The following is a 55,916-nucleotide window of genomic DNA, read 5'->3' as shown; positions in this document are numbered from 1 at the left end:
CGAACTCCGATACTTCGGACGGAATGGACGGGGTTCCGATCACCCGGGATCTGAGTAATGTCGCAGTCGGAGGGCGACAGAAGGGAACAGGATGACCGAGCCCACGACATCCCCAACCGATGACCTGCACGGCACGGCCGACGAACGAGTGGCACAGCTCGCACGATGGGACGCCGGCGGCCCGTTGCCTGCGGAGTGGCTGCGCCGCCAGCTGGATGCGGCGCTCGCGGCGTGGGCCGACGATGAGACCACACTCGACATCGAGAAGGAAGCGCACACCGACTTCTGACGTGCGCGCCCTCGCGGAGAGTAGTTCCGCCGGGCCGCGGGTCAGCCGCGCAGCGCTGAGCGGTACGGGCGGAAGAAGTCGCGCAGCTCCTGGACGTACAGTTTGGGCTGCTCGAACGGCGCGAAGTGTCCACCGCGGTCGGGCTCCGTGGCGCGCGCCAGATTCGTCATCCGCTCCAGCCATGCGCGAGGGGGGCGGACGATGTCCGCCGGGAAGATCGAGAATCCGGAGGGCACCTCGACGCGGCGCGACAGCTGCTCCGCAGAGATCGACGCGTTGGTGTGGTACATCCGCATCGCCGAGCCGATGTTGCCGTTCACCCAGTACTGGGTCAGCAGGGTCAGGATCTCGTCCTTCGTGAAGCAGCGTTCGATCTCGCCGCCGCAGTCGCTCCAGCTGCGCAGTTTCTCGACGATCCACGCCGCGAGGCCGACAGGTGAGTCGATGAGCCCGAACGCGGCCGTCTGCGGTTTGGTCCGGTGCATCGCCGCATACGCGCCCTCCGCGCCGGCCCATTTCGCGGCGTCGTCCAGCCAGTCCCGCTCCTCGGCCGTCAGCACCGAACGATCGCCCGCGAAGAACGGAAGCCCGGCATCCATGCGGTGAACCGCGATGACACGATCCGGGTGATCCAGGGCCAGGAACCGGCTCACACCGCTGCCGATGTCACCTCCTGCCGTCACGAACTGCTCGTAGCCGAGGAGGGTCATCAGCTCGGCCCACCGGCCGGCGACATCGATGGAGGTGAGGGGCTGCGTCGGTCGCTCGGAGTACCCGTAGCCCGGCATGTCCGGCACGATCACGTCGAAGGCATCGGCCGGGTCTCCGCCGTGCGCGGCGGGGTCGGTGAGCAGGGGGATGACCTTGAGGTAGCGCCAGAACGAGTCCGGCCAGCCGTGGGCCAGCAGCAGCGGCAGCACCGGGTTGCTGCGGTCCGCCGCGCGCGCATGCACGAGGTGGACGCCGGACCCGCCGAGCTGCACGCGGAAATGCGGCAGTCGCCCGATCGCGGTCTCTTGCGCGTCCCAGTCGAATTCCTCGACCCAGTACGCCACCAGCTCGCGCAGATAGGCGAGGTCGGTGCCCAGCGACCACGCGTCGCCCTCGGCCGCGTCGGGCCAGCGCGTCGCCCGGAGCCTTGTGCGCAGGTCTTCGATCACTGCGGGATCAGCGCGCAGATCGAATCGTTCCAGGCCATATTCCTGTTCCACCATCAGAGCAGGCTAACCCGACGGCCCGACCCCGGATCGCTCATCCATGGGATGCCGGGGCGTGCGCGCCCGCTCCTGGCGGTACGTGAACGAGCCGGAGTATCGGAAGACCTCGCCGAGCAGGGGAGCGCGGATTCGGGCATCGATCTGCTGTCGCCCCGCTTCCGTAGGATGCGCGCGTTCGTCGAGCGTCATGATCGCGATCCTCGGCAGTCGCACCCGGAGCCCGGCGATACGGAGGCGCAGCGTTCCGGACTCCATTCGCAGCCCGCCATCACGAACGGATACACCAAGGGTGACCTCGAGCCCGCCGCGACGTCCCAGGCGATCGACCAGCTGCCCGCCGACCACGGTCATCGAGTCCGCCATGACACGAGTCCGGCGGGCGAAGAAGAAGGTGCGAACGGCGGTCAGCGTGCGATCGGAGCCGTATGAGTTGACGACGGTGAAGGGAACGGCGCTCTCATGCTCGGGAAAGATGATGTGTCGCCACGCCATCCAGGCGAACGCCGGCGTGAGGATCCGTCGACGGGATCCGGCGAACTCGAACACGCCGTGTCCGACACCGACCATCCCGTGCGGCAGGGGTCCGAAGTACGTCCGCAGCGAAGGGTCCAGCAGCGCGAACCGGTCGCCGAGCACCCGCTGGTAGACCGACAGGGCGCTCGCCGAATGCGCCGTCATGCGCGCACGTCCGCCACGACCGCGAGCAGTTCGCGCAACGGTGCACGCAGCACGGGCACGCGCGTCAGCGGCAAGGCTGCCCGGAGGAGCTTCAGCCCGCGCTGCAGCAGCTTCTCGGTCCGTGCCTGCCCGGGGGTGGGGTCGTACACCCAGAAGAGTGCGAGAAGAAGGTGCGCGAGAACGAGCGCGCGGGGGAGCGTGGCCCTGAACTCCTTGCGCAACGAGGTCGAGGCACCGTCGACGGCGCGCGTGAAGAGGCCCTCGACGATCGCCAACGCGGGGCCCGAGTCTTCGGAGAGGGGGTTGATGGGCGAGCGCGGTGACATCGCCGCCGAAACGAACTCCGGTGCGCGAGCGTGGTACGGCCGGAGTTGCGCGATTCCGGTCCGGTACACCGCACCCAGGCGTTCGACGAGATCGTCCGTCACCTCCAGAAGCGGTTCCGCCGCCGCGCGGTGCGCGAGCTGCACGTCGAGATAGAGCTCCTGGACCAGGTGGTTCTTGGTGGGGAAGTGGTAGTGGGTGGTGCCGACCGAGACCCCGGCCTCCTCCGCGATGAGGCGGATCGTCGTGGCGTCGTAACCGCGTTCGCGGAAGGACCGCAACGCCACCTCGCGGATCCTCGCTCGGGTGCGATCGCGCTTGCCGCCGACGATCTTCGCAGAACTGAACATATTCAGAACGTACTACGGTTGAGCTGTGCGCAGGGGCGGGTCCCCTGTCGAATGGAGGATTCATGCCGGAGTCACCGATCGCCGTCATCGCCGGAGCCAGCGGCTTCATCGGGCGGGCGCTCGTCGCCGCGTTCGAGACAGACGGCTACGAGGTGCGCACCATCGGACGCCGATCGGCCGTCTCGTGGGCCGATCCGGCGCGGATCGCCGAGGTCATCGACGGCTCCGACGTGCTCGTCAACCTGGCAGGCAAGTCGGTCAACTGCCGCTACAACGATGCGAATCGCACCGAGATCCTGCGGTCTCGGGTGGAAACGACGCGCGCGCTGCACGCCGCGGTGACCGCGGCGCAGCACCCGCCGGCCGTGTGGCTCAACGCGTCGACGGCGACGATCTACCGGCACGCGATGCGCCGCCCGAACACCGAGAGCGACGGAGCGCTGGGTGACGGATTCTCGGTGGATGTCGCCACGAACTGGGAGCGGGCGTTCTTCGAGGGTGACCTCCCGCGCACCCGTCGGGCTGCGCTGCGCATGGCCATCGTGCTGGGGGACGGGCCGGCCGCGAGGACGCTCGTCACCCTCGCCCGGCTGGGGCTCGGAGGGCCGCAGATCGACAGCTGGTGGCCGGCGACCCGGCGCTATCGCGGCATCGGACCGACTCCGACGGGCGCCGGTCGTGTGGACTGGCACCGCACGCGGGGACGCCAGAAGTTCAGCTGGGTGCACATCGACGACGTCGTGGGTGCCGTCCGCTTCATCCTCGACCATGAGGAGCTCGCCGGGCCGGTCAACGTCGCCAGTCCGCACCCGAGCGACAATCGCACCCTCATGCGCGAATTGCGCCGGTCCGTCGGCATGCCGGTAGGGCTGCCCGCGTATCGCTGGATGCTGGAACCGGCGATGTGGGCACTCAGAACCGAACCCGAGCTCGTCGTCAAGAGCCGGTGGGTGCTGCCCGAGCGGCTCAGCGCAGCGGGATACGTGTTCGCGCAACCCGACCTTCGGGGCGCGGTGCGCTCATTGGTCCCGGTTGCCGGCTGAGCCCTACCGCCCCGGGCCCCGGCATCCGATCATGGGTGTCATGAGTGAACAGCAGACGATCGTCCGGATGTGGCGAGGAGCGGTCCGCACACAGGATCGGGACGCGTACGTCGCGTACATCGAAGGCGTCGGCCGAGCACCTTCCGCTCGCCGCCGAGCGGTACGACCTGGTGACGGCCCAGCTGGTGGTGCACTTCATGACCGATCCGCTCGCCGGCGTCGGCGAGATGCGCCGGGTCGCCCGGCCGGGTGGGGTGATCGCCGTGAGCGTGTGGGATTTCGCGGGAGCCCGAGCACCTCAGTCGGCGTTCTTCGGCGCGCTGCGTGCGGTCGTGCCGGATGCCGATGACGAAGTCGATCGGGCCGGCGCCCGTCGCGGCGAGCTCTCCGGCCTGCTGGAGCAGGCGGGATGCCGGGACATCGAGCAGACAGAACTCACCGTCACGGTCACCTCGCCCACGTTCGAGGACTGGTGGGAGCCGTACACGCTGGGAGTGGGGCCGGCGGGCGTGCAGCTCACGGCGCTGACCACGGATCGCCGGCAGGCGGTGCGAGATCGCTGTCGCGCGCGACTGGGCAGCGGCCCGATTCGCACGACCGCGACCGCGTGGGCGGCGAAGGGACTCCGTTGAGCGGCCCCTCGCGCCGGAGGGGCCCGCACTGAGCGGCCTGCTCAGCCGCCGACGTGAGCGCCCAGATGCGCGTGCACGGCGGAGATCACCACGGACCCCTCACCCACGGCCGACGCGACCCGCTTGACCGAACCCCGTCGCACATCGCCGACGGCATAGAAGCCGGGTACCGACGATTCGAACTGCGTGGGCGCGCCCTCGGCGCCGAGCCAGGCGCGCCGGCCACCCTCGCTGAGCACCTCCGTGCCGGTGATCACCGATCCCCACTTGTCGCGCAGCACCTCGGGGGCCAGCCACTCGGTGTGCGGACGCGCGCCGATCGTGATGAACACCGCATCGGCGGGCACCTCGAGGCGCTCCCCGGACTCGGCGCGCTCGAGCACAACGTGATCGAGCCGGTCCGCCTCGTGCGCGCCGGCATCGACGACACGGGTGCCGGTGATGAGGCCGACGCCCGCGGCATCCAGCTGGTCGATGAGATAGCGCGACATGCTCTCGGCGAGCGAGGGCCCGCGCACCACGAGCGAGACCGACCGCGCATAGCGGGCGAGGTGCAGCGCCGCCTGCCCGGCGGAGTTGCCCCCGCCGACCACGAGCACCGCACACCCCGCCTGCGCGCGGGCCTCGACGGATGAGGCGCCGTAGAACACCGAGGCTCCGACGAACGGCCGCAACCCCGGCGCCGCGAGGCGACGGTAGCTGACTCCCGACGACAGGACCACCGAACGGGCGTGGACGAGCTCACCCCCGTCGACCTGGAGCTCGAAGCCCCGCTCCGCCACCTTCATTCCCACCACGCGGCGGGTGTGCGCGAAGCGGGCGCCGAAGGTCCAGGCCTGCTGATACGCGCGCTGCGCGAGCTCCGTGCCGGACACCCCGCGCGAGAACCCGAGGTAGTTGCGGATGAGGGAGCTGGACCCGGCCTGCCCTCCGATCGACGCGGCTTCCAGCACTACGGTCTCCAGCCCCTCGGATGCCGCGTACACCGCCGCGGCCAGCCCGCCCGGCCCGGCGCCGACGATGGCGACGTCGGTGATGCCCTCGGGCAGGGAGGTGTCCAGGCCGTACGAGCGCACCAGCGCCGCGTCGGTGGGATCGGTCAGCACGACGCCGTCCGCCGTGCGCACGAGCGGGACGCCCTCGTAGTCGATCTCCGCATCCGCGAGCAGGGCCATCGCCTCGGGCGAGCCGGGATCGAGGTGCTCGGCGTGAATGCCGCCGCGCTCCATGAGCGTGTGCAGCTCGTGGGTCCGCGGCTGCGCCTGGTCGCCCACGATCGTGAACCCCCGCCGCCGCTGCCCGCTGGAGAACTCCCACTCGTGCAGAAAGTCGGTGACCGCACGGTGGAACGACTCATCCGCCCTGTCCATCGGCCGCACGACGTAGTAGTCGATCTGCACACGCGACATGAGTTCGAGCACCGCCGCGGTCGTGTCGTGGTTCGCCCACGAGCCCCACTCGATGACCAGCCCGCGCCGGACGTTGGGGAAGGTCCGCCGTGCGGCGGCGAAGACGTTCTCGTGGCCTTCGGCGGGCGAGGCGTCATCGGAGAGCACCAGCGCCAGATCGCCGCCGGATGAGTGAAGCTCCTCGATCGCCGCAACGGCGCGGTCCACGGTGTCGGCGTCCAGAATGCGGTAGTCGAGTGCGTAGCGACGGTTCAGCGGATCCACGACAGCGCGGCGGAGCCGGTCATCCGCCGACACGACCAGGATCGCGGGCGAGCTCTGCGTCGCCTTGTCAGCGTTCATCCCTGCGCTCCTTCTCCGCGCCCTCCACGCGATTTCTCCGCGTTCCGCGCCCGTGTTCCTGCGCGAAGCCTACGCCGGGTGTTCCGCGACGCGCGGGGCGATTTTCGCCCGCTACGATTCGGGAAGAGGCCTCGACGCCGCCGTCGGGCCGGAGTGGAAATCAGTGACGATTCACGTGCGGGTACGCGCTGAGAGCGCACCGGGAGAGAAGCGCGTCGCCGCGACGCCGGACAGTGTCAAGAAGCTGCTCGCCGCGGGCGCCTCGGTCCAGATCGAGTCGGGCGCCGGTCTCGGGTCTTTGATGACGGATGCCGCGTACGAGGCGGCCGGTGCCCGCGTCGTGCGCAGGGGCGCGGAGGTCGAACCGGGCTCCGTGCTGTTCCACGTCCGCCCGCTCACCGTGGACGAGACGGCCGCGCTTCCTGCCGGGACCGTGACGGTCGGGATGCTGGACCCGTTCCAGAACGCGGCCGCGGTGGCGGCCGCCCGCGACGCGCGGGTGACCTCGTTCGCACTGGACCTGATGCCCCGGATCTCGCGGGCGCAGTCGATGGATGTGCTCTCGTCGCAGGCGCTGCTGGCCGGCTATCGGCTCGTGACGCTCGCCGCCGACGCGTTCGGCCGGATGTTCGGCATGACGATGACCGCGGCGGGAACGCTCGCACCGGCCCGCGTGCTGGTGCTGGGCGCCGGCGTCGCGGGACTTCAGGCGATCGCCACGGCGAAGCGGCTCGGCGGGGTCGTGTCGGCCAACGACGTGCGCGCGGCATCCGCCGATGAGGTCCGCTCGGTCGGCGGCACATTCATCGACCTCGATCTCGGCACGGCCGAGGCCGGCGGGGGCTACGCGAAGGAGCTCGCCGAGGATCGGGCGCGGCGCCAGCAGGAACTGCTCGCACCGCACATCGCGGCATCCGACATCGTTCTGACCACCGCCGCGGTCCCGGGCCGGGCGGCCCCGCGGCTGGTGACCGCCGCGATGGTCGCGGCGATGAAGCCCGGTTCCGTGCTCGTGGACCTCGCGGCCGAGTCCGGCGGCAACGTCGAAGGATCGGTGGCCGGGGAGCGGCGCACCATCGCGGTGCCCGGGGGAGCGGTCACGCTCATCGGCGCGCGCGACATCCAGTCCGACCTCGCGCCGGACGCCTCCAAGCTCTACGCGATGAACTGCGCGAACTTCGCCGCGTTACTCATGAAAGAAGGAGACCTGGTGCTCGACTTCGATGACGAACTCGTCTCGGGAAGCGCCGTCACCCATGACGGTGCCGTGGTCAACGAACGGGTGGCCGCCGTCGTCGAGGGGGTGCGCGCCTGATGGACGGCTTCGCCCTCATCACGATCACGATCCTCGCGATCTTCCTCGGCTTCGAGGTCGTCTCGAAGGTCTCGAGCACCCTGCACACGCCGCTGATGTCGGAGGCGAATGCGATCCATGGCATCATCCTGCTCGGCGCCATTCTGGTGGCCGGGCAGGCCGAGGATGCTCTCGCCCTGACGCTGTCGATCCTCGCCGTGCTGCTGGCCACGATCAACGTCGTCGGCGGATTCGTCGTCACCGATCGCATGCTGCTGATGTTCCGGGCCAAGCCCCGAGCGGCGGCGCCGAGCGCGAAGGCGGAGGTCGACGCATGAAGCTCCTGCCCCCCGAGGTCGTGACCGTCTGCTACATCATCGCCGCGGTGCTGTTCATCCTCGCGCTGAAGGGCCTGAGCAATCCGCGCACGGCGCGCCGGGCGAACCTGCTCGGCGCGGCCGGAGCCGCACTGGCGATTCTCGCGTTCGGCCTCAGCGTCGAGCTCCGCAACCTCGGCTGGATCCTCGGTGCCATCGCGGTCGGCTCCGTGATCGCCGTGATCGCGGCACGTCGGGTGCAGATGACGCAGATGCCTCAGCTGGTCGCGGCGTTCAACGGCGTCGGCGGCGGGGCTGCCGCCCTGGTCGCGCTCGTCGAGATCGCGCACAGCGAGAGCCCCTGGACCCTCGGTGTGGTGGCGGTCACGGTGCTCATCGGCGGCGTCTCGCTGACCGGCTCGTTCGTGACCTTCGGCAAGCTGCAGGGGATCGTCACCACCCGCGCGGTCACCTTTCCCGGATTGCGCGTGCTCATGGTGGTACTGGTGCTCGCCGCGATCGCCGCGGCGGTCGCGCTCGTCGCCACCGGCGATGTGGTCTTCGCCTATCTGCTCCTGGCCGCGGGTCTGATCCTCGGTGTGCTTCTGGTTCTTCCCATCGGCGGCGCGGACGTTCCCATCGTCATCTCGCTGCTGAACGCCTTCACGGGACTCGCCGTCGCGGCATCCGGTCTGGTCCTGTCGAACGTCCTGCTCCTGATCGCCGGCACGCTCGTCGGCGCGAGCGGCACGATCCTGACCATGGCGATGGCGAAGGCCATGGGGCGCACGGTCACCGGCATCGTGTTCGGCGCGTTCCGTGCGCACGTGGCCGGCAGTGCTGCGGCGTCCGCGTCGGACCGCGCGGTCCGGACGATGGGGGCCGACGACGTCGCGATTCTGCTCGACTACGCGCAACGCGTGGTCATCGTGCCCGGGTACGGCCTCGCCGTCGCCGGCGCCCACCACGCGGCGGCCGAGCTTGCCGAGCTTCTGCGCGACCGGGGAGTGGACGTCGTGTTCGGCATCCACCCGGTCGCGGGCCGGATGCCGGGACACATGAACGTGCTCCTGGCTGAGGCGAACGTGCCCTACGACGCGCTGGTGGAGATGGACGAGGTCAACCCGCGATTCAAGACCACGGATCTCGTGCTGGTGATCGGCGCCAACGACGTGGTGAACCCCGCCGCGAAGACCTCACCCGGTTCGCCCATCTACGGGATGCCGATCCTCAACGTCGCCGAGGCACAGCAGGTGATCTTCTTGAAGCGGTCGTTGAACCCCGGATTCGCGGGCATCGAGAACGAGCTGTTCTTCGATCCCAAGGTCTCGATCGTCCTCGGCGACGCGAAGCAGACGCTCACCAAGGTGCTGGCGGCGGTGAAGACGACGGCCTGAGTCGGGTCCGGACGGGGCGGCCGCCGACGACTCCGACGGCGCGCGCGGCCACTTCGGTGCCGGCGCGCGCCGCGGCCACCGCATCCCCGTCCTGCGCCCAGCGGGTCAGGAATCCTGCGCAGAACGCGTCGCCGGCTCCGGTGGGATCCACGGCGCGGGGCGCGGGCACCGCCGGGACGTGCGTGCCGTCGACGAGGACCCCTTCAGCGCCGCGCGTGAGGACGAGCGTCGGCGCGTCCGTGCGCCCCGCAGCCGCAGCAGCCTGCATCGCGTCCGCGAGCGCCGCCCCTTCGGCGCGACTGGCGATCACCACGTCGGCGCCGGCGATGACCTCCCCGAACCGCGCCGCACCGAGCGCGTCGATGTACGCGACCGACCCGGGGCTCACCGACACGGTCGCGCCCGCCCGCTTGGCGCGCCGCACGAAGCGCGCGAACGCCGATCCGTCCGATGCCGCCAGCGAGTGCCCGGTGAGGTGCACGTGCCCGCGGATGAGGGTGTCGGGGATCGCGTCGAAGTCCAGATCCGCGTTCGCGCCACGGTCCGTCAGCATCGACCGCTCCTGACCCTGCACGAGCACCACGATCGCACCGGTGGCAGCGTGCACGCCCTGCAGGTGCACCTCGACGCCGGGCAGGAGCGCGCTGTGACGTTCGACGTCGGCGGCGTTCACGGCGCCGACGAAGACGACCGGGGCACCGAGTTCGGCCAACCATGCCGCGGTGTTGGCCGCGGATCCTCCGGCGACCCGGCGGATCGCGCTGGGCGTGTCGGTGTCGCTGCGGATCGGACCGGCTGGGATCACGACGGTGTCGTCGATGACATCGCCGACGACCAGGATGCCGTCACGGGCGAAGCGCGCGCTCACGCGCCCGCGGCCCACGCCGTGGCGATCTCGCCGGCCACCCGTACGTTGTTGCGGGCGAGGTCGAGGTTGACCTCCAGGCTCCGGCCCGCCGACAGTTCCACGATCCGCAGAAGCAGGAACGGCGTGACCGCCTTGCCGGTCACCCGCGCCGCATCCGCATCCGCGAAAGCCTGCGACAGCACGCGATCGTGCTCCTCGGCATCCCACGCCTGATCGGCCGGCACCGGGTTGGCGACCACGATTCCCTGGCGATTGCCCAGTGCATCCTGCGCCCGCATGAGCGCGGCGACATCGGTCGCGGCATCCACCGACCAGTCCAGCGTGAACGCGCTCTCGCGGACCCAGAAGCGCGGGAACGTTGTCGTGCCGAAGCCCACGACCGGGATGCTCAGCGTCTCGAGACGTTCGAGTGTCGCCCCGATATCCAGCACCGACTTCACCCCCGCGCTGACGACTGTGATCGGCGTACTGGCGAGCGTCGTGAGATCGGCCGACTCGTCGAAGGTGTCGGACGCCCCGCGGTGGACACCGCCGAGACCGCCGGTTGCGAAGACCCGGATGCCGACGAGGGATGCGAGGTGCGAGGTGGCCGCGACCGTCGTAGCAGCGCTGGATCCGCGCGCCTGGACGATCGGCAGGTCTCGCACGCTGGCCTTGGCCAGATCCTCGTCGGCGATGCGCCGGAGGCCCTCGTCGTCCAGGCCGATGCGGGGGACGCCGTCCAGGATCGCGATCGTCGCCGGCGTCACGCCGGCGCCGCGCAGCATGCTCTCGAACTCTCGGGCGGCGTCGAGGTTGCGCGGACGTGGCAGACCGTGGGCGATGATCGTGGACTCCAGCGCCACGATCGGCGAACCTGCGGCCAGCGCGGCGGCGACTTCTTCGGAGACAGCAAGAGCGGGCATGCGATCATCCTGGCATCGCACGTCGGTGCGGTGCGGTAGGGTCCGACCGCCTCAGTGCGCTGCTTCGTAGGCTTCGATGATGGCTGCCGGAACCCGGCCGCGCTCGGACACCTGGAAGCCGTTGTCCTTCGCCCATGCGCGGATCGCGCTGTAGTCCTGCTGCCCGGGCCGGCGGCGCCCACGGGGCTCGGACGAGCCTCTGCGCGACGAGGAGATGGAGCGTGCGGCGGCGACGTACGGAGCCACCGCGTTGCGCAGCGCGGCGGCGTTTTCGACCGTGAGGTCTATCTCGTACGCGACCCCGTCGATCGAGAAGAGGACGGTTTCGCCCTCACCGACTTCAAGGAGGGTTCCGTCCAGGTCATCAACGAGCTGGTGGACAATTCTTCGGGCCATGAATGCACAATACGCGCAGTTGAGCGAATGCACTATCGGCAGTCCCGCGCGACTATCCGGGAAGGCATTGCCTTGCTAATGCGAATCGCGGGGGCGGATTCCTCTGATCAGATGCGAATTCGCCGATGGTCGACCAGAAGCCGCCGCGCCGGGGAACTTGTCGAATTCAGGCTGCCTGAATAGTGCCGTGCGGAACCCGTCGATACGCGACCATTGCGCCGGTGAAATCCACTGGCTGCCACTACGGCAGGATGCCGGCACGCCGTGCTTTGGCAACGGCGGCGTGGCGGGTGGAGGCCTCCAGCTTGCCCATCGCCGACTGCAGATACGACTTCACGGTGCCCTCTTTGAGAGCCAGGCCGGACGCGATCTCGGCATTCGTGGCGCCCAACGCGACGCGGGAAAGGACGTCGATCTCGCGGGGCGACAACGCGATCCCGTATTCGGGGATTCGCCCGCCGTCTTCGTTCGATATCGCGGCGATGTGTCTTTCCAGATTCTCGAGGCGCCCGCGCACCTGCATATCCGTCACGACCGAAGCAATGCTGCGCAGTTCGGCGTAGCTTTCGCGCAACTCTTCTCGGGTGGCCGCATCGAGGCCCGGGACGTGGGCGGTTCGCGGAACGAGCGCCAAGCGCCTTTCGACCTCATCGCGGATCCGCAATTCACTGCCGAGCGCGTCCGCCACCGCGAAAGCCGGACGCGCGATCATGTCGCCGACGGGAACTTCAGACCAGGTGCCGCAGTACAGGACTCCCCGCGCCGTGCCGGCGACCAGAACGGGGATGGCGAACAGCGTCGCAATGCCCTCACCGAGGACGGCACGGTCGTAGTCGTGGGTGATGTTGCGCGAGGTCCGGTAGTCCAGAGCCAGCCGCGGGCGCTTCTCGACCAGAGCCCGACCGCCGAGGCCCCGCGTGGCATGCACCACGAGCCCCTGCAGGCTGCGGGTGCGCGTTCCCACCGTCGCGGTGACCACGATGGCGCCATCCCGCTCGAGCCCGCCGAACGCGACCGGAAACGCGGTCTGCCTCGCGAGATCGGCGACCGCGCGCGCGACCAGTTCGGTATCGCTTTCGGTGCCGGTTCGCGCGGCCACGCATACCTACTTCCGGGGGTGACGCTGTGCTTGCCGCATTCGTAGCGTCGACGATACCACCGCGGCGAAGCGAGGTCGGCAGCCGCTGGGACAGCTTTCAAAGGAGAAACGCCCATGGTCGGATACACCTCGGAGTGGCGTCGGAGTCTGGACGACCCGCCCGCGTTCTGGATCGATGCGGCATCCGCCGTCGATTGGACCGTCCCGCCGCAGCGCGCCCTCGACGAGAGGGACGGCGGCTGGACCTGGTATCCCGACGCCTCCCTCAACATGAGTGTGAACTGCCTCGACCGCCATGTGGATGCCGGCCGGGGACAGGCCATCGCGCTGCGCTATCACTCCGCGATGACGGGAACGCGCAAGGACTACACGTACCGTCAGCTCCGCGATCGCGCCGCCCGGTTCGCGGGTGCGCTGCGAGACCTGGGCGTCGGGCGAGGCGACCGCGTCCTGCTCTACTTGCCGATGACCCCCGAAGCGGTCATCGCCATGCTCGCGTGTGCACGGCTGGGCGCGATCCACTCGGTCGTCTTCGGCGGCTTCGCTGCGACCGAGCTCGCCGTGCGCATCTCGGACGCTCGGCCCTCGGTGATCGTGACGGCGTCCGGAGGACTGGAGCCGGGGCGCATCGTCGAGTACCTCCCCATCATCCGCAAGGCTCTGGACGCCGTGCCGGGGATCGTGCGGAGCGTGGTCGTGCGCGACCGTGCCTCTGTTCCCGGATCAGCGTCCGACCTCGAGGGGTCCACGGAGGGCGTGGGCTGGTTCGATTGGGATGCGCTCGTGGCGGCCGCGACGCCCGCGGCGGCGGTGGGTGTCGCCTCGTCCGACCCTCTCTACGTCCTGTACACGTCGGGCACGACGGGCAGCCCGAAAGGAATCGTGCGGGACACCGGCGGCTACGCGGTGGCGCTCGCGTGGGCGATGCGCAACATCTACGACATCGGCCCCGACGACACCATGTTCACGGCGTCCGACGTCGGCTGGGTCGTCGGGCACTCCTTCATCGTCTACGGACCGCTGCTGGCCGGCGCGACGACCGTCCTGTTCGAGGGCAAGCCCGTCGGCACGCCCGATGCGGGCGAGTTCTGGCGGGTCGTGCAGGACTACGGCGTCAAGGCGATGTTCACCGCGCCGACCGCTCTGCGGGCCATCCGACGTGTCGACCCCGATCTGGACGAGGTGCCCGAGGGCGCACTGCGGACGCTGAAGACGCTGTTCCTGGCCGGTGAACGGCTCGACCCCGAGACGTGGCACTGGGCGAACAACGGCCTCGGGGTGCCGGTCGTGGACCACTGGTGGCAGACCGAGACGGGCTGGCCGATCTGCGCCAACCCGGTCGGGCGCGAGGTGCTCCCGGCCAAGGCGGGGTCCACCGCTGTGCCGATGCCCGGATACGACGTCCGCATCCTGGACTCCAAGGGCCGCGACGTCACCGGCACGAACGCCGGCGCCTCGAGTCCGGAGGGGAACATCGCCCTGCGCCTGCCGCTGCCGCCCGGCACCCTGACGGGTGTGTGGGGGAGCCCGGACCGGTTCCGTGAGGCCTACCTCACTGCGTTCCCGGGCTTTTATGCGACGGGCGACGCGGGCTACATCGACGAGGACGGGTACGTCTTCGTGATGGGCCGCACCGACGACGTCATCAACGTCGCCGGGCACCGGCTCTCCACGGGTTCTCTGGAAGAGGTGCTGACCCTTCACCGCGCCGTCGCCGAGTGCGCGGTGATCGGTGTCCACGACGAGCTGAAGGGCCAGCGCGCCGCGGGGTTCGTCACCCTCAAGGCGCACGAGGACATCGACCATGACCGGCTCGAAGCCGAACTGGTCGCTCTGGTGCGCGAGCACATCGGGCCGGTGGCGGCGTTCCGCGACGTCACGATCCTCGAACGGATCCCGAAGACGCGCTCCGGCAAGATCCTGCGCAAGACCATGCGCCAGATCGTCGACGGTGAACCGTACAAGATCCCCGCGACCATCGAGGACCCCACCGTCCTCGACGCCCTGGCCGTTGCGGTCCGTCGCGTCGCCGAGGTGGATTCCCGCCCGCTGACCGGCTTGGGCGCGGACAGGGCCACTCGCCACTAGTCGGCGTCGGAAAGTGCGCGGCCCCGGGGCGGGGGATCCCCGGGACCGCGCGGCCGCGAGCGGCCTACTCGCTCGCGGCCCGCTCCAGATCCAGCAGGAACGCCTTGACCTCGGGATGACCGCCGTACTCACCGATCGAACCGTCGGCGCGCACCACCCGATGCACCGGCACGATGATCGAGAAGGGCGTCGTCGCGCACGCGGTGCCGACCGCGCGGGCCGCACGCGGGCTGCCCGCATGCGCGGCGACCTCGCCGTACCCGGCTGTTTCGCCGTACGGAATCTCGCGCACTGCCTCGAGCGCGGCGCGGGTGAACCCGCGGACGAGTCGCCAGTCGAGCGTGAGGTCGAACTCGCGGCGCCCCCGCGAGAAATATTCGTCGAGCTGACGGCCCGCGTCGTGCGCGGCGGGGTCATCGTCGACGCGGTCGAGGGGGGAGCGCAGCGCGCGCGTGAGACGCTCCAGTTCCTGTTCCACCGGGCCGCGCAAGGGGTGGAGGGTCACGATCCCTTCGTCGGTCGTCACGGTCAGGACATCGCCGATGGGAGTGGGGTGCATGGTGAAGCGGGGGTGCGGCGCGGCGGTCATGGGACCATCCTGGCGCGGGCTCGAGGAACCGCCTGCATGCGGCCCCGCGTTGGGGACGAGAAGCGCCGATCCGGGCCTGGGGAGGAATCGCAGATCAGGTGGCGTGTCGCCAATCCGGCGAAACTCGGGGAGGCTGCTCAAGGCAGCGGCCGAGGGCGCTTAGTGTGGCCGTGTGTGGCGAGCAGAAGGCAGCGCCGTTATCGGCGCAGAGGATGACGCTCCCTTGGTGACCCCGGGCGATCTCGGTCTGTCCGAACCGGGAGTGACGGTCATGCACGTCGCCGAGCCTGAGCGAGATCGCCTGCGCGCGATGGCCGCAGACCTCGGAGGTCCCTCGACACTGCTGCACTTCGACGATGCGAACAGCGGCGGCATCGAGATCACCAAGGCACATCCGGGCAGCCTTCCGCAGTTCATCACCGGTCGGTCCACCCTGCTGTCCAACCTGTTCCGCGATGAGGTGGCCTTGCGCAACGCGCGCCTGGCCGCGGAGCGGATCACCGCCAAGAATGTCGAGCTGCGCACCGCCCGCGGCATCGAGCCGGTACACCTGGCCGTGGGCCTCGCTTCCTGGCGGATCGGCGGACTCGACTGCAGGGCGCCCGTGCTGCTTCGGCCGATCGCCATCCGTCGACACCACTCGGACTTCGAACTGAAGCTGCACGGCTCGTTCACGGTCAACCCCGAGTTCGTCCGCGCCGCGCGCACGCACTTCGGCATCGAGCTCGACGGCGTGGCCCTGGCCACCCTGGCGCACGAGGACGGTGTCTTCAAGCCGCAGCCCGTGATCGACCACCTGCGCGCGCTCACCGCCTCGATCGAATCCTTCACCGTCCACCCGCGTCTGGTCGTCTCGACGTTCGCGGATGTCGGCGCCGCAATGGCACGGGATGCCGTCAACCTGGACCATCCGGTCCTCAACGCGCTCGCCGGCCACCACGAGGACCGCAAGACCGTCTCGGTGCGCAGGCCCGCGCCGGTCGTGCCGAGTCCGGACGAGCGCGCACCGGCGTCGGACACGCTGCTGCTCGACGCGGATGGCGAGCAGGAAGGCGTGCTCGCGCGGATCGCGGCCGGGCAGTCGCTCGCCGTCCACACCCTGCCGGGCACCGGCGGCACGCAGACGATCATCAACGCCGTCGGGTCGCTCGTACGAGACGGCAAGCGTGTTCTCGTCGTGAGCGCACGCCGCTCCACCCTGGACGGCGTCCGACACCGCCTGACCGGCATCGGCCTGCAGGGACTCGCGGTGTCCCCGCGCAACGTGCAGCGAGACCTCATCCGCGCGATCGGACGCAACGAGAAGGCCGCCCAGCCCAAGGTCGGCGAGATCGACGACGCGCTGGTGAGGCTGCGGGGCGTCCTGCGCGACTACCGCAGCGCCGTCACCACGCCGCACTCGGCGCTCGGCGTCTCGGTCCTGGACGTGCTCCGTCGTCTCGCCGAGCTCGCCGGTTCCACGCCCACCCCGACCGCCGAGGCTCGTTTCGACATCGACGTCCTGACCAGGCTGGCGCCCGCGCGCAAGAAGGCCGCAGCGGCGCTCGCCGCAGCCGCGCGCCTCGGCGAGTTCCGCTTCGGCCCCGGGGACTCCCCGTGGTACGGGGTCTCGTTCGCCACGACCGGCGCGGCACGCTCCGCCCATGCTCTTGCCGGCAGGCTCCACCGTCAGGACGTCCCGAACCTTCTCGAACGCGGCTACGAACTGATCGCGCAGACCCGCATGCGGCCCTTCCAGACCATCACGGAGCTGGGCGCGTACCTGCGGGTTCTGCAAGGCATCCGCGATTCGCTGGATCGGTTCAGTCCGACCGTCTTCGAACGCCCCCTCGGCGAACTCATCCAAGCCCACGGCCCGCGCCGCGACGCCCCCTCGCTGACCGGCGCCCAGCGCCGACGGCTGCGCCGGCTGTCGCGGGAGTACGTGCGACCCGGTGTGCACATCGCCGACATGCACGAGGCACTGGTCCGCGTGCAGCAGCAGCGCACCGAGTGGCAGCGGTTCGTGGACGCCGGCGTCATCCCCGCGGTCCCGCTGGGGCTCTCGGACGTCCAGGTCGCGTGGCAGCGCGTCGAGGCGGACCTGGCCGAACTCGACGGAATCGTCGGCCGGGGCGGCGCCGATCGTCTCGCCTCACTCCCGGTCGCACGCCTCGTTCGCACGCTGGCAGGCCTCGCCGCCGACTCGGACGTGTTCGACAACCTCGTCGAACGCGCCACGCTGCGCTCGCAGCTCGCGGCGCTCGGACTCGAGAGCCTGCTCGCCGAGCTGTCGGTGCGGCACGTCCCCGAAGACGCGGTCGGCACCGAGCTGGAATATGCCTGGTGGCAGTCCGCGCTCGAGCACCTGCTGCGCAGCGACCGCGCGCTCCTGGGCGCCAACACCGCGGTCGTGGACCGGCTCGAGCGCGACTTCCGGCTGGTGGATGAGGCGCACGCCGCGGCATCCGGCCCCCTACTGGCCGCTCAGCTCGCAACGCAGTGGCGCATCGGGATCGTGGACGAAGCCGCCGAGGCGGCAGCGCTGAAGAGGGCGCTCAAGGACGTGCGGACGACCCCCGCCGACCTGGCAGCGGCCGCTCCGGTGCTGCTGCGGACGCTGGCGCCGGTGTGGCTGGCCTCACCGTACGAGGTGCCGCAGATCCCGGACACGCTCGGATTCGACGTCGTCATCATCGCGGATGCCGCAGCCTTGAGCCTCGCGGAGGCCGTGCCGGCACTGCGGCGTGCGCAGCAGGTGGTCGTCTTCGGCGACCCGGTGACCCAGAAGCCCACGCCGTTCCGCCTCTCGTCGGGCATTCCGGAAGCCACTGATCCGGTCCGCGCGCCCTTCGACGAGACGAGCGTGTTCGAACGTCTGGCCGAGCTGTTCCCGGTCGAGACGCTCACCCACAGCTACCGTGCGGGTGGCGAGGACCTGGCGGAGCTGGTCAACGACGCGTTCTACGGCGGCGAGCTCGTCTCGCTGCCCTGGGCCGGGTCGTATCTCGGGCGCGGCAGCCTGAGCGTCGATTACGTGGAAGGCGGAACGGGCGCGCCGGACCCGGTGAGCGGAGCGGTGGAGAGTCCCGACGCGGAGGTGGCGCGCGTCGTGACGCTCGTCGTCGAGCACGCGGTCAACCGCGGGAACGAATCGCTCATGGTCGTGACCGCCAGTGCGAAGCACGCCGAGCGGGTGCGCGCAGCGGTCGAGGCGGCCTTCGCAGGGCGCTCGGATGTCGCGGACTTCGTCGCACGGGACACCGCCGAGCCCCTCGCCGTGCTGACCCTCGAGGAGTCGGTGGCCGAGAGTCGTGACCGCGTGATCTTCTCCCTCGGATTCGGGCTCACCAAGCACGGCCGGGTCCTGAGCGACTTCGGCGATCTGTCGACTCCCGACGGCGAGCGCCTGCTCACTGTCGGGATGACGCGGGCGCGCCGCTCGATGGTGATCGTGTCGTCCATCCGTCCATCGGCTTTCGATGACGGCCGGCTCGAGCACGGTGCGGCGACTCTGATGAGCATCCTCGGCGGCATCGCCTCGCGCGCCCGCCAGGCACGCCTCGAGGACCTCGCCGACCCACTGACGCTGGCGCTGGCGCGTGAGCTGCGCCGGCTGGGCGTCTCGGTCGACGTGCACTACCGCGGGCTGCTGCCGCTGGTGGCGCAGTTCGACGGTCGCGCGGTGGTCGCCGAGAGCGACCCCGAGACCATCGGCGAGTCACTGCGCGAATCGCTGCGGCTGCGGCCGCAGATTCTGCGCCGCCTCGGCTGGCACTACGTGCGCGTGCACTCGTTCGACCTGTACAGCGACCCGGCGGCCGTGGCCGTGCGGATCGCGGCGATGCTCGGCGTGCCGCCGGAATCGTCCACGGCCGATACCGAGACGCAGCCGATCGATGTCATCGAATAAGCGCCAGCGGATCGAGCGGGTGCCGGGCGCCCGCCGCGCCAAGCTCACGGCCGCGCCGGGTACATCCGCGGAGCCCGCGGTGACGGATGCCGAGCCCTCGGCATCCGATTCTCCTACCGCCGCCGGCCCGAACGACGAACGCCTGCGGCGGGACGTTCCGCCGCACTATTGACGCGCCGGCGCCGTATCGAGATCTCACCGGCTGCTCTTCCCGTTGACCGCGAAACAGGATAGACGCCGCGAGACCGAGTGCGACGGCACCTGTCTCGCGGCGTCTATCCGGTCTCGCGGTGCGGGCCGGGCGCTCAGCGACCGGCTGCGGGGTCTCGCTGCAGCAGGTCGCGGATCTGCACGAGCAGTTCAGCCTCGGTGGGCAGCGGCTCGTCGCCCTCGACCACACCCGCCTTGGCGGCGGCACGCTCCTTCGCGTGGTTCATGGGCATGACGAAGACGAAGTAGACCACGAGCGCGACGGCGAGGAAGTTGATGATCGCGCCGAGGATCGCACCGAAGGAGAACGTCGTGGTCCCACCGAGGAGAGTGGGGACGGTCACCTGCAGCGCGGTGTCGAGACTGTCGGCCGCGAAGAACAGGCCGATGAGGGGATTTATGAGGGCCGCCACCAGCACGTTCACAATCGCTGTGAACGCTGCGCCGATGACCACCGCGACGGCGAGATCGATGACGTTTCCCCGGAGGATGAATTCCTTGAATCCCTGGATCACGTGAACCACCTGACCTATCTCCGGCCGAAGCCGACTATGTTCCTGACGGTGCAGGAGAGGTTTTCGCCTCTGGTTTTGATGATGCCCCAGACGTCGAGGAGGCACCAGCGGTGGACGGAACCGAGCTCGATGAGCTAGACGATTCGGAGCTCTTCTTCTCGGCTGCCCGGGAGTCGGTGCGGTAGAAGCCGGAACCGTTGAAGGTCACCCCGATCGATCCGTACTCCTTGCGGAGGGTTCCCGCGCACACGGGGCATTCGGTGAGGGTGGGTTCGGCGAAGGACTGCACGGCATCGAAGCGGTGTCCGCATTCTTTGCAGGCATAGGCATAGGTAGGCATGGGGGTGCTTTCGGACGATCAGGGCCGGGCAGGCGCGAGGATGAGGGTCTGAGTAGGTGTCACGACGCCGGTCACCGGCTGGTCGTGCAGGTCGCTGGGAACCTCGTCGAGAAGCTCGGAGTCGTAGATGACCGCATAGACGGGCGGGCATCCCTCCATCGAGCCGAGTGTCTTGTCGAAGAAGCCGCGGCCCCACCCCAGGCGCATGCCGTTGCGGTCGACGGCTGCGGCGGGAATCACGAGCACGTCGACGTCGTTGACCGCGATCGGACCGAGCAGCTCGCCCACCGGCTCGGGCAGACCGAACATGCCCTCGGCGATGTCGAAGTCTGGGTGCGCGACCGACCAGTCGAGCAGACCGTCGGTTCGTGTCACGGGCAGGAGCACGCGGATGCCGCGGCGGACGGCCGCGTCGACGAACTCCCGCGTTCCGGGCTCGGTGGGAATCGACAGGAAGCACGACATCGACCGGACACCGAGCGAATCCACGAGCGTGTCGAGCTGCTCGCGGATGCCTGTGGCGGCAGCGTCCCGGGCCGTCTGAGAGAGCAGTTGGCGCCGCTCACGCAGCTCGGCTCGCAGCGCGCGCTTGGCAGTTGCGATGTCGTCGTGCATGGGTCGATTCTAGGCGCGATTATCATGCAGCCCGGCCGAGGGCAAGAGCGACGCCGTCGGCACAGGGACCGTGACGCCGTCAGTAGAGTTGTCCCATGCCCCCCAAGCCCATGAAGGCCGTGATTCCTGCAGCCGGCCTCGGCACCCGGTTCCTGCCCGCCACCAAAGCCATGCCCAAGGAGATGCTCCCGGTCGTGGACAAACCCGCGATCCAGTACGTGGTCGAAGAGGCGGCGCAGGCGGGCATCAACGACATCCTGGTGATCATCGGGCGCAACAAGAACGCGATCTCGAACCACTTCGACTCGGTTCCGGAGCTCGAGGTGAAGCTGCGCGACAAGGGCGATGCGGATCGGCTCAAGCGCGTGATGGACTCCAGCGACCTGGCCGACATCCACTTCGTCCGCCAGGGCGAGCCGCGAGGCCTCGGGCATGCCGTCTCCCGCGCCCGCGCGCACGTCGGCGAGTCGCCGTTCGCGGTGATGCTGGGCGACGACCTGATCGATGAGCGCGATGCGCTTCTGACCACGATGATCGCGCAGCACGAGCGGAACGGCGCGACCATCATCGCCCTGATGGAAGTCGATCCCGCCCAGATCCACATGTACGGGGCCGCGGCCGTCGAGGCGACCGACGATCCGGACATCGTGCGCGTCACCGGTCTCGTCGAGAAGCCCAAGCGCGAAGACGCGCCCTCGAACCTCGCCATCATCGGCCGCTACGTGCTGACTCCCGCGATCTTCGACATCCTCGACCGCACTGAACCCGGCAAGGGCGGCGAGATCCAACTGACCGACGCGCTCCAGGAACTCGCCACGGATGCCGCGGGACCCGGCGTGTACGGCGTCGTATTCCGCGGACGTCGGTACGACACCGGCGATAGGGTGGACTACATCAAGGCCATCGTGCAACTCGCCGCGGATCGTGAGGATCTCGGACCCGAGCTGCGTCCCTGGTTCAAAGAGTTCGCGGCGACCCTGTAGCGCCGCAGGTTCGAGGGGGTGTCGTGGATCTGACGGCTCCTCTTCGCCATGGGAACGTGGGCATCCGCCTCGTCCGTCCTCGCGACGCGCGCATCCTGCAGCACGAGCTGCTGTCCAATCGGGCGTGGCTGCAGCCGTGGGAGGCGACGAGCCCCGACGGTCCGGTGTCGTTCGACATGCGCACCGGTGTCCGGCGGCTGCTGCAGCAGTACCGCGACGGCACCGGCATCCCGTTCGTCATGGAGGATGACGGGGAACTCGCCGGTCAGCTGAACGTGTGGGGCATCGCCCGCGGGTCGCTCGCGTCGGCCACCATCGGCTACTGGGTCAGCGAACGATTCGCCGGGCGCGGCATCACCACCACGTCCGTGGCGCTGGCAACCGACCTGTGCTTCTCGGAGATGCGGCTGCACCGGATGGAGATCTGCATCCGTCCCGAGAACGTTGCCAGCCTGCGCGTGGTCGAGAAGCTCGGCTTCCGGTACGAGGGGCTGCGGCGCCGGTTCATCCACATCGACGGTGATTGGCGGGACCACTACGCGTTCGCCCTCACCCGCGAGGACGTGCCCGAAGGCGTTCTGCAGCGCTGGGTGCAGGGACGTGCGCCGCGCGACGCCGCCACCGTGCCGCCCGCCGATCGTTCGCGGGCCTGACACGACACGCCGCAGGATGCCGGGGCGAGGGCACCGCGTCGCCTACCGTTGACCGCATGGGTGGGCAGGTACTTGGCGGGGGAGTAATCGTGCTCGTCGCCGTGCTCCTGTGGATGGTCTACCTGCTGCCGTCGTGGCACAGTCGCCGCCAGTTCGACGCGGCGGAGCGCAACGCCGTCCGCCTCAATCAGGCGCTGCGCGTGCTTGCGGAGACGAGCGAGGCGCCGCATGAGGTTCAGCTCGAGTTGAATGCGCGCACGGCGCTGGCCCAGCAGCGGCTTGCCCGCCGAGTAGTCGCCGAGCGCGAGCACACCGCCCTCGAGCAGGCGCGCATGGATCTCGCTCAGGCGCGCGACGAACGTGCCGCAGCGCGCTCCCGGCCGACCGCTCGTCGCGCGCGAGCCCGTCGCCGAACGCGCCTGGCGCTGACCGTTCTCGGACTCGGCGCCGTCGGCGTCGCCGTGTGGGGCGGGTGGCAGGTCGTGATGAGCGGCTCGCAGCTGGTGCTGTGGACGGGGGTCGGCGTCGCGACGATGTCTGGACTGCTGCTCGGACGCATGACCCGGGTCGGGGCGCGCTCTGTGGAGCGGGTCGCGATCGAGGACGCATCGGCTCGCGTGCCGCGCGTCGTCCAGGACGTCGAACTCACCGCCAGCCGCAGCACGGGATGGGCGCCCCGTGAGCTGCCGCGACCCCTCACCGTCTCAGCGGGATCCCGTGCGGCCGCGGTGCTGGACGCCGCTGCGGCCCGCGAGGCCCTCCGCCAGGCCGCGGTCGAAGAGGCCGGCCGCCAGCGCGCCGCCGACCGCCGTCCGCCGTCGATCGCGGCGGCCCGCGCGGCACGGCAGGGCGCCGAGGCATCTCCGTACGCGGCGATGGGCAGGGTCGACGACGCCGAGATCGAAGCCCACGTCCGCCGGCTGCTCGCCAGCCGCGCCGGCTGAGCGCACGCCGCAAGCTCCACCCGTGTTCTACGAACCCTCCGCGCGCGACCGAGCCCGGCTTCCGCACGATCCGTTCAAGGCGATGATCGCTCCCCGGCCGATCGGCTGGATCTCAACGCTGGATGCCGACGGCACTCCCAACCTGGCGCCCTACAGCTTCTTCAACGCCGTGTCCGACAACCCGCCCACCGTGATGTTCTCGAGCGCGGGAATGAAGGATTCGGCATCCCACGCGCTGGATCGCGGCGAGTTCGTCTGGAATCTCGCGACCTTCGATCTGCGGGAGGCGATGAATCAGTCGTCGGCCACCCTGGGACGCGGCGAGTCCGAGTTCGCCTTCGCCGGGCTCGAGCCGGCGGCGTCGCGTCTCGTCGCGCCCCCGCGGGTCGCCGCCAGCCCGGTCGCGTTGGAGTGCGTCGTGACGCAGACCCTTCAGCTGACGGATGCCGCGGGCAGGTCGACCGAGCACCACCTGGTGCTCGGCCAGGTCGTGGGCGTGCATCTGGACGAGCGGTTCATCCTGGAGGATGGTCGGGTCGACACCGCGGCGATGCGCCCGATCGCCCGCAGCGGGTACCGGGACGAGTACTCGGTTGTGGACGCGGTGTTCCACCTGACGCGACCGGACTGATCCGGCCGCCCTCAGGCAGCGTGATAGCCTGTCGGAGGTTCAGGGCCTGTGGCGCAGCTGGTAGCGCACCTCGTTCGCATCGAGGGGGTCAGGGGTTCGAGTCCCCTCAGGTCCACCAAAGTCAGAAGCCCCCGCTTGTCGGGGGCTTCTGGCGTTGATGCGTGCGGCGACTCGAACTCCTGGGTGTGGACGAGCCCCTCAGGCCTACTCACGTGATGAGTCGCGACATATGTCTCAATGTCGCGAGACACGTGTCGTTTGGGGCTCCCCGCCGGGTGGTCAAGGGCGCTTTCTCCCAGGGGCAGTCGCGTCTTCAATGTCGGAGGCCCCGGCCAAAATGGAAGCATGACAAGCGTCGATCTGGACGATCCACCGGCCGTCGATCCGGTCGAGTCCGTGCGGGTGATGCTTCGCAGTCTGATCTTCAGCATGGTCGCCACCGAGGCGCAGATCGGGGCGTTGCAGGCTCATCAGGCGACGCTGTACGCGGCGGCGACCGAGCTCGTCGAATTGCGCTCAGCCCGGTTGCCCGATGCGGCGCGGCGGGATCGGGAGATGCCGTTGCGGGAGACCACCGCCGAGATCGCGGCGGCGCTGCGGGTCACCGAGCGGACAGTGCAGCGGCGGATGTCGGAAGGGACAACGCTGCTGATGCGATTCACCCGCACCTTCGCGGCGCTGGCCGAAGGGCGCATCACCCGGATGCACGCCGGCGTGATCGTGGAGGCCGGATGCTCGATCGAGGATGACTCATCCCGAGCGGAATTCGAGCTGGCGGCGCTGGATCGCGCCGAAGTCGAAACGCCCGGTCGGCTGCGGTCGATCGTGCGCGCGATCGCCGAGAGCGCGCAGCCCGTCTCGATCGCCGAACGACATCGGTCGGCCCGAGCGCGCCGGGGCGTGTTCCTCCGCGAGCTCGAGGACGACATGGCCGAACTGGTCACCGTCCAGCCCGCGGTGCTCGCGCACGGCATGTTCGACCGCGTGACACAGATGGCTCGTGCCGACGCTGCGGCGGCACGAGCCACGGACGCGGCGGGTTCAGATGCCGCCGCGGGCGTGCCGTGCACCGACGACCGCACACTGGACCAGCGCCGCGCCGACATCTTCGCCGACATGATGCTGGCCGGCGCCCCGGTCGCGGCAGGTGAGGGTGTCGATGCGATTCGGGCGCACGTGCAGGTCACGGTTCCCGTGCTCACGCTCGCGGGCGTGCACGATGAGGGTGCCCACCTCGCCGGTTACGGCCCGATCGATCCGGATACCGCCCGCCGGCTCGCCGCTAACGCCCCGGGCTGGGACCGCGTCATGACGCACCCGGTCACCGGGGCGGTCCTGGCGGTGGATCGCTACCGACCGACGAAAGACCTGGAGCGCGCCCTACGGGTCCGCGACGAGCACTGTCGGTTCCCCGGATGCCGGCAACCGGCCTGGCGGTGCGATATCGACCACTCTCATGACGCCGCGCTCGGCGGCGAGACCAGCGAAGGAAATCTCGCGCACATCTGCAAGCGACATCACACGTTGAAACACGCGACCGACTGGCAGGTCCGGCAGCTCGGCGCCGGCACGCTCGAATGGACCAGCCCGAGCGGCCTGACCTACATCGACATCCCGGCCCCGACGCTGCGATTCGTTCCCGACGGCGATCCACCGCCCTTCTAGGCCCGGCGGGGTACCTCAGCCGGCCAACGCGTGCTGACTCGAACCCGCCGCCAGGCGCTCCGCGGCGAGGCCTTCTGCGGCCTCGAGCGGCGTGACTCCGCGCGACTCCGCTTCGTCGAAGACGCGGCGGACCGTGTCGCCGATCGCTGCGACGCGCGCCATCGTCTCGTCCCGCGAACCCCACTGCTTCGCTTCTAGGTCGAGGTAGATCACGCCACCCGCGTTCACGACGAAGTCGGGGGCGTACAGGATGCCGCGGGCAGCCAGTCGCTCGGCGCCCGAATGATCGGCCAAAGGGTTGTTCGCCGGTCCGCAGACGGCACGCGCCTCGAGCGCGTCGATGACCTCGCCGGTGAGAAGTCCGCCGATGCCGGCGGGGACGAAGACGTCGGCCGGCACGAGGTGCTCCTCGCCGGGAGCGATCCAATCGGCGCCGAGCTGCAACGCAAGATCCCGCTTCGCGGGGTTGACGTCCGTGACGGTCAGCCGCGCGCCCTCCGTGCTCAAGCGCACGGCCAGCCGACTGCCCACCTGGCCCAAGCCTGAGATCGTGATGCGACGGCCGGCCACGTTCGCCGAGCCGGTGATGCGTTCGAGTGTGGCGCGCAGCGATTCGTACACGCCGAGGCTGGTCGGCCCGGCCGGCTCGCCGGAGCCGCCGCCGGCCTCCGGAAGACCCACGACGTGGCGCGTGCGCTCGCTGACGGTCAGCATGTCTTCGGTGGTCGACCCGACGTCCTCCGCGGTGCGGTACCGGCCGTCCAGTGACTCGACCGCATCACCGAGGTCGAGAAAGGCTCCGCGTCGACGATCGGCGTCGAGCAGGGTGCTCGAAGGCAGGGCGATCACCGACTTGCCGCCTCCGGCATCCAGCCCCGCCGCCGCGTTCTTCAGGGTCATGGCGGCGGACAGACGCAGCGCATCGCCGAGCGCGTCGCTCCAGTGCGGGTAGCTCCACAGGCGCGCACCACCCAGCGCTGAGCCCAGCACCGAGGAATGCAGCGCGACGGCGATGAAGAGCCCGCTGCGTCGACCGGTGAGGGTCTCGACGCGTTCGTGCTGAAAATCGGGAAGAGGCAGGGTCGCAGACATGATGGTCCTCGTCGATCAGCCGCGCGGTGTCTTCGTGGGAACCGGGCGGAGGCGTGCGGATGGCAACGGCGCACATCCACCCCCATTGCACCATCGCTGAGCCGATCGTTCAACGTCCCCGCTCGATGTTCAGCAAACTGCGCAATGAACGCCACCAGCGCGGGCTAATCCACACCAGGCTGTGCGAGCGAGTGAGGTCGCGAAGAGATCTGCCGCGACCCGCCGACGGCGTGCCGGCCGTCCGCCGCGTCTCTACCGGGGGCCCATCGAGCGGAGTACCGTCTGCGCCAGAAGGACCCGAATCGACAGAAGGAAGAGGGGGACAGTCATGTTCGAAGATGCGCAGGGTGTCGCCGTGGTCGCGGCATCCGATCTGGCCCGTGCCCGGTCGTTCTACGAGGGCGTGCTGGGATTGACACCCGAGGAGATCCAGGAGGACGCCGAGACGGTCATCTACCGGCTCGCGGGAGTACCGCTCATGGTCTACCGTTCCGGTTTCGCCGGAACGGCCAAGAACACGGTGTTCGGCATGGCGACCAAGGACCTGACCTCCGACATGGCCTCGCTGCGTGCGAACGGCGTGGAATTCCTCGAGTACGACTTTCCGGGCTTGAAGACCGTCGACGGGGTGGCGGAGATGGCCGGGGAGCGCTCGGCGTGGTTCGAAGACAGTGAAGGGAACATCATCGGCCTGTTCGAGCGCCTCTGATCACCTCGCCGGGACTGCCTAGGCTGGTCGGGTGACCGATCAGCTCCCCACCCGCAGTCGTATCGTCCACGACGCCCTCCGCGCCGCCGGCATCACGGGCGATATCGTCGTGCTTCCGGATGCCGCCTCCACCGCCCCGCTCGCCGCCGCCGCGCTCGGGGTACAGGTCGGCGCCATCGCGAACAGCCTCGTCTTCTGGTCCGACGGCGAACCGCTGCTGGTCATGACCAGCGGCGCGCACCGCGTGGACACCGCGGCCCTTGCCGAGCGGCTCGGACGGGACAGCATCCGCCGCGCGAGCGCCGAGCAGGTCCGGGACGCGACCGGCCAGGCGATCGGCGGCGTCGCCCCCACAGGGCATCCCTCCCCGCTGCCCACCGTCATCGATGAGGATCTCGCCGCGTTCGACCAGATATGGGCCGCCGGCGGAACGCCGCACACGGTCTTCCCGATGACCTTCGACGAGCTCGTCGCGCTGACCGGCGGGACGGTCACGACCGTCGTGTGATCGACCGTTCTTCAGCCGCGCCCGCGTCGAACCGCCCCGCGCGCAGCGCCCCGCGCGCAGCGCTAGGGTCGGGAACGTGACCCCCGACGCCTACACGCACGGCCACCACGAGAGCGTTCTGCGTTCGCATGAGTGGCGCACGGCTGACAATTCCGCCGCCTACCTGCTGCCCCACCTGCACTCCGGCTGCACCGTTCTCGACGTCGGAGCGGGCCCCGGAACGATCACGGCGGACCTGGCCGAGCGCGTCGCTCCGGGACGAGTGGTCGGGCTGGATGCCGCCGCCGAGATCGTGACGAAGGCAGAGGGGCTGCGTGCCCAGCGCGGTCTGCTCAACCTCTCGTTCGAGGTCGGCGATGCGTACGCCCTGGCCGCCGCAGATGACAGCGTCGACGTGGTGCACGCGCATCAAGTGCTGCAGCACCTCACTCGGCCGGTGGACGCGCTCCGCGAGTTCCGGCGCGTGGTTTCGCCGGAAGGAGTGGTCGCCGTCCGTGATGTCGACTACGAGGGCGTGATCTGGTACCCGCGCGTGCCCGCCCTGGACCTGTGGCTGGACGTGTATCTGCGGGTCCATCGTGGGACGAGCGGGGATCCTGCAGCCGGACGCCACCTGAAGGCCTGGGCTCGCGCGGCGGGGTTCACGGACGTGACAGCCACCGCCTCGCTGTGGCTGTTCGAGAGCGACGAGGACCGCGAGTGGTGGGGCTCGTTGTGGGCCGAGCGGGCCCTCTCGTCGTCGTTCGCCGCGAACGCGCTGTCGCTGGGTGTGACGGACCGCTCCGGCCTTGCCCGCATCGCCGAAGGATGGCGCACCTGGGCGGCTTCGCCCGATGGTTGGCTGCTCATGCCGCACGGCGAGGTCATCGCGCGGGGATGACCGAGGGTGTCGATGACGTCGAGCGTCCGGGTCAAGCGGACTCGCGCTGCGCTGCCGTCAAGATCTCGTCCGTCGTGACCGCCGCCGCCGCCGACCACGCCTGCGGGCGGCATGCGGCCGGGTAGGGGACAGGGACGGAGGTGGCGTCCTTGCCGCTGCCCCCCGCAGCGGCCGGATCACCGCCGTGCAGTTCCGGTACCCGATAGCCGAAACCCGCTGCGGCAGCGAGCATGTCCTCCACCACTGTCCCGGCGGCCTCGGCCAGGCCCGCCCGATGCATGCCGCGCGCGATGATCGCGGTGTCGTGGATCCACACACTGCCGCCGTGGTAGCTGAGCGGCCAGTACCCGCGGGCGCCCGTCGACATCGTGCGGATGCCGAATCCGGACAGCATGCTGGGCCCGGTCAGCAGCACGGCGACGGCGCGTTCCTGGTCCGGATCGAGGATGCCGGTGCCCAGCAGATGCCCGATGTTGCTGGTGAGCGTGTCGACACCGTGTCCGTGGGCGTCCAACGCAATGGCGGGGTAGTGGCCCTCGGGGGTGGTCACCCAGAAGCGATCGGCGAATCGTCTCCGTAGGCGGGCGCCCCACTCGCGGGCGACGTCGCCCCCCTCCTGGCCGTAGGCATCCAGCATGCGGGCGCCGGCCATCACGGCCTCGTATGCGTAGCCCTGCACTTCACAGAGCGCGATGGGGCCTTCCGCGAGAGTGCCGTCGCGCCACTGGATGGAATCGCCTGAGTCCTTCCAGCCCTGGTTGGTCAGGCCGCGGCCGGAGCGGTCGTAATAGGACAGGAACTCGTCGCCGTGGCCCATGATCCACGCCAGACACTCCCGCATCGCCGGCAGGAGTTCCCGCACCTCCGCCTCCGGCATCCCCGCGTCGACCGTGTCAGCGAACAGACCCACCCACAGTGCGGTGGCATCAACGGAGCCGTAGTAGATCGGCGGCAACGAGAAGCCCTCACCGGGTACGACGAACGCCTCGGCCCGCAGCTCGTGCAGCATCTTGCCCGGTTCTTCTGCGGTGGCCGGATCGAGCCGGCGGCCCTGTCGCCGTGCAAGGACACGGAGAGTGGATGCCGCGAGCGTCGGGTTCGCGGAAAGTGCCAGCCGCGCCGCCCACAGCGAGTCGCGGCCGAACAGTGTGAAGAACCACGGCGCGCCCGCTGCGTAGAACTCGTCCTCGGGGTGATCGGGCAGCGCGAGGCGCAGAGCGTCCAGATCGGCGAGCGCGGTCGCGAGCCATCGGTCGGCGCGATCGTCGCTCGACGACTCCGCCACCGCTGGTCGCACGGCAACGCTCGCGGATCGCACAACCATCGCGTCGTCGACCAGTCGCGCCCCCCACGCGACCGTCGCTGTGCTGCGGGGCGGAATCCGGACCGCCCAGGTGACGACGACGCCGCGATCCACCTGGTCCGGGTCCTCGACACGAAGGCTCCCGTCCGTTTCGAGCTCGATCCGTTGGGCTCCCGCCGTGAGCAGGACCGATCCCACACCAGTCGTGCGGGCCTCCCACCTGCGCGATTCCGGCATTCCCGCCTTCACAGCGTGCATGGGCGAGAACTCGGGCAGCACGGTGAGGTTGATGTCCGCACCCAAGGGGTCGTCGAGGTGCGACGTGATCGTGATCTTCTCGCTGATTGCTCCGCCCTCGACCGTGCGCTCGCGAACGAGCCGCACCTTCGGGTCGGCGCTCACGTCGTCGAGTCCGCGGAGCAGGCCTTCGAAGACGACGTGCGATGACCCGTGCGTGGATACCCCGAGGGACTCGACGTCCCCGCCGGTCAGGGACATCGACACGGTCCGGATGAAGCGGGTGTCGCCGTGGTAGATCCCGTCGATCGCACCGGGGCCCACTTCGCCATCCGTGCGGGACCACACCTGGGTGGGGGCACGCAAGGCGACCACGCCGTCGTGGAGAAACGGCTGGCGTCCCCAGGCGCCGACTCCGGGCGTCTGTTCGGTCATCCCTTCAGCGCCCCTTCGGCGGTGCTCATGATCTTCTTCTGGAAGATGAAGAACATCACCGCCACCGGAATCGTCATGATCGCGGCCGCCGCGAGCTTCAGCGGGTACTGGTTTCCCTGCCCGAGCTGACCCGACGCCAGTGCGGCGACGCCCTTGGTCAGCGTCGTGAGCTCGGGTGACTGGGTGGAGACGATGAAGTGGCTCAACTCGTTCCACGACCCCTGGAACGACAGGATCACGATCGTGATGAGCGCCGGACGCGCCATCGGAAGAACGATCGACCAGAAGACCCGGAACGTGCCCGCGCCATCGATGCGCGCCTGCTCCTCGATCGCCACCGGGATGGATTCGAAGAAGTTCTTCATGATGAAGACGCCGGCGGCATCCACGAGAAGCGGCAGGATCATGCCCATGTACGAGTCGTAGATGCCGATCTGGTTCAACACGAGGAACTTCGGGATGAGCAGCACGACCCCGGGCACCGCCATCACCGCGACGACCAGAGCGAAGATGACACCTCGTCCGCGGAATTTCAGCCGCGCCAGTGCGTAGCCGGCGAGGGACACGAAGAATACGCGCCCCAGCGTCACGCAGATCGTGACGATCGCCGAGTTCAGCGCCCACAGCGGGAAGTCGCTGCGTGTGAACAGGCGCTCGTACGCCGCCAGCGAGAACACGCTGGGGATCAGCGAGATCGGGTCGGCAGTGGCCTCGGCATCCGTCTTGAACGACGTCGCGACCTGTACAAGGAACGGGTAGATGTAGATGATCGCGAGCGCGATCAGGATGGCGTAAAGGAGGATCTGACCCCATCGCGCGCGAGGGGACCACGTGCGGGTCCGCTTCGGCGGCGCCTCTGGGGCGACGACGGCTGTGTCGCCGGCCGCGGTGACGGTCATGATGTCTTTCCCTTCACCTGATACTGCCGCGCTCGCCGTTTGGACACCGGTCGGTCCCGCAGGACCCACCGCTGGACGATGGCGAAGAAGATGATGATCAGGAACAGGATGAACGCGATCGCCGACCCTTGCCCCCAGTCCTGGTTGATGAACGCGGCCTGGTAGGACAGGTACGCCGGTGTCACGGTCGTCTTTGCAGGGCCGCCCTGTGTGCCGGTGTAGATCTGATCGAAGACCTGCCAGCATCCGATGAGCCCCAGCGTGAGCACCGTGAACAGGGTGGGGCGCAGCTGGGGGAGCGTGATGTGCCAGAAGCGCTGCCATCCGGTGGCGCCGTCCATCATCCCGGCCTCGCCGAGTTCGACGCCCACGTTCTGCAGGGCGGCGATGAACAGCAGCATCATCGTTCCGCTCGTGGTGAAGATCGCCATCAGGATGAACGCGCTCATGGCCACCGACGGACCGGCCAGCCACTCCCACCAGGAGATCCCGAGGAAGCCACTGCTGGTGAGGGCTTCGGGACCCGCCCGCAGGCCGACGCTGCCGAGCGCGACGTGGACGATCCCGCGGGGGTCGGCGAACCAGTTGGGTCCGTTGATCCCTACCCACGAGAGCACCTCGTTGATGACGCCCGTCGTGGAGAACAGGAACAACCACAGCACCGTGATCGCCACGGAGCTGGTCACCGACGGGAAGTAGAACGCGGTGCGGAAGAAGCCGCGTCCGCGCAGGATGGCTCGGCTGACCAGCGAGGCGAGGAACAGCGCGAGGATGGTCTGCAGCGGAACCACGAGCAGCACATACCAGGCGTTGTTTCGCAGCGCGATGCCGAAGTTGCGCTCGGCCAGCCCACCTCCGGTGGTGACGGCGGCGTAGTTGTCGAGGCCGACGAATGCCACATTCGCAGACAGCGGGCTGCCGCGTCCAGACCAGTCGGAGAAGCTCACCCACAGTGCCATGAGCACGGGGATGAAGAGGAAGACGCCGAGGATGACGATGATCGGCGCGGTGAAGAGCCATCCGGCGACCCCCTCGCCGCGGCGGATCCCGGAGGACCTCGGGCGGCGAGGGGCGGTGACCTGGGTGGTCATGTCAGCCGGCCACTGCCTCGAGGTTCGTCTGCACTGAGTCCAGGATCTCCTGCGGATTCCCGTCCTTGAGCGACTCGAGCTGGGCGTTGAAGTCCGCGATGACGTCGGTGGCACCCTCGCCGGTGGGCGGGAACTGCGCGTAGTCCGCCCCCGTCAGGAACGCGCCCTGGTCGGGGTTCGCCTCGGTCCACGCATCTGCCGCGGACTGGATCGACGGCATCGGACCGAACGCCTTCGAGAACGTCAGTTGCTGCTCGGTGGAGGTGAGGAACTCGACCAGGCTGAGTGCGGCCTCTTGGTTGGGGCTGTCTGCGGACATGCCCCAGCAGTTCGTGAACTGCAGAGTGCCCTGGCCCGCGGGGCCGGCCGGCAGCTCGGCGACGGTGTACGCCACATCCGGGAAGTCAGCGCTCATCGCGCCGGTTATCCAGTTGCCCTCGATGACCATCGCGGCCAGCTGCTTGCCGAACGCTTCGCCGCCCCAGCTCGCACCGATGTCCGTCGAATAGGCGAACGTTCCGTCCTGCAGACGTGCCTGCACGTAGTCGAGAGCCTCGACGTTCTCGGCACTGTCGGCCACGGGCTCACCGTCCACTACGAGGCCACCGCCGGCCTGCGCCATGAAGGTGCCCACCCGCTGGTACTCCGGGCCGAATGCGAGGCCCACCGTGTCGGCCGTCGTGAGCTTCTGGGTCACGGCCGTCAGGTCTTCCCACGTCGCCGGAATGTCCGCTTCCGTGAGGCCCGCCGCAGCCCACAGATCCGTGTTGATGATGAGCGCGAGCGTCGAGAAGTCCTTGGGAGCACAATAGAAGTCGCCGTCGAGGGTGAAGTTCTCCACGAGCGACGGGTAGAAGTCGTCCTTGTTCTCCAGCTGGTCGCCGTAGGCCACGAGTGAACCGTTGCCTGCGTATCCCGCGAGGGCCTCGGGAGCCAGGTAGAACAGATCCGGCGGTGAGCCGCCGGCAAAGCCCTGCGACAGCTGCTGCGGCAGGTCGTTCGCCACCGAGACCTCCGCCTTCACGCCGGACTCGTCCGACCACGCCGCGACCGCGTCTTCGACCGCCGCCGTTTCGGCCTCGCCGCTCGAACCGATCAGGATGCTGAGCGCGTCGTCGGAAGACGTGAGCCCGCCCTCACCGCCGGAGTCGCCCGAGTCGTCGAAACCCGAACCGCCGCATCCACTCAGCACCATCGCACCGGCAACGGCGAGCGCGCCGGCACCCGCCAGCACGCGCGTCTTCCTCGTCATGTTCGTCTCCTTTGATAAACACTGCGGTGACCTCAGGGGGAGCGAGGTCACCTGACCCATGGTTTGATCGTTCCAAACTTTGAACGATCAAACCGGTCGCTTATGACGAACGGTATGGGCCGCGCCGCGACGCTGTCAACCCCTTGCGCTGTACGATGCGATGACATTTGAACGTTCCGATGCCTGATGACACGGGGGAGACTCATGGGGAAGCCGCCGACCGTCGAAGACGTCGCGCGCATGGCGGGTGTCTCGCGGCAGACCGTCTCGAACGTCCTCAATTCGCCCGGAATCGTCCGTGACGAGACCCGCGAACGGGTGCAGCAGGCGATCGCGGATCTCGCGTACCGTCCGCACGCTGCGGCCCGCCGCCTGCGCACCCGGCGCAGCTCGACGATCGGCGTCCACCTGGATCCCTACTCGGGCGGAATCTCCGGCGTCATTCTCGACCGCTTCGTGCACGCCCTCAGTGAACGGGCCAGTGAGCGGGGCATGCGCGTTCTGATCTACAGCGCCCGCAGTGCGGATGAGGAGATCGCCCGCCTCGGCGACCTCGTCGACGGTGCTGAAATCGACGCGGTCGTGATCACCGGCACGTTCTTCGGCGACCCGCGCACCGGCTGGCTCCTGCAGCGCAACGTACCGTTCGTGTCGTTCGGCCGGCCGTGGGGCGGCGACGACGTGTACAGTTCCGCGCACACCTGGGTAGACGTGGACGGCGCCGCCGGCACCCGGGCGGCGACGGCGCATGCGATCGAGACGGCCGGGTTCCGGGTCGGCTTCTTCGGCTGGCCGCCGGACAACGGCACGGGAGATGACCGCGAACGCGGCTGGCGTGCGGCGATGACGGATGCCGCGGCCGTCGGCCCGCGCTTCGAGGCGATCGAGGGGCTCGCGCGTGCGCGCGAGGTGATGTCCGCGGTCTTCGCCGCGCCGGACACGCTGCGGGACCTGGATGCTCTGGTGTGCGTCAGCGACTCGCACGCGGTCGCTGCGCACCTCGCCGCCTCCGACGCGGGTCGGCGTGACCTGCCGGTCATCGGCTTCGACAACACTCCCGTGGCCGAGGCCCTCGGGATCTCGAGCATCGAGCAGTCGCCGGAGCTCGTCGCGGCCGCGGTGCTCGACCGCCTGATGGGTCCGACCGGATCGGCGGTCTCGCTGCGAGACCGCGACACACCGCCGGCGCATGTGCTGGTCGAGCCGCGCCTCATCGTCCGTCAGAACTGACCCTTGACGACCCCGCGCTCGGGGGTGGAACATGAGGGCCATTCGCTCGCGCCACCCCCCGGGGCCGATCGATCGACTCCTCCGGGCACGCAGGCATCGCGCTACCAGGGAGTACGCATGTTCCGTCAGCTTGCCGTAGCCACCACCGCCGCCCTCGTTCTGACAGCGCTCGTCGCCACGCCGAGTGTGGCCAGTCCGCCGCCTCCCGCCGGTGAGCCGGACCGGCTCGCCGTATACACCGGGACCGTGGGCGTGGAGGGACTGAATGCCCTCGCCGGTCTGGGCGTCGATCGGCACGAACTCGTCACGACTCCGAGTTCGGATGCCGCAGGCCAGGTCGAAGTGCAAGTGATCCTCAGCGGTGACCAGGCGGCGCAGCTCGCGGAGGAGGGAACAGCGCTGGAAGCGAAGGAGCCCTCGGCGCAGCGCAGATCGCTGGAGGCGGGCGACGGGGTCTTCCGCACCTACAGCGGCGATGGCGGCATCCTCGAGGAGCTGATGACGACCGCCGCGGCGAACCCGAAGATCGCCGAGTTCCGGGTAATCGGACAGACCGTCCAGGGGCAGGACATCGGCGCGGTCCGTCTGACCAAGAACGTCGCGAAGACCAAGGACGGAAAGCGTCCGACCACCGTGTACGTCGGAGCGCAGCACGCCCGCGAGTGGATCACGCCCGAGATGGTGCGTCGACTGCTCGACTACTACGTGAACTCCTCCGCCACCGAAGCGCGCGTCAAGCGCATCCTCGACAGCACCGAGCTGTGGTTCGTGCCCGTGGCGAACCCCGATGGCTACGACTTCACCTTCACCGAGGGACAGCGTCTCTGGCGTAAGAACCTCCGCGACAACGACGGAGACGGCCAGATCACGCCGGGCGACGGCGTGGATCTCAACCGCAACTACCCGACGCGCTGGGGCTACGACAACGAGGGGTCCTCGCCGGACCCGGCCAGTGAGACCTACCGGGGTCCCTCGCCCTCATCGGAGCCCGAGACGCAGGCCTTGGACGCGCTGTTCGCAAAGCTCACGCCGGAGTTCATGGTCAACTACCACTCGGCCGCCGAGCTGCTGCTGCACGGCATCGGCTGGCAGGTCGCCACACCCTCCCCGGACGACGTGATCTACGAGGCGATGGTCGGTGACGACCAGAACCCCGCGATCGCCGGCTACGACCCGGACATCTCCGCGGAGCTGTACACGACGAACGGCGACACGGATTCGCACGCGCAGGAGGCGTACGGCACGCTCGGCTTCACTCCCGAGATGGGCACCTGCGAATCCGCGTCGAACGCGATCGACGGCGACGAATGGGAGGCGGAGGATTGCGAGAGCGGTTTCAACTTCCCCGATGACGAGGGACTGATCCAGGCGGAGTTCGAGAAGAACATCCCGTTCGCGCTCGCGGTCGCCGAGTCGGCGAAGGACCCCAACGACCCCGTCTCGGTCGTCGGTCGGGATGCCGAGGACTTCCGGGTCGACACCTTCTCGGTGTCCTACGGCGATCCGCAGACCGTGGCGGTGTGGGCCAAGCGCGACGTGCTCGCGAAGTTCATGAGCTATCGCGTGAACGACGGTCCGCTGCGGATCTCACCGGTGAAGGAGTGGAAGGGCGGCGAACGGTACGGAGGCGAGAACGTCGACTACTACGCGGAGTACCGCGGGGTCGTGAAGGGAACGAAGGCAGGGGACCGTGTCGAGGTCTGGTTCTCCGGCATCCCGTCCGTGCGCGATCTGGTCAGCAACCGCACGCTGAAGAAGATCGAGAGCGAGCACTTCACCTACCAGGTCGCGCAGGACACCGGAAACACGGTGCTGATCGTCGCGAACGAGGACTACACGGGCGTGAACCCCGAGGAATCCCCTCGAGGCGACGGCCCGAAGTACCTCGACGAGCATGTCGCCGCACTCGAGGCGAACGGTGTGACGCCGGACGTCTGGGACGTCGACGCGAGCGGCATCCCGCATGATCTCGGGGTGCTGAGCCACTACGACGCCGTGCTGTGGTACCTCGGCGACAACCGGCTCACCCAGGATCCGGAGGATGTGCTGACGGATACGTTCGCCTTCGGCCCACTGGAGGAGCTGTCGGTCGCGGAACGCCAGCAGTACCTGACCATCGCGATCCGGGACTACCTCAACGAGGGCGGAAAGCTGGCGCTCGCCGGTGAGACGACGGGCTACTACGGACAGCTCGCCGGAGCGCTCGGCGGCATCTACTACGGACTCGACGGTGCCCCCGACCAGGATTGCGTGGTCACGGCGGACTTCTTCTCGGATTGTCTGCTGCTGGCCGATGACTTCACCCAGTACTGGCTCGGAGCCTATGACCGCACCCGGGTCGGCGCCGACGGAATCACGGGCACAGCCGCGCCACTGGACGGCCTCGACGCTCTCTTCGGCGGGCCGGCCACCGAGGACAACCCGGTCGATGAGGCCGGCGAGTTCACGGTGACCAGCGACGCGCTCCCAGTCGACCAGTTCCCGCAGTTCGAGAGCTGGGCGGTCGCGCAGTACCAGAATCCGTCGGGTCCGTTCATCCCGGTGGAGGGGCTCTGGTCGATGTTCGCCGCGCACGTCGACGACGGCTATCAGCGGCTGTCGCGCACGTACGAGGTGCCCGAGCTGGAGCCGGGCGGAACCGCGACCTTCGACGCGCAGTTCTCGTACTCGACCGAGCTCGGCTACGACCACGTGATCGTCGAGGTGCGCCCCGTCGGTACGGAGCAGTGGACGACGCTGCCGGACCTCGGCGGTGCCAGCACGGCGGAGGTCCCGGCCGAATGCGAGGTCGGCTTCCTCGTCGAGGAGCATCCGCAGCTCGCCCACTACCTCACCGTCGGTGATGCGGCGTGCGAGCCCACCGGCACGACCGGCGAATGGAACTCCTTCACCGGCTCGTCGGGCGGATGGATCCCGGTGTCGTTCGACCTCAGTGCGTACGCGGGCCAGGACGTCGAGGTGGTCGTCAGCTCTGTGAGCGACCCGTTCACCGGCGAAATCGGCCTGATGGTGGACGACACGAAGCTCGTCGTGAACGGCGCGGCGACGCAGGCGCAGGGGTTCGAGGAAGGGACGGAGCCGTGGGTCGTGCTGCCGGCCCCGGAAGGAAGCCCCGGCAACACGGGCGAGTTCACCCGCATCACGGTGGAAGGAGCTTTCCACAGCGCGATCGCAACGGCGGATACGCTCCTCTTCGGATTCGGCCTGGAACAGCTCGAGTCCGAGACCGCCCGCGCCGAGGTCGTCGGCAGGATGCTCGCCCACTTCACTGGCTAGGGCGATCCGCGGGTGCGCGGCGTCAGCGTCGCGCACCTCCGATCCGTCGCCCGAGCTCGCTCGCGACCGGAGCGAGATGCGCCGCGAGTGTGCCGGCATCCCGGGCGGAATCGGTCGGATAGGTCACCGCGATCGCCGCGATCGGCCACCCGATGTGATCGAGCACGGCGACCCCCACCGACGCGAGGCCCAGCGTCACCTCACCGTCCTCAAGCGCGTAGCCGCGACCGCGGACCTCACGGAGCAGATCGCGCAGCTCACCCGGGCGAGCGGGACCCCGGCCGGTACGGTCGGCGAAGGAGGCGGCATCCGGATACAGCGCCCGCACCTGCTCGCGCGGCAGCGCCGCGAGCATGGAGCGCCCCGACGCGGTGAGGTGCGCGGGAAGGCGGACCCCCACGTCCGTCACGAGGGCGGGCCGGCGCGGCGCGCGCTCCTCGACGAGATAGAGCACGTCGCGTCCGGTCATCACGGCGAGGTGCGCGCTTTCGCCGGCGCGGTCCGCAAGCGCGGCGATCAGCGTCCGGCCGAGGTGGGCGAGCGGCTGCTGCCGTGTGTAGCCGCCGGCGAGCTCGAACGCCGCCGTTCCCAGCCCCCAGCGGCGCTCCGCCGGAAGATGCACGACGAAGCCGTGCTCCTCGAGGGTGGCCAGCAGATGGTAGACGCTCGAACGCGGCACGCCCAGCTGCGTCGCGATCGTGCGTGCCGCGATCGGGCCCGGTTGTCGGGCGAGCAGCGAGAGGATCCGCAGCGTCTGATCAGCGGCGGGGACCTGGGGGCGCGCGCCGGCCAGCCGAGGGTTCGGGGTGGAGCCCCATTGGGCACTGGCGAGCGAATTGTCTGGCATGACAGACACAGGATGCCACGGTCCTCTGTTTCGCGCGAGCCTCGGGGTGTGGAATCGGACAATGACCACCCTCACCGAGATCGTCGTCGTCGGCGGCGCTCCGCTCCGCCCCGAGGACGTCGTGGCGGTCGCCCGTCACGGGGCCCGCGTCGAGCTCGATGCCACCGCGCTGCGGAAGGTCGCGGCATCCCGCGCGCTCATCGAGGGTCTCGCCGACGATCCCGAGCCGCACTACGGCATCTCCACCGGCTTCGGTGCGCTGGCCACGACGTTCATCGCGTCGGAGCGACGCGCTCAGCTGCAGGCCAGCCTCATCCGCTCGCACGCGGCCGGGACCGGCGCCGAGGTGGAGCGCGAAGTCATCCGCGGTCTGCAGCTGCTGCGGCTGCAGACCCTGGCCAGCGGGCACACCGGCGTGCGCCCCATCGTGATCGAGACGTATGCGGCGATGGTGAATGCCGGGATCACGCCGATCGTGCGGGAGTACGGCTCGCTCGGCTGCTCGGGCGACCTTGCGCCGCTCGCGCACGTGGCTCTGGCCGCGATGGGCGAGGGAGATGTCCGCGACGCGGCCGGCGACGTGGGCGCCGCCGCCCAGGCGCTTGCCGACGCCGGTATCGAGCCCCTGATGCTCCGCGAAAAGGAGGGGCTCGCGCTGATCAACGGCACCGACGGCATGCTGGGGATGCTGCTGCTCGCCGTGCACGATCTCGCGTCACTGCTCGAGACCGCCGACATCGCGGCGGCCATGTCGATCGAGAGCCAACTCGGCACCGATGCCGTCTTCGCCGCCGACCTCATGGCGCTGCGCCCGCAGGTCGGACAGGCGGCCTCCGCCGCGAATCTCCGCGCTTATCTCGGCACCTCGCCGATCGTCGCCTCGCACAAGGGACCCGAGTGCACCCGGGTGCAGGATGCTTACTCCCTGCGCTGCGCACCGCAGGTGCACGGGGCCGCGCGCGACACGGTCGAGCATGCGCGCACGATCGCGTCGCGCGAGCTCGCCGCGGCGGTCGACAACCCGGTCATCACCGACGACGGCCGCGTCGAGTCCAACGGGAACTTCCACGGTGCGCCGATCGCCTACGTGCTCGATTTCCTCGCGATCGCCGCCGCCGATGTCGCCTCCATCTCGGAGCGGCGCACCGACCGGGCGCTGGACCCGGCCCGCAATCAGGGGCTTCCGCCGTTCCTCGCGCACGAGGTCGGTGTGGACTCCGGGCTCATGATCGCGCAGTACGCCGCGGCCGGAATCGTCTCCGAGCTCAAGCGACTGGCGGTTCCGGCATCCGTCGATTCCATCCCGTCCAGCGCGATGCAGGAGGACCACGTCTCGATGGGGTGGGCCGCGGCTCGCAAACTGCGACGCGCCATCGACGGGCTCGCGCGGGTACTCGCCATCGAAGTGCTCACCGGAGCCCGCGCGATCGACCTGCGCGCGCCCCTGCAGCCCGGCCCCGCCACCGGTGCCGTCCGCGACCTGGTGCGCACGGTCGCACGCGGCCCCGGCAACGACCACTTCCTCTCACCCGACATCGAGGCGGTGACCGACCTCGTGCTCTCCGGCCAGGTCGCGCGCGCCGCAGAAGGAGCAGTCTCATGAATCCGGTCACCGGTGCCCGCGCCGTGCGCGCAGCGCGCGGCAACGTCCGCACCGCGAAGAGCTGGGGCGCGGAAGCCGCCAAGCGCATGCTGATGAACAACCTCGATCCCGAGGTCGCCGAGCACCCCGAGGAGCTCGTCGTGTACGGCGGCACGGGCAAGGCCGCCCGCAGCTGGGAGGCGTACGACGCGATCGTGCGCACCCTCGATGAACTCGAGCCCGACGAGACCCTGCTCGTGCAGTCCGGCAAGCCGGTCGGTGTGTTCCGCACGCACGAGTGGGCGCCGCGGGTGCTGATCGCCAACTCGAACCTCGTCGGCGACTGGGCCACCTGGCCGGAATTCCGTCGACTCGAGCAGCTCGGCCTCACCATGTACGGGCAGATGACCGCGGGTTCCTGGATCTACATCGGCACGCAGGGGATCCTGCAGGGGACGTACGAGACATTTGCCGCGGTCGCCCGGTCGCTGGGCAGTGGTTCGACAGGCTCACCAACCGGGTCGGCCGTTCCGGCCGACGATTTGAAAGGCACGCTGACCCTGACCGGCGGATGCGGCGGCATGGGTGGCGCGCAGCCCCTGGCGGTCACGCTGAACGGCGGTGCGGTGCTGATCGTCGACGTGGACGAGTCGCGCCTCGCGCGTCGCGTCGAACACGGGTACCTCGACGAGTACACGACAGATCTCGACGAGGCCGTCGACCGCGTCGTCGCCGCCAAGAACGAGGGCCGTGCGCTCAGTGTGGGAGTGGTCGGCAACGCGGCGCTCGTCTTTCCCGAGCTGCTCCTGCGCGGCACCCCGATCGACATCGTGACGGATCAGACCAGCGCCCACGACCCGCTGGCCTACCTTCCGGTCGGGGTGGAGCTCGAGAACTGGCGCGCCGAGGCCGAGCGCGATCCCGAGGGGTTCACCGCGCGTGCCCGCGGCAGCATGGCCAAGCAGGTGGCGGCGATGGTCGGGTTCCAGGATGCCGGGGCCGAGGTGTTCGATTACGGCAACTCGATCCGCGCAGAAGCTCAGCTGGGCGGCTTCGCCCGGGCATTCGAGTTCCCCGGCTTCGTGCCGGCGTACATCCGGCCGCAGTTCGCCGAGGGGCGGGGCCCCTTCCGCTGGGTGGCGCTCTCGGGCGATCCGGAGGACATCCGCAAGACCGACGCGGCCGTGAAGGCCCTGTTCCCCGACAACGCGGCTCTGGTGCGGTGGCTGGACAAGGCCGGCGAGAAGGTGCACTTCGAGGGACTCCCCGCGCGCATCTGCTGGCTCGGGTACCAGGAGCGGCACCTCGCGGGACTCCGGTTCAACGAGATGGTCGCCTCCGGCGAGCTGGCCGGTCCCATCGTGATCGGGCGTGACCACCTCGACGCCGGGTCCGTCGCCTCGCCGTACCGCGAGACGGAGGCGATGGCGGACGGCTCCGATGCCATCGCGGACTGGCCGCTGCTGAACGCCCTCCTGAACACCGCATCGGGAGCGTCGTGGGTCTCGATCCACCACGGGGGAGGTGTGGGCATCGGGCGCAGCATCCATGCCGGGCAGGTGATCGTGGCGGACGGAACGCCTCTCGCCGCAGAGAAGCTGGCCCGCGTGCTGACCAACGATCCCGGTACCGGCGTCATGCGCCACGTGGACGCCGGCTACGAGCGGGCGAAAGAGGTCGCTCGGGAACGCGGGCTGAAGGTGCCGATGCTGTGAGCGCCGCAACCCTTCTCACGAACATCGGCGAGCTGACGACCAACGTCGCCGTGGACGCCGACCCCTGCGGCACGGTGCACGACGCGGCGGTGCTGATGGAGGGCGACCGCATCGTGTGGGTGGGCTCGGCGGACGAGGCTCACCGCCGCGTCGCGGGGTCGGTCGAGGTCGTGGATGCCGGGGGCCGAGCGGTCATCCCGGGCTTCGTCGACAGCCACACGCACCTGGTGTTCGGGGGAGACCGCGCGGACGAGTTCGAGGCCCGCATGGCCGGCGTACCGTATGCCGCGGGAGGCATACGGCGGACGGTCGCCGCCACCCGGGCGGCGAGCGACGACGAACTGCGTCGGCGCCTCGCCGGGCTCGTCGCCGAGCTGCATGCGCAGGGCACGACCACGTTCGAGGTGAAGACGGGTTACGGTCTCACCGTCGCCGACGAGGCGCGGCTGGCCCGCCTCGCGGCCGAGGTCACACCGGAGGTGACGTTCCTCGGCGCCCACGTCGTGCCCGCCGAGTACGAGGATCGCCGCGAGGACTACGTGGACCTGGTCTGCGCGGAGATGCTGCTGGCGTGCGCGGCGCACAGCCGCTGGGTCGACGTGTTCTGCGAGCGCGGCGCATTCACCGCCGCCGAGAGTCGGCGCATCCTCGCCGCGGGCATCGCGCACGGACTGCAGCCGCGCGTGCACGGAAACCAGCTCGGCCACGGTGAGGGGGTGCAGGTCGCGGTCGCGCTGGGCGCGGCATCCGTCGATCACTGCACATTCCTGGACGATGACGATGTCGCCGCCCTTGCCGCGAGTGGAACCGTCGCCACTCTGCTGCCGGGGGTGGAATTCTCGACCCGCCAGCCCTACCCCGACGCTCGGCGGCTGATCGAGGCGGGTGTCACCGTCGCCCTCGCGAGCGACTGCAACCCGGGGTCGAGCTTCACCAGCTCGATGCCGCTGATGATCGCCCTCGCCGTGCGCGAGATGGGCATGACCACCGCCGAGGCGGTGTGGTCGGCAACGGCGGGCGGCGCGCGAGCGCTGCGGCGCGATGACGTGGGCGTTCTGGCACCCGGCTCACGGGCCGACCTGGTCCTGCTGGATGCCCCGACGCGAACGCATCTGGCCTACCGGCCGGGCGTGCCGCTGATCCGCACCGTATGGCGCCGTGGACGCGCGGCGGCCTGAACCACCGCAGCCGACGGCCGGGAGGTCGACCGTCAGCGCGGGGTCTCCAGCGTCCAGGCGACGGGCTCCAGCGGCTCGACGGCGTCCCAGTCGTCCGCGTCCCACGTGAAGGTCGCCACGGCGCAGGTCGGCATGTGCTCGATGCCGCCGTCGGACAGACGCTCGGCGAGCGCGCTCATGCCGGGGTCGTGGGCGACGACGATCAGCTGACGCGCCGCACTGGCGGCGGCCTTCTCGAGCAGCGTCCGGGCCGGCGCGCCATAGAGCTCGGGGTCCAGGTTCACCGCGACATCGAACACCGCGCCGAACGCCTCGGCGGTGGTTCGGGCACGCAGCGCCGTGCTCGACAGGACGATCTGCGGCCGGAAGCCGGTCTCGGCCAGCTCGCGCGCCATGCGCGGCGCATCACGCCTGCCGCGGTCGTTGAGCGGGCGGTCGTGATCGTCCAATCGCGCGTCGCCCCAGTCGGACTTCGCGTGGCGGACCAGAACGAGACGGATCATGCGCGCATCCCCACTCCGGCGAGCAGTTCCAGGACGCACAGCGCCGCCAGTCGCACGGTGCGTTCATCGGCCGCGTCGGCCGTCGCGTCGACCTCGACGATGTCCGCCGAGACGAGCCGGGAATCGGTCGCCGCCGCCCGCGCCAGCGCGCGCAGCTCCCACGCGGCGAGGCCTCCGGGCACGCTCGCCGGACAGCCGGGCGCGACCGAGCGATCGCACACGTCCACGTCGATGTCCAGATGGATGCCGCCGCCTCCCGCCCCGGCGACCTCCAGCCCCTCGGCGATCACGTCCGCGAGGCCCCTGCGTCGCACGTCATCGAGCCCGATCACCGTGATGCCGTACTCCGCGGCCCGGCGCGCGTACGCGGCGGAGTTCGCGAAGTCGGCGATGCCGATCTGCACCACTCGACGCGGATCGAGCCCGTCCTGGATCAGCCTCCGGACGGGGGAGCCGTTGGAGACACCGTCCCGCAGATCGAAATGCGCGTCCAGGGTGATCAGTCCCGTCGCGCCCGTTCCCTGGGTCACCCCGTAGGTCGCGCTGTTGTCGCCGCCCAGAGCGACGACGAGACGGGCGCGATCCCGCGCCTGGGCGACGAGCGCGCGGACGGCGGCCTCGCCTTCCGGGCCGTCCGGCTCGGCGACATCACCGGCATCCGCGACCCGCAGCGTCCCGAGATCGATCGGTCCGGCCATCAGCGCCGGGCTGTACCGGCGCAGGGCGGCGCGGACCGCCGGCGGCGTCTGGTGGGCGCCGGTCGGCGAGAGCGATGTCCGCCAGGCCGGGACGCCTACGAGGACCATGTCGACGGGCCCGTCGAACGAGTCCAGTGCCGGCCAGTCGCCGGCGCGCGGCCAGAGATCATCGGAGAAGAGTGCCACCCCTCCGACGGTACTCCCGTGACGCGGTTCCGGTCCGGAACTCAGACCGTGACGTAGACCCACGCCGGCCGGCCGCTGGCCAGATGCACCTCGACCCGGCGATAGAACTCGACCTCGTATTCGTCGGCGGCGTCCAGCTCCTCCTCGCTGACCCACAGCGCCTTGCCGATCACCTTGTCCAGCGCGTTGCCGGTGGGGCGGACGACGGGGTGCACCGAAGAGCCGGACAGGTCCACGACCCGCGGGTCCTCGATCTCGGCGTAGTCGACCGTGTAGCCCGGCAGGACGTCGTCCTCGCCCGCGAGCAGGCGCCCGAACGTGTCCAGCTGCACGACGGGATTCTGCAGGGTGCCATAGCTGAAGAGCAGCTGCTCGGAGCGGTCGGCCACGCACTCAGGGTAGCGCTCCGACCAGCGTCGGCCGATGACGATGTCGGACGAAGTCAGAGCGGTGTCAGCCCAGCAGCGCGTGCGCGATCGTGAAGATCAGCAGGCCCGCCAGCGCGCCGACGACGGTTCCGTTCAGGCGGATGTACTGCAGGTCGCGGCCGACCATGAGCTCGATCTTCTCCGTCGTCTCGGCGGGGTCCCAACGCGCGACCGTATCGGTGATGATGGACGCGATGTCGTGCCGGTAGCGATCCACGAGGAACACGGCGGCCTCGGTGACCCATCCGTCCACACGGCTCTGCAGCGCGGCATCCGTCGACAGGCGCTCGCCGATCTCGCTGAGCGCCTGAGCGGCGCGGCGACGCAGCCCGCTGTCCGGGTCGGCCAGCGACGCGAGCAGCCCGGCCTTGGCGGTGTTCCACGCCTCGGCTGCCAGTTCGCGCACCCGCGGACTGTCGAACAAGGTGGCCTTCGTCTCCTCGAGCCGTGCCATCGTGGCCGGGTCGCTCTGCAGGTTCTCGGCCAGACGATCGAGGTATCCGTCCACCGCGATGCGGGCCGGATGCTGCGGGTCGGCGCGCACGGCCGCGACGAACTTCACGGCCTCGTTGTAGACCGTGTCATCCACCAGACGCTGAGCGATCGAGGGCACCCACGCGGGCAGACGCCGCGAGACGAGTCCCGAGAAGGATCCCTGGTTGGCGGCGAGCCACGCCCCGATGCTGTCCACGGCCAGATCCACGGCGCCGTGATGGGCGCCCGACTCCACGATGCGACCCAGCCAGCCACCCAGCGGCGGGCCCCATGGCGGTGCGATCAGGTGCTCGCGGGCCAGGTCCTCGATGACGTCGTTCACGTCGTCATCGCTCAGGGCCCGCAGCACTCCGGCGGCCATGAGCGAAGCCTCCTGGCCCACCCGCTCCGCGTGCGCGGGGACGCTCAGCCACTCGCCGAGACGCGTGGCGACCGCGGTCTCCTCGAGCTTGGTGCGCACCACGTCGCCGCGGAGGAACTCGGTCTCGACGAACTCGCCGAGGTTCTGGCCGATCTCGTCCTTGCGGCTCGGGATGATCGCCGTGTGCGGGATCGGGATGCCGAGCGGATGCCGGAACAGCGCGGTGACCGCGAACCAGTCCGCCAGCGCGCCGACCATGCCGCCTTCGGCGAACGCGCGAACGTACGCGAGCGGCGGGACCTGCTGCTGGAAGGCGAAGGCGATGACGAACAGCACCGCCATGAACAGGAGTGCGCCCAGGGCCACGCCCTTCATCACGCGCAGGCCTCGGCGGCGGTCCTGGTCGGCGGGGCTCAGCAGAGCCGTCGGCGTACGTGTCATCTGCTCACCGGTTCCGTCTCATGGCTCGATCGGCCCGAGCCATGCGCTCGCCACCGTCGCGTGGGCCGATTCTGGATCGGATGGGTGGAACTGGCCGGCCAGGACATCGCGGTAGAGGCGGCCGAGTTCGCTGGAGGAGAAGTACGACGAGCCGCCCGCCACCAGGATCGCGTCGTCCACGACGCGCTTGGCCATCGTCACCGCGCGGTGCTTGACGCCCGAGAGCAGCGAGAACCACCGCGTCCCGTGGTCTGCGCGCCCGTCGACGTCCCGGCTGATCGACGCGAGCTCGGCAGGCAGCGGGTCATACGCGAGCGCCATACCGGCGATGCGCCAGCGGATGTCGGGATCCTGGCTGTACGCCTTGCCGGTCTTCTTCGACCGGCGCTGCGCCGCCGTCTGCACGGCGAGGTCCAGTGCGCGGCGGGCGATCCCGGTGTAGACCGAGGCGAGCAGCACTTCGAACACGCTGAAGATGCCGAAGACGATCGGGTCAGGGCTCGGCCCGGGGTCGATGCGCCGCACCACGCGGTCAGCCGGCGCGATCGCGGCGTGAAGCTCGGTCGTGCGGGACTGCGTGCCGCGCATGCCGAGCGTGTCCCAGTCGTCGCGGGTGACGACGCGGCCGTCGTCCTCCTCGGAGCGAGGCACGAAGGCGTAGACGAGCTTCGACGCGTCCGGCGAGGTGGTGTCCAGGCCGTGCAGCCCGATCCACGTCCACACCGGCGCGAGGGATGTGAAGATCTTCGTGCCCGTGAACGCGTACGCACCGTCCGGCTGCGCAGCGGCATCCGTGTCACTGCCGAACAGCACCAGGTCGTTGCCGGCCTCGCTGATGCCGAAGGCGAAGACCTCGCCTGCCGCGGCGCCCTCCTGCACGAAGCGCAAGTCGGCGATGCCGCGATCGGCGAGCACCTTGGCCACGCCCGTCCACACCAGGTGCATGTTGATCGCGAGGGCTGTTGCCGGGGCGGCCCCCGCCAGGCGCTGCTGGAGCACGGATGCCTCGGCAAGCCCGAGCCCCGCCCCACCGAGGTCGGTGGGGACGAGGATCGCGAGGTAGCCGGCATCCTTCAGATCGGCGAGGTCCTGTGCGGGAAAGGTGTTCTCGCGATCGTGGGCGGCGGCGCGCGCGCGGATCCGTTCGAGCAGCTTCTCGGAGAGGTGGGCGGCGGGGTCGAAGCCCGTCATGCGAGCACCTCGAGAAGCTGGGAGATCGTGGCGTCGGGTTCGTCCCGATGCGGCGAGTGCCCTGCGCCGGCGACGACCGACATGGACACCGCGGAGTTGCCCAGCACCTGCGCGGCGAGCGCACCGCTGAAGATCGAGTAGACCTTCGGGTCGGATCCGATCACGTGCGTGGGAACACTCAGTCGGGAGGCGGCATCCCGCACATCCCACGCCGCATTCTGGACACTCGTCTGCTCGACCGCCCACCGGCTCGCCTGCTGGGCAGACAGCGCCTTCAGCTCGATGTCCTGCTCGTGCCAGTGCGGATGCTCGGCGCGCACAGCCGACGGGGTCGGGTCCTCGAAAGAGCGCTCCTGGCTCTCGCGAACGATGTCGCGGTCGCGGGGTGCGAGGTGGATCGCCGGGTCGATCAGCACGAGCCGGCGAGTCCACCCCGGGTCGTGCGCACTGACCACGGTGGCCGCGGCACCGCCGAGTGAGTGGCCCACGACCAGATGCCACGAGGAGTCGCCCTCGGGCCGAGTCGCTCCGAGATCGGCCGCGTACGCAGCGATCGTGTACTCCAGCGCCCGGGGCGCGACGCCGTGACCACGAAGATCGACCGCCTGGGCGAACCACCCGGCATCGGCCAGGGCGACGCCGAACCGCCACATCAGCGCCCCGGTGGAGCCCAGACCGTGAACGAGCAGGGCGCGCCGCGGTGCGTCGGGTGCTCCCCACGACAGTCGCGGAAGGGTGACGGGTGCGGGCATACCGCAATGCTACGGATGGATGCCGGTGCAGGGCACGCGTGGGCAGCAGGCGACTGCGGCGGATCGGCCGAGGTGCCGGCATCCGGACGCAGAATGGAGGCATGATCTCGACAGAATCGGCGGTGGCCCTGCGCGATGCCGGCCTGGTGTGGCACCCGCGCTCCGGCGATCGGTTCCAGCTCGACGAGCCGGAGTTCGAAGCCGACGTCTTCACCGTCAGTGAGATGACCATCGAGCCGCGCGAGTACTCCACCGGTCGCATCCTGTCGTTCAACGGCACGACGGAGTGGGCGCTGGATTCCGTCGCCCTGGAGGACGCGCTCTGGTTGCCGTCCGAGAGTCAGCTGCGCGAACTGCTGCGGGGTGCGTTCCGGAGCCTGCGGCGCCTGCCCGACACGCACGAGGTCCAGATCGTCCTGCGTAGCCCCGAGGAGCCGTCGGAGGACGAGGTGCTGGTGTTCCAGCATCCCGAACCGGCCGACGCGTACGCGCTCGCCGTCCTGGAGCTGTTGCGCCGGATCGCCTGATCCGGCGGTCGCCCGGCGCGCAGATTCGGACGATCGCATTGGATTCGGATGCCGCCAGGCCAAGGATCCGAATCCGCGGACCGTATCCGAATCCGCGGCGGTCGGGGCCCCGCGCGGACGGCGGCGCGCAGCACCGGCGGGTCAGGTGATGGTGCCGACGGGCTCGGTGTCCGGCATCGGGCTGGGGTCGCGGTGGCGCAGGTCGGGGAAGGCGCGGACGCAGGCGACGGCGACGGCGGTTCCGGCGATCGCGAACGCTGCTGCCGCCCAGTAGGCGCCCTGGGGGCCGGTGCCGTCGATGAGGAATCCGGCGACCGCCGAGCCGGCAGCCGCGCCGATCAGCTGACCGGTGCCGATCCATCCGTAGGCCTCGGCGGTCTCGCTGAACTTGACGCTGACGCTGGTCATGGCAAACAGCACGGCCAGTGCCGGTGCGATGCCGATGCCGGCCAGGAACAGCGTGCCGCCCAGCCACCAGATGTTCAGCGAGACGACGGTCAACGACAGGCCGACGGCGAGGATGGCCAGCCGTCGGGCCATCGCCCACGGTCCGACCGGGATGTGCCCGAAAGACAGTCCGCCGGCCAGGCTGCCGATCGAGAAGACGGCGAGCACGATGCCCGCCTCCAGCCCGCCGTGATCGAAGGTCGCGACGACGCCGGCCTCGACCGCCGCGCAGGCGCCGATCAGCAGGAAGCCGATGACGGTGGCCAGCAGGACCGGCGGTTTGGCGAGCACTTTGCCGATGCTGCGGCGGCTGCGGGGGATCCGGACGCGACCAACCTCGGGGGAGAGGATGAACCAGGAGCCTCCGCTGATCAGGATGGCGACGATCAGCAGGAGCGCCTGCACCGTGCCGACCTGGGTCGCCACGAGGGTGATGACCACCGGAGCCACGATCCAGATGATCTCCTGCAACGACGCATCCAGCGAGAACAGGGGCGTGAGCTGCCGCGAGTTGACCATCTTCGGATAGATCGTGCGCACCGCGGACTGCACGGGGGGTGTGGACAGACCCGCGATGAGCCCGAGCACCATGTAGACGGGGACCACGGTCTCGACCAGTGCGAGGACGGTGATGGTGATCGCGCAGATCGCGAGCGTGGTGCTGAGCACCCGGCGCATGCCCCACACGCCCATCCACCGGCTGGTGACCGGGCCGGCGATCGCCTGCCCCACGGATGTCGCGGCCAGAACGAGTCCGGCCGCGCCGTACGAGCCGGTGACGAACTCGATGTGCAGCAGGACCGCAAGACTGGTCATGCCGTTGGGGAATCGCGCTGTCAGCTGCGCGGCCATGATCCGCCCCACGCCGGGCGTGCGCAGAAGATCCCTGTACCCGGCCACGCATCAACGGTATCTGTCGTCCGGTACCTGCCGCGACACGCGCGAGACACGCCCAAGGGTGCATTCCACAGCCCGATCCGTGTCCGGACCCGGCGCTAGCGTCGCGCCTGTGGACAGATGTGGCCGCGGCATCCGAAATCGGCGTGATTCAGGGTCTTTCCAGGTTCACGATCGAGTGCCCTCCTGTGGATGAAACGGTGGACAACCTGTGTTGTATCTGTGGAGAGCGGTGCAAAACTACACGGATGTAACTACTAGCCCTTGTGGTGCTATCCAATGTCCGTACCCATATGTAGTATTGGACTCCCGGCGGCGGACCACCGGACGAAACATACGATTTTGAGGGAGAACGGGTCACACATGTCGATCACCGTCTACACCAAGCCCTCCTGCGTCCAGTGCACGGCGACCTATCGCGCACTGGATTCGAAGGGCATCGAATACGAGATCCTCGACCTCTCGCAGGACCCTGCGGCCATGGAGCAGGTCAAGGCACTCGGCTATCTGCAGGCTCCGGTCGTCATCACCGACGAAGACCACTGGTCGGGCTTCCGTCCCGACAAGATCGACGAGCTCGCCGGTCGTCTCGCGTAGCGCCGGGAGGAGAAATGGTTCCCCCGGCCGCCGTGCGCCAGCGCAGCGCGGCCGGAGCAACCGGCCAGGCCGCGCCGCTTCTGGTCTTCTTCTCGAGCATCTCCGGCAACACGGCGCGCTTCATCGACAAGCTCGGCATGAGAGCCGTGCGGATCCCTCTCCATCCGTCCGATCCGGTTCTGGTCGTCGATGAGCCCTATGTGCTCGTGACTCCCACGTACGGGGGAGGACAGGGCAAGGGCGAGGAGAAGGGCGCCGTACCCAAGCAGGTCATCCGGTTCCTCAACGATGAGCAGAATCGCAGCCTGATCCGCGGAGTCATCTCCGCGGGCAACACCAACTTCGGTGAACACTTCTGTTTCGCCGGAGAGATCATCAGCCGCAAGTGCTCAGTGCCGCACTTGTACCGGCTCGAAATGTTCGGCACACCCGAAGACGTGGATCGCGTGAGCGAAGGATTGGAACGATGGTGGAAGCTGCAGTGAAGGAAGAGAAGGCGTTCAACGCGGACACGCGATTCGAGGGCATGGACTATCACTCGCTGAACGCGATGCTGAACCTGTACGACGCGAACGGCAAGATCCAGTTCGACGCGGACAAGCGAGCGGCGCGCGAGTACTTCCTGCAGCACGTCAACCAGAACACGGTCTTCTTCCACTCTCTCAAGGAGCGCCTCGACTATCTCGTCGAGAAGGAGTACTACGAGCCCGCCGTGCTCGAGAAGTACTCGTTCGAGTTCATCCAGCAGCTCAACGACTTCGCGTACTCCAAGAAGTTCCGGTTCGAGACGTTCCTCGGCGCGTTCAAGTACTACACGAGCTACACGCTCAAGACCTTCGACGGCAAGCGCTACCTCGAGCGCTTCGAGGACCGCGTCGTGATGACCGCCCTGGGGCTGGCCGACGGTGACGAGAAGCTCGCGACCGATCTGGTCGACGAGATCATCTCGGGTCGCTTCCAGCCGGCGACGCCGACGTTCCTCAACTCGGGCAAGGCACAGCGCGGCGAGCTCGTGTCGTGCTTCCTGCTGCGCATCGAAGACAACATGGAGTCGATCTCCCGCGGCATCAATTCATCGCTGCAGCTGTCCAAGCGCGGCGGCGGTGTCGCTCTGCTGCTGTCGAACATCCGTGAGTCGGGGGCGCCGATCAAGCAGATCGAGAACCAGTCCTCGGGCATCATCCCGGTGATGAAGCTCCTGGAAGACAGCTTCAGCTACGCCAACCAGCTCGGAGCCCGTCAGGGTGCTGGCGCGGTCTACCTGAGCGCCCACCACCCTGACATCATGCGGTTCCTGGACACCAAGCGCGAGAACGCCGACGAGAAGATCCGCATCAAGACGCTCTCGCTGGGTGTCGTGGTGCCCGATATCACCTTCGAACTCGCCAAGAACGGCGAGGACATGTACCTCTTCTCGCCGTACGACGTCGAGAAGGTCTACGGTGTTCCGTTCGGCGACATCTCGGTGACCGAGAAGTATCGCGAGATGGTCAACGACGCGCGGATCAAGAAGACGAAGATCAACGCGCGCGAGTTCTTCCAGACGATCGCGGAGATCCAGTTCGAGTCGGGATACCCCTACATCATGTTCGAGGACACGGTGAACCGGGCCAACCCCATCAAGGGCCGGATCAACATGTCCAACCTGTGCAGTGAGATCCTGCAGGTCAACACGCCGACCACCTACAACGAGGACCTCTCGTACAAGGAGATCGGCAAGGACATCTCGTGCAACCTCGGCTCGATGAACATCGCGCTGTCGATGGATGCCGCCGACCTGGGCAAGACGGTCGAGACGGCGATCCGCGCTCTGAGTGCGGTCAGCGAGCAGAGCCACATCGCCTCCGTGCGCTCGATCGAGGACGGCAACGACCGTTCCCACGCGATCGGCCTCGGTCAGATGAACCTGCACGGTTACCTCGCCCGCGAGCACGTGCACTACGGGTCCGAAGAGGGCATCGACTTCACCAACATCTACTTCTACACGGTGCTGTTCCACGCGCTGCGGGCGTCCAACAGCCTCGCGATCGAGCGCGGTCGCGCATTCGACGGCTTCGCGGACTCCACCTACGCCAGCGGCGAGTTCTTCGACAAGTACATCGAGCGCGCGTGGGTTCCCGAGACCGAGAAGGTCAAGGAGCTGTTCACCGGCAAGCACATCCCGACGCAGGAGGACTGGGTGGCGCTGAAGGCGTCCATCCAGCAGCACGGCATCTACAACCAGAACCTGCAGGCCGTTCCGCCGACCGGCTCGATCTCGTACATCAACAACTCCACGAGCTCGATCCACCCGATCGCGTCGAAGATCGAGATCCGCAAGGAAGGCAAGCTCGGTCGCGTCTACTACCCGGCGGCGTTCATGACGAACGACAACCTGGAGTACTACCAGGACGCGTACGAGATCGGCTACGAGAAGGTCATCGACACGTACGCCGCGGCGACGCAGCACGTCGACCAGGGCCTGTCGCTGACACTGTTCTTCAAGGACACCGCCACCACGCGCGACATCAACAAGGCGCAGATCTACGCGTGGCGCAAGGGCATCAAGACCATCTACTACATCCGTCTGCGCCAGATGGCCCTCGAGGGCACGGACATGACGGAGTGCGTTTCGTGCATGTTGTGATCGGTTTCGGGTCACTGGGCGGCGAGACGAAGCGAAGGAAGAGACGATGACCCCCGACAAGCTGAAGCTTCTGGACCACGTTCAGGCGATCAACTGGAACCGCATCGAGGACGACAAGGACGTGGAGGTGTGGAACCGCCTCGTCAACAACTTCTGGCTGCCCGAGAAGATCCCGCTGTCCAACGACATCCAGTCCTGGAACACGCTCACCCCCGACGAGCAGCTGCTCACGATGCGCGTATTCACGGGCCTGACGCTGCTGGACACGGTGCAGGCCACGGTCGGCGCGGTCTCGCTCATCCCCGATGCGATCACCCAGCACGAGGAAGCCGTCTACACGAACATCGCGTTCATGGAATCGGTGCACGCGAAGAGCTACTCTTCGATCTTCTCCACGCTGTGCTCGACGAAGGAGATCGACGAGGCGTTCCGCTGGTCGGTCGAGAATCCGAACCTTCAGAAGAAGGCTCAGATCATCATGGAGTACTACCAGGGCGACAACCCGCTGAAGCGCAAGGTGGCATCCACCCTGCTCGAGAGCTTCCTGTTCTATTCGGGCTTCTACCTGCCGATGCACTGGTCTTCGCGGGCGAAGCTCACGAACACCGCCGATCTGATCCGCCTCATCATCCGTGACGAGGCCGTGCACGGGTACTACATCGGCTACAAGTACCAGAAGGGTCTCGAGCGCATCAGCCAGACGGAGCGCGACGAGATCAAGGACTACACGTTCTCGCTGCTCTACGAGCTGTACGACAACGAGGTGCAGTACACGCAGGACCTCTACGACGGCGTCGGCCTGACCGAAGACGTCAAGAAGTTCCTGCACTACAACGCCAACAAGGCCCTGATGAACCTCGGCTACGAGGCGATGTTCCCGTCGTCGGTCACGAACGTCAGCCCGGCGATCCTGTCGGCGCTCTCGCCGAATGCCGACGAGAATCACGACTTCTTCAGCGGATCCGGTTCCTCCTACGTGATCGGCAAGGCCGAGGCGACCGAGGACGACGACTGGGACTTCTAGAAAAATCCCACCGCCTATCGCATCTGCGCACACGTGAGCGTCGCTGAGATCGCCGCCACTACGCCGCTCGTCGCCGGCGTGTTCACGGTGGGGCTGATCGCGATCCTCCACGTACTCGAGCCCGAGTACGACCCGTCATGGCGGATGATCAGCGAGTATTCCCTCGGGCGACACGGGTGGGTCATGCGCCTGGCCTTCGTCACGATGGCCATAGGCCTTTCGGCGACATGCGTGGCCTTGTGGCCGTTCGGCGGTCCGTGGATCACCGGCCTTGCCGCCGTCGCCCTCGGCGCGCTCGGTGCCGCGTTCATCGACGCGGATCCGATCATGACTCCGCGTGCTGATGCCACGCCAGTGGGCAGGGCGCACACAGTGCTGGGTGTGGTGTTGCTGGCCGGTTTTCCGGCTGCCGCGCTGGTCGCGGGGGTCGGGGTGGCGCCCGCGCTCGGCTGGACGCTGGTGATCGCATCCGTTGTTCCGTTGGCCGGACTGGTGTGGTTCCTCATCGCCGCTGCCCCCGCCCACGGACAAGGCGGCTCGCCTGAGATTCGAATCGGATGGCCGGACAGATTCTGCCTTCTCGCCTACCTGGCGTGGGTGGTGCTCGCCGCTATCAGCGTTCTTGCCGTCTTGTGACGCACGAGCGTCGCGCAGGACGATCAGCCGGCGTCAGCCCGAGTGACGGTCCTGCTGCGCACTCCTGTTCGGGTGCCGACCCGACCGCGAGCCGGTCGCTCAGCGTGCTCGTGCTTCTGCGGTCGGAGTCTCGCTCGGCGTTCCGAACCGCGTCCTCTTCGTTTCTGGGTGTCAGTGGTGTCGCCAGG

General features: G+C 69.1%; 54 protein-coding genes and 1 tRNA gene (1 of these 55 cut by a window edge). 29 read left to right on the top strand and 26 right to left on the bottom strand.

Going from position 1 to position 55,916, the window contains the following annotated elements; all coding sequences use genetic code 11:
* Positions 1-91 precede the first annotated feature (91 nt).
* Entirely contained in the window at positions 92-289 is a 198-nt protein-coding gene (locus ABD655_RS12690) for a hypothetical protein (RefSeq protein WP_344714445.1), read from the top strand.
* Positions 290-330: 41 nt separating this feature from the next.
* On the opposite strand, the gene ABD655_RS12685 is transcribed toward ABD655_RS12690, so the two are convergent.
* From ABD655_RS12685 to ABD655_RS12675, 3 genes are read right to left on the bottom strand one after another with little or no spacing between them, the layout of a single operon-like run.
* Positions 331-1,503: an epoxide hydrolase family protein gene (locus ABD655_RS12685; protein ID WP_344714444.1), complete on the bottom strand. Its 1,173-nt coding sequence runs from the start codon at positions 1,501-1,503 to the stop codon at positions 331-333.
* 9 nt (positions 1,504-1,512) lie between these two features.
* Complete coding sequence (locus tag ABD655_RS12680; protein ID WP_344714443.1) at positions 1,513-2,184, bottom strand: DUF4166 domain-containing protein; 672 nt, start codon at positions 2,182-2,184, stop codon at positions 1,513-1,515.
* Positions 2,181-2,858 carry a TetR/AcrR family transcriptional regulator gene (locus tag ABD655_RS12675; protein ID WP_344714441.1) on the bottom strand — a complete coding sequence of 226 codons (678 nt, stop codon included), beginning with the start codon at positions 2,856-2,858 and terminating at the stop codon, positions 2,181-2,183. The genes ABD655_RS12680 and ABD655_RS12675 overlap by 4 nt, the downstream gene beginning before the upstream one ends.
* A gap of 62 nt (positions 2,859-2,920) precedes the next feature.
* Between ABD655_RS12675 and ABD655_RS12670 the strand changes: the two genes are divergently transcribed.
* Together ABD655_RS12670 and ABD655_RS12665 are read left to right on the top strand one after the other, a co-directional pair.
* Positions 2,921-3,901 (top strand): epimerase, encoded by a 981-nt coding sequence (locus tag ABD655_RS12670; RefSeq protein ID WP_344714439.1) that lies wholly within the window; start codon positions 2,921-2,923, stop codon positions 3,899-3,901.
* 44 nt (positions 3,902-3,945) lie between these two features.
* A complete protein-coding gene (locus ABD655_RS12665) occupies positions 3,946-4,533 on the top strand; it encodes a class I SAM-dependent methyltransferase (protein WP_344714438.1) in 588 nt (195 codons plus the stop codon).
* A 41-nt stretch (positions 4,534-4,574) separates the two neighbouring features.
* Here ABD655_RS12665 and ABD655_RS12660 read toward each other — a convergent pair whose 3' ends face one another.
* The gene (locus tag ABD655_RS12660) at positions 4,575-6,284 is read right to left on the bottom strand and encodes an NAD(P)/FAD-dependent oxidoreductase (protein WP_344714437.1); all 1,710 of its coding nucleotides are present in this window, start codon (positions 6,282-6,284) and stop codon (positions 4,575-4,577) included.
* 163 nt (positions 6,285-6,447) lie between these two features.
* Between ABD655_RS12660 and ABD655_RS12655 the strand changes: the two genes are divergently transcribed.
* Genes ABD655_RS12655 through ABD655_RS12645 form a run of 3 tightly spaced genes read left to right on the top strand, consistent with a single transcriptional unit; the run spans position 6,448 to position 9,292 of the window.
* A complete protein-coding gene (locus ABD655_RS12655; RefSeq protein WP_344714435.1) occupies positions 6,448-7,599 on the top strand; it encodes an NAD(P) transhydrogenase subunit alpha in 1,152 nt (383 codons plus the stop codon).
* Positions 7,599-7,916: an NAD(P) transhydrogenase subunit alpha part 2 gene (locus ABD655_RS12650; RefSeq protein WP_344714433.1), complete on the top strand. Its 318-nt coding sequence runs from the start codon at positions 7,599-7,601 to the stop codon at positions 7,914-7,916. The genes ABD655_RS12655 and ABD655_RS12650 overlap by 1 nt, the downstream gene beginning before the upstream one ends.
* Positions 7,913-9,292, top strand: coding sequence for an NAD(P)(+) transhydrogenase (Re/Si-specific) subunit beta (locus ABD655_RS12645; RefSeq protein ID WP_344714431.1), 1,380 nt, complete (start codon positions 7,913-7,915; stop codon positions 9,290-9,292). The genes ABD655_RS12650 and ABD655_RS12645 overlap by 4 nt, the downstream gene beginning before the upstream one ends.
* On the opposite strand, the gene ABD655_RS12640 is transcribed toward ABD655_RS12645, so the two are convergent.
* The 4 genes from ABD655_RS12640 to ABD655_RS12625 all read right to left on the bottom strand — a co-directional run bounded on the left by ABD655_RS12640 (position 9,255) and on the right by ABD655_RS12625 (position 12,560).
* The gene (locus ABD655_RS12640; protein ID WP_344714429.1) at positions 9,255-10,160 is read right to left on the bottom strand and encodes a carbohydrate kinase family protein; all 906 of its coding nucleotides are present in this window, start codon (positions 10,158-10,160) and stop codon (positions 9,255-9,257) included. The two genes, ABD655_RS12645 and ABD655_RS12640, sit on opposite strands and share 38 nt — an antisense overlap.
* Complete coding sequence (locus ABD655_RS12635; protein ID WP_344714427.1) at positions 10,157-11,065, bottom strand: pseudouridine-5'-phosphate glycosidase; 909 nt, start codon at positions 11,063-11,065, stop codon at positions 10,157-10,159. The genes ABD655_RS12640 and ABD655_RS12635 overlap by 4 nt, the downstream gene beginning before the upstream one ends.
* A gap of 51 nt (positions 11,066-11,116) precedes the next feature.
* Entirely contained in the window at positions 11,117-11,461 is a 345-nt protein-coding gene (locus ABD655_RS12630; protein ID WP_344714426.1) for a histone-like nucleoid-structuring protein Lsr2, read from the bottom strand.
* A 241-nt stretch (positions 11,462-11,702) separates the two neighbouring features.
* Positions 11,703-12,560 carry a helix-turn-helix transcriptional regulator gene (locus tag ABD655_RS12625; RefSeq protein ID WP_344714423.1) on the bottom strand — a complete coding sequence of 286 codons (858 nt, stop codon included), beginning with the start codon at positions 12,558-12,560 and terminating at the stop codon, positions 11,703-11,705.
* A 114-nt stretch (positions 12,561-12,674) separates the two neighbouring features.
* Between ABD655_RS12625 and ABD655_RS12620 the strand changes: the two genes are divergently transcribed.
* Positions 12,675-14,648, top strand: a complete 1,974-nt coding sequence (locus tag ABD655_RS12620) for an AMP-binding protein (protein WP_344714421.1) — start codon at positions 12,675-12,677, stop codon at positions 14,646-14,648.
* Positions 14,649-14,712: 64 nt separating this feature from the next.
* Here ABD655_RS12620 and ABD655_RS12615 read toward each other — a convergent pair whose 3' ends face one another.
* Complete coding sequence (locus ABD655_RS12615) at positions 14,713-15,237, bottom strand: methylated-DNA--[protein]-cysteine S-methyltransferase (RefSeq protein WP_344714420.1); 525 nt, start codon at positions 15,235-15,237, stop codon at positions 14,713-14,715.
* Between the two features lie 271 nt (positions 15,238-15,508).
* Between ABD655_RS12615 and ABD655_RS12610 the strand changes: the two genes are divergently transcribed.
* Positions 15,509-19,129, top strand: a complete 3,621-nt coding sequence (locus tag ABD655_RS12610; RefSeq protein WP_344715843.1) for an AAA family ATPase — start codon at positions 15,509-15,511, stop codon at positions 19,127-19,129.
* Positions 19,116-19,301, top strand: coding sequence for a hypothetical protein (locus tag ABD655_RS12605; RefSeq protein WP_344714418.1), 186 nt, complete (start codon positions 19,116-19,118; stop codon positions 19,299-19,301). Before ABD655_RS12610 ends, ABD655_RS12605 begins: the two co-directional genes overlap by 14 nt.
* Before the next feature lie 133 nt (positions 19,302-19,434).
* On the opposite strand, the gene mscL is transcribed toward ABD655_RS12605, so the two are convergent.
* From mscL to ABD655_RS12590, 3 genes are read right to left on the bottom strand one after another with little or no spacing between them, the layout of a single operon-like run.
* The gene (mscL, locus tag ABD655_RS12600; RefSeq protein WP_344715842.1) at positions 19,435-19,854 is read right to left on the bottom strand and encodes a large conductance mechanosensitive channel protein MscL; all 420 of its coding nucleotides are present in this window, start codon (positions 19,852-19,854) and stop codon (positions 19,435-19,437) included.
* Between the two features lie 34 nt (positions 19,855-19,888).
* A complete protein-coding gene (locus ABD655_RS12595) occupies positions 19,889-20,194 on the bottom strand; it encodes an FmdB family zinc ribbon protein (RefSeq protein ID WP_344714417.1) in 306 nt (101 codons plus the stop codon).
* Positions 20,195-20,212: 18 nt separating this feature from the next.
* A complete protein-coding gene (locus ABD655_RS12590) occupies positions 20,213-20,809 on the bottom strand; it encodes a 5-formyltetrahydrofolate cyclo-ligase (protein WP_344714415.1) in 597 nt (198 codons plus the stop codon).
* A gap of 95 nt (positions 20,810-20,904) precedes the next feature.
* Between ABD655_RS12590 and galU the strand changes: the two genes are divergently transcribed.
* The 6 genes from galU (at position 20,905) to ABD655_RS12560 (ending at position 25,685) form a co-directional block, all read left to right on the top strand.
* Positions 20,905-21,792 carry a UTP--glucose-1-phosphate uridylyltransferase GalU gene (galU, locus tag ABD655_RS12585; RefSeq protein ID WP_344714414.1) on the top strand — a complete coding sequence of 296 codons (888 nt, stop codon included), beginning with the start codon at positions 20,905-20,907 and terminating at the stop codon, positions 21,790-21,792.
* A 23-nt stretch (positions 21,793-21,815) separates the two neighbouring features.
* On the top strand, positions 21,816-22,445 hold the full coding sequence (locus ABD655_RS12580; protein ID WP_344714412.1) for a GNAT family N-acetyltransferase: 630 nt from the start codon (positions 21,816-21,818) through the stop codon (positions 22,443-22,445).
* A 56-nt stretch (positions 22,446-22,501) separates the two neighbouring features.
* Positions 22,502-23,389: a large exoprotein gene (locus tag ABD655_RS12575; protein WP_344714410.1), complete on the top strand. Its 888-nt coding sequence runs from the start codon at positions 22,502-22,504 to the stop codon at positions 23,387-23,389.
* Positions 23,390-23,411: 22 nt separating this feature from the next.
* Positions 23,412-24,020 carry a flavin reductase family protein gene (locus ABD655_RS12570; RefSeq protein ID WP_344714408.1) on the top strand — a complete coding sequence of 203 codons (609 nt, stop codon included), beginning with the start codon at positions 23,412-23,414 and terminating at the stop codon, positions 24,018-24,020.
* A gap of 42 nt (positions 24,021-24,062) precedes the next feature.
* Positions 24,063-24,138, top strand: a tRNA-Ala gene (locus ABD655_RS12565).
* Between the two features lie 227 nt (positions 24,139-24,365).
* Positions 24,366-25,685, top strand: coding sequence for an HNH endonuclease signature motif containing protein (locus ABD655_RS12560; RefSeq protein WP_344714406.1), 1,320 nt, complete (start codon positions 24,366-24,368; stop codon positions 25,683-25,685).
* Positions 25,686-25,700: 15 nt separating this feature from the next.
* Here the strand turns inward: ABD655_RS12560 and ABD655_RS12555 are convergent, their stop codons facing one another.
* Complete coding sequence (locus ABD655_RS12555) at positions 25,701-26,777, bottom strand: Glu/Leu/Phe/Val dehydrogenase family protein (RefSeq protein ID WP_344714404.1); 1,077 nt, start codon at positions 26,775-26,777, stop codon at positions 25,701-25,703.
* A 328-nt stretch (positions 26,778-27,105) separates the two neighbouring features.
* Here ABD655_RS12555 and ABD655_RS12550 point away from each other — a divergent pair, with 328 nt between their 5' ends.
* The 3 genes from ABD655_RS12550 (at position 27,106) to ABD655_RS12540 (ending at position 28,874) form a co-directional block, all read left to right on the top strand.
* Positions 27,106-27,486, top strand: a complete 381-nt coding sequence (locus tag ABD655_RS12550; protein ID WP_344714403.1) for a VOC family protein — start codon at positions 27,106-27,108, stop codon at positions 27,484-27,486.
* Between the two features lie 31 nt (positions 27,487-27,517).
* Complete coding sequence (locus ABD655_RS12545; protein ID WP_344714401.1) at positions 27,518-27,994, top strand: YbaK/EbsC family protein; 477 nt, start codon at positions 27,518-27,520, stop codon at positions 27,992-27,994.
* A 76-nt stretch (positions 27,995-28,070) separates the two neighbouring features.
* Complete coding sequence (locus ABD655_RS12540; RefSeq protein WP_344714399.1) at positions 28,071-28,874, top strand: class I SAM-dependent methyltransferase; 804 nt, start codon at positions 28,071-28,073, stop codon at positions 28,872-28,874.
* Positions 28,875-28,905: 31 nt separating this feature from the next.
* Here ABD655_RS12540 and ABD655_RS12535 read toward each other — a convergent pair whose 3' ends face one another.
* From ABD655_RS12535 to ABD655_RS12520, 4 genes are read right to left on the bottom strand one after another with little or no spacing between them, the layout of a single operon-like run.
* Complete coding sequence (locus tag ABD655_RS12535; protein ID WP_344714398.1) at positions 28,906-30,849, bottom strand: glycogen debranching N-terminal domain-containing protein; 1,944 nt, start codon at positions 30,847-30,849, stop codon at positions 28,906-28,908.
* Positions 30,846-31,748: a carbohydrate ABC transporter permease gene (locus ABD655_RS12530; protein ID WP_344714396.1), complete on the bottom strand. Its 903-nt coding sequence runs from the start codon at positions 31,746-31,748 to the stop codon at positions 30,846-30,848. Before ABD655_RS12530 ends, ABD655_RS12535 begins: the two co-directional genes overlap by 4 nt.
* Positions 31,745-32,839 carry a carbohydrate ABC transporter permease gene (locus ABD655_RS12525; protein WP_344714394.1) on the bottom strand — a complete coding sequence of 365 codons (1,095 nt, stop codon included), beginning with the start codon at positions 32,837-32,839 and terminating at the stop codon, positions 31,745-31,747. Before ABD655_RS12525 ends, ABD655_RS12530 begins: the two co-directional genes overlap by 4 nt.
* Before the next feature lies 1 nt (position 32,840).
* The gene (locus ABD655_RS12520) at positions 32,841-34,091 is read right to left on the bottom strand and encodes a sugar ABC transporter substrate-binding protein (RefSeq protein WP_344714392.1); all 1,251 of its coding nucleotides are present in this window, start codon (positions 34,089-34,091) and stop codon (positions 32,841-32,843) included.
* Between the two features lie 204 nt (positions 34,092-34,295).
* Here ABD655_RS12520 and ABD655_RS12515 point away from each other — a divergent pair, with 204 nt between their 5' ends.
* Positions 34,296-35,321, top strand: coding sequence for a LacI family DNA-binding transcriptional regulator (locus tag ABD655_RS12515; RefSeq protein ID WP_344714391.1), 1,026 nt, complete (start codon positions 34,296-34,298; stop codon positions 35,319-35,321).
* Between the two features lie 117 nt (positions 35,322-35,438).
* Positions 35,439-38,597, top strand: coding sequence for a M14 family metallopeptidase (locus tag ABD655_RS12510; protein ID WP_344714389.1), 3,159 nt, complete (start codon positions 35,439-35,441; stop codon positions 38,595-38,597).
* 22 nt (positions 38,598-38,619) lie between these two features.
* On the opposite strand, the gene ABD655_RS12505 is transcribed toward ABD655_RS12510, so the two are convergent.
* A complete protein-coding gene (locus ABD655_RS12505; RefSeq protein ID WP_378721126.1) occupies positions 38,620-39,453 on the bottom strand; it encodes an IclR family transcriptional regulator in 834 nt (277 codons plus the stop codon).
* 52 nt (positions 39,454-39,505) lie between these two features.
* Here ABD655_RS12505 and hutH point away from each other — a divergent pair, with 52 nt between their 5' ends.
* The 3 genes from hutH to hutI are packed head-to-tail and all read left to right on the top strand — an operon-like array spanning position 39,506 to position 43,919.
* Complete coding sequence (gene hutH, locus ABD655_RS12500; RefSeq protein WP_344714385.1) at positions 39,506-41,047, top strand: histidine ammonia-lyase; 1,542 nt, start codon at positions 39,506-39,508, stop codon at positions 41,045-41,047.
* Positions 41,044-42,741 (top strand): urocanate hydratase, encoded by a 1,698-nt coding sequence (gene hutU, locus ABD655_RS12495; protein WP_344714383.1) that lies wholly within the window; start codon positions 41,044-41,046, stop codon positions 42,739-42,741. Before hutH ends, hutU begins: the two co-directional genes overlap by 4 nt.
* On the top strand, positions 42,738-43,919 hold the full coding sequence (gene hutI, locus ABD655_RS12490; RefSeq protein ID WP_344714381.1) for an imidazolonepropionase: 1,182 nt from the start codon (positions 42,738-42,740) through the stop codon (positions 43,917-43,919). Before hutU ends, hutI begins: the two co-directional genes overlap by 4 nt.
* Before the next feature lie 32 nt (positions 43,920-43,951).
* Here the strand turns inward: hutI and ABD655_RS12485 are convergent, their stop codons facing one another.
* The 6 genes from ABD655_RS12485 to ABD655_RS12460 all read right to left on the bottom strand — a co-directional run bounded on the left by ABD655_RS12485 (position 43,952) and on the right by ABD655_RS12460 (position 48,974).
* Complete coding sequence (locus ABD655_RS12485; protein ID WP_344714380.1) at positions 43,952-44,422, bottom strand: SixA phosphatase family protein; 471 nt, start codon at positions 44,420-44,422, stop codon at positions 43,952-43,954.
* Positions 44,419-45,306 carry an arginase family protein gene (locus tag ABD655_RS12480; protein WP_344714378.1) on the bottom strand — a complete coding sequence of 296 codons (888 nt, stop codon included), beginning with the start codon at positions 45,304-45,306 and terminating at the stop codon, positions 44,419-44,421. Before ABD655_RS12480 ends, ABD655_RS12485 begins: the two co-directional genes overlap by 4 nt.
* Positions 45,307-45,347: 41 nt before the next feature.
* Complete coding sequence (locus ABD655_RS12475) at positions 45,348-45,695, bottom strand: gamma-glutamylcyclotransferase family protein (RefSeq protein ID WP_344714376.1); 348 nt, start codon at positions 45,693-45,695, stop codon at positions 45,348-45,350.
* Between the two features lie 64 nt (positions 45,696-45,759).
* Complete coding sequence (locus ABD655_RS12470) at positions 45,760-47,031, bottom strand: DUF445 domain-containing protein (RefSeq protein WP_344714375.1); 1,272 nt, start codon at positions 47,029-47,031, stop codon at positions 45,760-45,762.
* Positions 47,032-47,049: 18 nt separating this feature from the next.
* Positions 47,050-48,222, bottom strand: a complete 1,173-nt coding sequence (locus ABD655_RS12465) for an acyl-CoA dehydrogenase family protein (protein WP_344714373.1) — start codon at positions 48,220-48,222, stop codon at positions 47,050-47,052.
* On the bottom strand, positions 48,219-48,974 hold the full coding sequence (locus tag ABD655_RS12460) for an alpha/beta fold hydrolase (protein WP_344714371.1): 756 nt from the start codon (positions 48,972-48,974) through the stop codon (positions 48,219-48,221). Before ABD655_RS12460 ends, ABD655_RS12465 begins: the two co-directional genes overlap by 4 nt.
* Before the next feature lie 101 nt (positions 48,975-49,075).
* Here ABD655_RS12460 and ABD655_RS12455 point away from each other — a divergent pair, with 101 nt between their 5' ends.
* A complete protein-coding gene (locus ABD655_RS12455; protein WP_344714369.1) occupies positions 49,076-49,501 on the top strand; it encodes a pilus assembly protein CpaE in 426 nt (141 codons plus the stop codon).
* 141 nt (positions 49,502-49,642) lie between these two features.
* Here ABD655_RS12455 and ABD655_RS12450 read toward each other — a convergent pair whose 3' ends face one another.
* Complete coding sequence (locus ABD655_RS12450; RefSeq protein ID WP_344714367.1) at positions 49,643-50,848, bottom strand: MFS transporter; 1,206 nt, start codon at positions 50,846-50,848, stop codon at positions 49,643-49,645.
* Positions 50,849-51,208: 360 nt separating this feature from the next.
* Between ABD655_RS12450 and nrdH the strand changes: the two genes are divergently transcribed.
* Genes nrdH through ABD655_RS12425 form a run of 5 tightly spaced genes read left to right on the top strand, consistent with a single transcriptional unit; the run spans position 51,209 to position 55,728 of the window.
* A complete protein-coding gene (nrdH, locus tag ABD655_RS12445; RefSeq protein WP_344714366.1) occupies positions 51,209-51,442 on the top strand; it encodes a glutaredoxin-like protein NrdH in 234 nt (77 codons plus the stop codon).
* Positions 51,443-51,456: 14 nt separating this feature from the next.
* Positions 51,457-51,927, top strand: coding sequence for a class Ib ribonucleoside-diphosphate reductase assembly flavoprotein NrdI (nrdI, locus tag ABD655_RS12440; RefSeq protein ID WP_344714364.1), 471 nt, complete (start codon positions 51,457-51,459; stop codon positions 51,925-51,927).
* Complete coding sequence (gene nrdE / locus ABD655_RS12435) at positions 51,909-54,068, top strand: class 1b ribonucleoside-diphosphate reductase subunit alpha (RefSeq protein ID WP_344714362.1); 2,160 nt, start codon at positions 51,909-51,911, stop codon at positions 54,066-54,068. Before nrdI ends, nrdE begins: the two co-directional genes overlap by 19 nt.
* Before the next feature lie 46 nt (positions 54,069-54,114).
* Positions 54,115-55,092, top strand: coding sequence for a class 1b ribonucleoside-diphosphate reductase subunit beta (gene nrdF / locus ABD655_RS12430; RefSeq protein ID WP_344714361.1), 978 nt, complete (start codon positions 54,115-54,117; stop codon positions 55,090-55,092).
* A 33-nt stretch (positions 55,093-55,125) separates the two neighbouring features.
* Complete coding sequence (locus tag ABD655_RS12425) at positions 55,126-55,728, top strand: DUF998 domain-containing protein (RefSeq protein WP_344714359.1); 603 nt, start codon at positions 55,126-55,128, stop codon at positions 55,726-55,728.
* A 171-nt stretch (positions 55,729-55,899) separates the two neighbouring features.
* Here ABD655_RS12425 and ABD655_RS12420 read toward each other — a convergent pair whose 3' ends face one another.
* Positions 55,900-55,916, bottom strand: the final stretch of a protein-coding gene (locus tag ABD655_RS12420) for an NAD-dependent epimerase/dehydratase family protein (RefSeq protein ID WP_344714357.1). Its footprint extends 844 nt past the window's final position; the window shows 17 of its 861 coding nt (coding positions 845-861); the start codon falls outside the window, past its right edge; its stop codon occupies positions 55,900-55,902.

The organism is Microbacterium terregens (assembly GCF_039534975.1).
Lineage (GTDB): Bacteria > Actinomycetota > Actinomycetes > Actinomycetales > Microbacteriaceae > Microbacterium > Microbacterium terregens.
The sequence above is the reverse complement of the archived record's forward strand: the minus strand, read 5'-3'. Positions and strand labels throughout refer to the sequence as shown.

What these genes read in the sequence shown, in the direction of transcription:
- ABD655_RS12690 (WP_344714445.1), top strand. Translation starts at nt 92, where the DNA reads ATGACCGAGCCCACGACATCCCCAACCGATGACCTGCACGGCACGGCC.
- ABD655_RS12685 (WP_344714444.1), bottom strand. Translation starts at nt 1,503, where the DNA reads ATGGTGGAACAGGAATATGGCCTGGAACGATTCGATCTGCGCGCTGAT.
- ABD655_RS12680 (WP_344714443.1), bottom strand. Translation starts at nt 2,184, where the DNA reads ATGACGGCGCATTCGGCGAGCGCCCTGTCGGTCTACCAGCGGGTGCTC.
- ABD655_RS12675 (WP_344714441.1), bottom strand. Translation starts at nt 2,858, where the DNA reads ATGTTCAGTTCTGCGAAGATCGTCGGCGGCAAGCGCGATCGCACCCGA.
- ABD655_RS12670 (WP_344714439.1), top strand. Translation starts at nt 2,921, where the DNA reads ATGCCGGAGTCACCGATCGCCGTCATCGCCGGAGCCAGCGGCTTCATC.
- ABD655_RS12660 (WP_344714437.1), bottom strand. Translation starts at nt 6,284, where the DNA reads ATGAACGCTGACAAGGCGACGCAGAGCTCGCCCGCGATCCTGGTCGTG.
- ABD655_RS12650 (WP_344714433.1), top strand. Translation starts at nt 7,599, where the DNA reads ATGGACGGCTTCGCCCTCATCACGATCACGATCCTCGCGATCTTCCTC.
- ABD655_RS12645 (WP_344714431.1), top strand. Translation starts at nt 7,913, where the DNA reads ATGAAGCTCCTGCCCCCCGAGGTCGTGACCGTCTGCTACATCATCGCC.
- ABD655_RS12635 (WP_344714427.1), bottom strand. Translation starts at nt 11,065, where the DNA reads ATGCCCGCTCTTGCTGTCTCCGAAGAAGTCGCCGCCGCGCTGGCCGCA.
- ABD655_RS12630 (WP_344714426.1), bottom strand. Translation starts at nt 11,461, where the DNA reads ATGGCCCGAAGAATTGTCCACCAGCTCGTTGATGACCTGGACGGAACC.
- ABD655_RS12620 (WP_344714421.1), top strand. Translation starts at nt 12,675, where the DNA reads ATGGTCGGATACACCTCGGAGTGGCGTCGGAGTCTGGACGACCCGCCC.
- ABD655_RS12615 (WP_344714420.1), bottom strand. Translation starts at nt 15,237, where the DNA reads ATGACCGCCGCGCCGCACCCCCGCTTCACCATGCACCCCACTCCCATC.
- ABD655_RS12610 (WP_344715843.1), top strand. Translation starts at nt 15,509, where the DNA reads ATGCACGTCGCCGAGCCTGAGCGAGATCGCCTGCGCGCGATGGCCGCA.
- ABD655_RS12605 (WP_344714418.1), top strand. Translation starts at nt 19,116, where the DNA reads ATGTCATCGAATAAGCGCCAGCGGATCGAGCGGGTGCCGGGCGCCCGC.
- ABD655_RS12595 (WP_344714417.1), bottom strand. Translation starts at nt 20,194, where the DNA reads ATGCCTACCTATGCCTATGCCTGCAAAGAATGCGGACACCGCTTCGAT.
- ABD655_RS12590 (WP_344714415.1), bottom strand. Translation starts at nt 20,809, where the DNA reads ATGCACGACGACATCGCAACTGCCAAGCGCGCGCTGCGAGCCGAGCTG.
- galU (WP_344714414.1), top strand. Translation starts at nt 20,905, where the DNA reads ATGCCCCCCAAGCCCATGAAGGCCGTGATTCCTGCAGCCGGCCTCGGC.
- ABD655_RS12575 (WP_344714410.1), top strand. Translation starts at nt 22,502, where the DNA reads ATGGGTGGGCAGGTACTTGGCGGGGGAGTAATCGTGCTCGTCGCCGTG.
- ABD655_RS12560 (WP_344714406.1), top strand. Translation starts at nt 24,366, where the DNA reads ATGACAAGCGTCGATCTGGACGATCCACCGGCCGTCGATCCGGTCGAG.
- ABD655_RS12555 (WP_344714404.1), bottom strand. Translation starts at nt 26,777, where the DNA reads ATGTCTGCGACCCTGCCTCTTCCCGATTTTCAGCACGAACGCGTCGAG.
- ABD655_RS12550 (WP_344714403.1), top strand. Translation starts at nt 27,106, where the DNA reads ATGTTCGAAGATGCGCAGGGTGTCGCCGTGGTCGCGGCATCCGATCTG.
- ABD655_RS12535 (WP_344714398.1), bottom strand. Translation starts at nt 30,849, where the DNA reads ATGACCGAACAGACGCCCGGAGTCGGCGCCTGGGGACGCCAGCCGTTT.
- ABD655_RS12530 (WP_344714396.1), bottom strand. Translation starts at nt 31,748, where the DNA reads ATGACCGTCACCGCGGCCGGCGACACAGCCGTCGTCGCCCCAGAGGCG.
- ABD655_RS12525 (WP_344714394.1), bottom strand. Translation starts at nt 32,839, where the DNA reads ATGACCACCCAGGTCACCGCCCCTCGCCGCCCGAGGTCCTCCGGGATC.
- ABD655_RS12520 (WP_344714392.1), bottom strand. Translation starts at nt 34,091, where the DNA reads ATGACGAGGAAGACGCGCGTGCTGGCGGGTGCCGGCGCGCTCGCCGTT.
- ABD655_RS12515 (WP_344714391.1), top strand. Translation starts at nt 34,296, where the DNA reads ATGGGGAAGCCGCCGACCGTCGAAGACGTCGCGCGCATGGCGGGTGTC.
- ABD655_RS12510 (WP_344714389.1), top strand. Translation starts at nt 35,439, where the DNA reads ATGTTCCGTCAGCTTGCCGTAGCCACCACCGCCGCCCTCGTTCTGACA.
- hutH (WP_344714385.1), top strand. Translation starts at nt 39,506, where the DNA reads ATGACCACCCTCACCGAGATCGTCGTCGTCGGCGGCGCTCCGCTCCGC.
- hutU (WP_344714383.1), top strand. Translation starts at nt 41,044, where the DNA reads ATGAATCCGGTCACCGGTGCCCGCGCCGTGCGCGCAGCGCGCGGCAAC.
- ABD655_RS12485 (WP_344714380.1), bottom strand. Translation starts at nt 44,422, where the DNA reads ATGATCCGTCTCGTTCTGGTCCGCCACGCGAAGTCCGACTGGGGCGAC.
- ABD655_RS12470 (WP_344714375.1), bottom strand. Translation starts at nt 47,031, where the DNA reads ATGACACGTACGCCGACGGCTCTGCTGAGCCCCGCCGACCAGGACCGC.
- ABD655_RS12465 (WP_344714373.1), bottom strand. Translation starts at nt 48,222, where the DNA reads ATGACGGGCTTCGACCCCGCCGCCCACCTCTCCGAGAAGCTGCTCGAA.
- ABD655_RS12460 (WP_344714371.1), bottom strand. Translation starts at nt 48,974, where the DNA reads ATGCCCGCACCCGTCACCCTTCCGCGACTGTCGTGGGGAGCACCCGAC.
- ABD655_RS12455 (WP_344714369.1), top strand. Translation starts at nt 49,076, where the DNA reads ATGATCTCGACAGAATCGGCGGTGGCCCTGCGCGATGCCGGCCTGGTG.
- nrdH (WP_344714366.1), top strand. Translation starts at nt 51,209, where the DNA reads ATGTCGATCACCGTCTACACCAAGCCCTCCTGCGTCCAGTGCACGGCG.
- nrdI (WP_344714364.1), top strand. Translation starts at nt 51,457, where the DNA reads ATGGTTCCCCCGGCCGCCGTGCGCCAGCGCAGCGCGGCCGGAGCAACC.
- nrdE (WP_344714362.1), top strand. Translation starts at nt 51,909, where the DNA reads ATGGTGGAAGCTGCAGTGAAGGAAGAGAAGGCGTTCAACGCGGACACG.
- nrdF (WP_344714361.1), top strand. Translation starts at nt 54,115, where the DNA reads ATGACCCCCGACAAGCTGAAGCTTCTGGACCACGTTCAGGCGATCAAC.